This is a genomic window from Pseudomonas sp. B22(2017), assembly GCF_002113105.1.
Classification (GTDB): Bacteria; Pseudomonadota; Gammaproteobacteria; order Pseudomonadales; family Pseudomonadaceae; genus Aquipseudomonas; species Aquipseudomonas asiatica.
Window position 1 is genome coordinate 1 of the sequence record NZ_NEJN01000007.1, and the last position, 56,849, is coordinate 56,849.

The following is a 56,849-nucleotide window of genomic DNA, read 5'->3' on the forward strand; positions in this document are numbered from 1 at the left end:
CCTGGCCCAGGACGGCTCGGGCGGCAAGCAGCTGGTGGGTTATGTAGTGCCTGCCGATGCGGCCGTGATGGCCAGCACCGAGGCCCAGGCTGCCGAGCGGGATGTGCTGCGCACTGCGCTGAAGGCGAGCTTGCCGGACTACATGGTGCCGGCCCACCTGCTGTTCCTGGCCAAACTGCCGTTGACCGCCAACGGCAAGCTGGACCGCCGTGCATTGCCGCAACCGGACGCCAGCCTGCTGCAAGCGGCATATGTGGCCCCGCAGAGCGAACTGGAACAACAGATCGCGGCGATCTGGGCCGATGTGCTGAAACTGGAGCGCGTAGGCCTGGACGACAACTTCTTTGAACTGGGTGGCGATTCCATCGTTTCCCTGCAGGTCGTGGGCAAGGCCCGCCAGGCCGGCGTGCAGTTCACCCCCAAGCAACTGTTCCAGCATCAGACCGTACAAGGCCTGGCCACGGTGGCGCGGCGTGTTGTCGAAGGTATTGGCGAGCAAGGGCCGATCACGGGCAGCACACCGCTGACACCGATTCAGCAATGGTTCTTCGAGGCCGACATTGGCGAGCGTGGGCATTGGAACCAGTCGATTCTGCTGACACCCAGCGAACCCCTGCAAGCGGACCGCCTGCACGATGCGTTGCTGGCACTGGTCGCCCATCATGATGCACTGCGCCTGGGCTTCGAGCAGCAGGAGGGGGTCTGGCAAGCCGAGTACAAGCCACAGCGGCAGGCGCGGATACTCTGGGAGCATGCGTGCGCGGACGAGGAGGCGTTGGCCGCACTTGCTGACAAGGCCCAACGCAGCCTGAACCTGCAGCAAGGCTTGCTGGTCCGTGCGCTGCTGGCCAGCCTGCCCGATGGCAGCCAGCGTCTGCTGCTGGTCATTCATCACCTGGCGGTAGATGGCGTGTCGTGGCGCCTGTTGCTGGAGGACCTGCAACAGGCCTATCAGGCCCTGGGCAACCGACAGCCGCTGCAATTGCCAGCCAAGACCAGCGCCTACAAGACCTGGGCGCAGCACCTGCAGGCCTATGCCCAGAGCGAGGCGCTGCAAGCGGAACTTGCCTACTGGCAAGCGCAGTTGCAAGGCACCAGCGACCACCTGCCGTGCGCCAATGCGCTGGGCGGCAACCAGCAGCAGCACGCTGCGTCGGTCAGTACGAGGCTGGGCCGCGAAGCCACCTGGCAGTTGTTGCACGATGCCCCTGCGGCCTATCGCACGCAGATCAATGACCTGTTGCTGACAGCCCTGGCTCGGGTGATCGCCCGCTGGACCGAGCGGCCGGAGGTGCTGGTCAGGCTGGAAGGCCATGGGCGGGAAGACCTGTTCGATGACATTGACCTGAGCCGCACGGTGGGCTGGTTCACCAGCATGTACCCAGTGAAGCTGAGCCCGCTGGGCGGGATCGCCGAATCGATCAAGGCGGTCAAGGAGCAGCTGCGGGCTGTGCCGAACAAAGGCCTTGGCTATGGCGCGCTGAAGTACATGGGGCCGGCTGGTGCGCGTGAGGCCCTGGCTGCGTTGCCTCAGGGCGAGATCGTGTTCAACTACCTCGGGCAGTTCGACGGTAGCTTCGACGAGCAGTCGGGCTTATTCGCACCAGCGCGGGAATACGGCGGTGCGGCCAAACCAGCCGATGCGCCGCTCGATAGCCAGATTGCCCTCAACGGCCAGGTATACGGCGGCGAGCTGAAACTTGGCTGGACCTTCAGTGCGCAGCGCTACGACACCGCGGTCATGCAAAAGTTGGCAGATGACTATGCCGCAGAGCTTGGCGCGCTGATCGCTCATTGCTGCGAGCCTGGCAACCGTGGTGTAACGCCTTCGGACTTCCCACTGGCCGCGCTGCGCCAACAACAGCTGGATGAGCTGCCGGCAGTTGCACGGCAGGTGGCCGATATCTACCCGCTGTCGCCGATGCAGCAGGGCATGCTGTTCCATTCGCTGCAGGGGCCTGAAGGCGCGCTTTACATCAACCAGACTTCGGTGGAAGTCAAAGGCCTGGAAATCGAACGGTTCGTGGCAGCCTGGCAGCAGGTGATCGACTGCCACGATATCCTGCGCAGTGCCTTCTGGTCGGCGCCCCACTTGGCCGAACCTTTGCAGCTTGTCTACCGCAAGGTCGAATTGCCGGTGGTCGTGCATGACTGGCGCGATCGTCCGGTAAGTGCGCAGATGCTGCAGGCGCTGGCCGAGGCCGATGCCACACAAGGCCTGGACCTGAGTGTCGCACCGTTGATGCGCCTGACCCTGGTGCGGCTGGACGACGAACGTTTGCACCTGCTGTGGACCCGTCATCACATACTGATGGACGGCTGGAGTACCTCGCGGCTGCTTGGCGAGGTGTTGCAGACTTACCATGGCCACCCTGCGCGAGCGCCGGCAGGGCGGTTTGGCGATTACATCCGCTGGCTTGCCGGGCAGCGCAAGGCGGCGCTGGAGCAGTTCTGGCGCGGCAAGCTGCAAGAGCTGGAAAGCCCCACCTGGCTGGCGGACAGCCTGGCGGCTCGCCCCGCGGCAGACCTGCAGGGGCACGCCGCGCTGTACCTGCGTTGGGATGCCTCGCGTACCCGGCAACTGCGCGAGCAGGCCCAGCGCTTGCGCATCACCCCAAACACCTTGATCCAAGCGACCTGGCTGCTGCTGCTTCAGCGCTATACCGGGCAAGCCACGGTGTGCTTCGGCGCCACCGTGGCGGGCCGGCCAGCCGGCTTGCCCGGTGCCGACGAAATGCTGGGTTTGTTCATCAACACCTTGCCGGTGGTGCAGACGCCCCAACCGCAGCAGCGGATTGTCGACTGGCTGCAGCAACTGCAGGCCTGCAACCTGGAACTGCGCGACCACGAACATGCAGCCTTGGCCGATGTGCAACGCTGGGCAGGGCAGGCCGGGCAAGCGTTGTTCGACAGCATCGTGGTGTTCGAGAACTACCCGGTGGACGAGCGCCTGCAGGAAGGTGGTGGTGGCTCGCTGCAGTTCGGTGAGGTGAGCAACCGCGACGTGACCAACTACGCCATGGACCTGGCGGTGCATCTGGGCGAGACGCTCTCTGTCGAGTTCCTCTACTTGCGCAACCGCTTCACGGAGCAAGCCACCGACAGCATTCGTGGCAGTTTCGAACGGCTGCTCGAGGGCATGCTCGACAACCCTCACGCCACCGTGGGCAGCCTGGACATGCTGACCCCGGCGCAAGCGCAGCAGGCCCAGGCTCGCAACGGCTTGCAGCCATGCGAGCAGGCCATGCCAAGGCTGGCCGAGCTGATTGCCAGGCATGCCCAGGCGCGGCCAGAGGCAATTGCGGTGGCCTGTGGCGAGCGACAGTTGAGCTATGCCCAACTGGATGAGCGTGCCAACCGCCTGGCACACCACCTGATTGCCTTGGGGGCGCGCCCGGAGGTTACGGTCGGCATCGCCCTGGAACGCTCGGTGGAGGTGATCGTGGCATTCCTGGCGGTGATGAAAACCGGCGCCGCCTATGTGCCGCTGGATATCGACTACCCGCAGGATCGCTTGCAGTGGATTGTCGAGGATTCGGCCATGCACCTGCTGGTGACCAGCAGCGGCTTGCGCCAGCGGTTTGCCGGGGTGGAGCACTGCGTGGAGCTGGACCTTCTGGCTATCGCCAGCTTGCCGTCCGATGCCCCTCAGGTGATGGTGCACGACACCAACCTGGCGTACCTGATCTATACCTCTGGTTCCACCGGCAAGCCCAAGGGCGTGGCGGTCAGTCACGGGCAGATCGGCATGCACTGCCAGGCAATCGCCAGCCTTTACGAGATGGATGAAAGCACTCGCGAGCTGTTGTTCATGTCGTTCGCTTTCGACGGTGCCCAGGAGCGTTGGCTGTCGACCTTGTCGTCAGGCGGCTGCCTGGTGGTGCGCGGTAGCCAGCTGTGGGCTGCCGAGCAAACCTGGCAGGTACTGCATGCCGAGCGCATCGACATTGCCTGCTTCCCACCGGCGTATCTGCAGCAACTGGCCGAGTTCGCGCAAACCCGGCAGGAAGCCGCACCGCCGGTGCGCATCTATTGCTTTGGCGGTGACGCGGTGCCCGATGCACTATTCGAACTGGTCAAGCGGACCTTGCGCCCGCAGTTCCTGACCAATGGCTACGGGCCTACCGAAACGGTCGTGACCCCCCTGTTGTGGAAAGTATCGGCACAGCAGTCATGCCAGGCGGTGTATGCGCCGATCGGTGAGCGGGTTGGCCAGCGCACGCTGCATGTGCTGGACCAGGGCCTGAACCCGGTGCCCGATGGCGTGGCCGGGGAGCTCTACATTGGTGGCGAGGGTGTGGCGCGCGGGTATCACCAGCGTCCGTCCCTGACCGCCGAGCGCTTTGTCGCCGACCCGTTTGCCCAGGGCGGGCGGCTGTACCGCACCGGTGACCGGGTGCGTCGTCGGGCGGATGGCGTGATCGATTTCATCGGCCGCCTGGACAACCAGTTGAAGGTTCGCGGTTTCCGTATCGAACCTGGGGAAGTCGAAGCACGGCTGCGTAATCTGGCGGATGTGCGGGATGCTGTGGTGGTGGCCAGGGAGGGCGCTACCGGCAAGCAATTGGTGGCGTATCTGGTCACCGGCAATGGGGTGACTTCCGCTACGCCATTGCGTGACGCCTTGCGTGCCGACCTGCCGGACTACATGGTGCCGACCCAGTGGGTATTGCTGCCGGCGTTTCCACTCACGCCCAATGGCAAGATCGATCGCAATGCGCTGCCGGCCCCGGAGTTGGCCGGGCGCCCGGTGCGGGTGGCTCCGCGCGATGACACGGAGAAGGCGCTGGCGGCCATCTGGCGGGAAGTGCTGGAGGTGGATGAAGTTGGTGTCGATGACAACTTCTTCGAGTTGGGGGGCGATTCGCTGCGCGTGCTGAAGATGCTGTCGAAGGTACGAGCACGGCCCGACCTGTCGATCGAGCTGAAACTGCGCGATGTCATTGCCAGGCCAACCATTGGCGAGCTTTCCGGCTATACCGATGGCGACGTCGCCCTTGATCCGCTGCTGCTGCTCAACAGCCGGGTAACCGCGGCCAAGCCTCTGTTCTGCCTGCATGCAGGCTTTGGTACGGTGTTCGACTACGAGCCGCTGGCGCGCCGGCTGGAAGGGCATTGCAGCGTCTACGGCGTGCAATGCCGCATGCTGCTCGATCGCAACTGGCAGGATGATTCGTTGCAGGCCATGGCGATCGACTATGCCCAGTACATTCGCCAGAAGCAGCCCGAAGGGCCATACCAGCTTGCCGGCTGGTCGCTGGGTGGCACGCTGGCGGTGCTGGTGGCCCAGGAGCTGGAAGCCCAGGGCCAGCAAGTATCGTTGCTTGGCCTGGTCGACAGTTTCATCCCCACCGGTGCGCCGGCGACGCCGGCAGCGGACTGGAGTGCCGACCTTGGCAGCTTCCTGAGTGTGCTGCTGGGGCTGGCAAAGGAGCAGTTGGTACTGCCTGCGGTTGCGGCGGGCAGTGGTGTGCCGCTGCTTGAGCGGCTGATCGAAGAGGCACGCTCGGGGCTGCAGGTAGCGTCGGCCTTCGCCAGTGTCGAAAGCGCTGAACTGGCCCACACCTTTGCCGTGGCGATGCGGCTCAAGGCGTTGTCGGAACGGTTGCCGGCATTGCCGGCAACCCGCGCCGCTGCCTTGTGCTGGTGGGCAGGTGACCATGGCCAACGCTTCGCGGTTCACGGGAGCGGTGAGAACCACGCGGTTGCAGCGGGTCACTATGACATCCTCAAGCATCGGGAAGTGATCGAGGGGCTCGCGGCCAGGCTGGTGGCGGAGCCGGTCATGGGTTGACCCGGCAGGGCCGGCTGAATGACCTGTGGGGCCCACGTTCAACGTGGGCCCCACAGGTTTTTTCATGTCGGCAGTGTCGCCACCGAGACGAAAAAAAGCGGCGTCATCCTGTGTGGATGACGCCGCTTCGATTACAACGGTACAGGTGGCTGTCGGCCTAGAAGTCGTAGCGCAGGCTCATGGTGGCATTACGCGGGTCACCGTAATGGCCAACACTGCCGCCGATACCCGAGTAGTACTTCTCGTCGAAGATATTGTTCAGGTTCAAGGTGGCGGCCAGATGGTCGGTGACCTGATAGCGCGCCATCAGGCTGGCAACCGTGTAGTCATCCTGGGTGGCTCGGGCTTTGAGGCTGTTGTAGTAGAGCGACATGCTGGAGTTCCAGGACACCCCGCCACCCACGGTCAGCCTGTTCCAGTCACCCTGGAAGCGATAGGTGTTCCAGAAGCGGAAGGTGTCCATGGAATATTGCGTCAGCTGGCGCACGCCATCGGCGTCTTCCGTGCGGGCATGGCTGTAACTGGTCATGACTTGCCAACCAGGCAAGACCTCACCCGACAACTCCAGGTCGATACCCTTGGTCTCGGTACCCTTTGCGCCCTTGTAGGCTTGTTGGTCGAGCGTGCCTTGCACGATCTCACCGCTGTCCTCCACCGCCAGGTTGTCACGCTTGACCAGGAACAGTGCCGTACTGGCGTTCAGACGCCCGTCGTAGAACGCCCCTTTCCAGCCCACTTCGTAGTTGCTGCCTATGACAGGGCCAATGACCGAACCGTTACGATCGAGGTTGGATTGTGGCTTGAAGATATCGGTATAGCTGGCATACACCGATTGCTCTGGGGTCAGGTCATAGATGATGCCCGCGTACGGTGTTACTTCACCCCGCTCGTGCATCTTCACGTCCGGCGATCCGAACGAGGTAGGCCAGTAGTAATAGTCGTAGTCATAGTCGGAGGTGCGCGCGCCTACGATTACGTTCAGGTCATCCATCAGGTTGAACTTGAATGCCGCGTAGGTGCCGCGCTGGCTGCTCTTGATGTTGAGAATTTCCCCAAGTGCGCCAGTCTCGGTTGGCCGAGGCAGGTAGTTGTCCCAGTCATAGAAGTTGACGGTTGTGGTGCCGACGTCATAACCGGTGTGATCGTTCTTGTAATCCTGGTAGTTGAAGCCGGTGATGAACTCGTGAGTGCGCCCGAACAGGGAAAAAGGCCCTTGCAGTGTCAGGTCCAGGCCACGCTGGGTCTGGTCGGCTTCAGCGTTGTAACGCAGCATTCGCGCAGCGCCGGTTTCTTCATTGATCCACGCTCGGCCCGAAGAGGTCTGATAAGAGCCGTTGTAGTTATCGCGATTGGAATCCATGTAGTTCGCGGCCAGCTTGATTTGCCAGTCATTGGCGAAGGTATGCTCGGCGGCCATGAAATAGTTGGTGGTTTCCAGCTCGTCGTACATCCAGCGGGCGCCGGAACTGGTAGAGCGGGAAAAGTTGGTCTGCTTGCCATTGGTGAACAACAGCGGTACACCCGGTGAACCGGTGGCTTTGAACTTCTGGTAGTCGACGCCGAAACGTACCAAGGTGTCGTCGTTCAGGTCCGCTTCGAGAACGCCGTAGAGGATGTCTTTGTCTTCCTTGTACCAGTCGCGAAAGCTGCCGCTTTTCTGCTTGGCCGCCACCATGCGCCCGCGCAGGTTGCCACCCTCGGTCAAGGGGCCGGAAACATCGACTTCGCTGCGGTAGGAGTCCCAGGAGCCGACAGTACCCTGGATATGCGACTGGAATTCGCGGGTCGGGCGTTTGCGAATGAGGTTGACCACGCCGCCGGGTTCACCCGCGCCGGTCATCAGGCCGGTGGCGCCGCGGACGATTTCGACGCGGTCGTAAAGGGTCATGTCCAGCAACGTGCTGGGCATGTTGCGGGTCTGGTTTTCCTGGGTGGTGGTCACGCCGTCAAGCTGGTAGGTGTTGATGGCACTGCCGCGGGAATAGATGTTGTAGCGCAGGCCACCGTCCTGGGACATGGTGATGCCGGGGGTCTGGTTGAGCACCTGGGTCACGCTGTTGAGCTGCTGGTCGTCCATGCGCTGGCGGGTGATCACGCTGATCGACTGGGGCGTTTCACGGATCGACAGGTTCATCTTGGTGGCGGTGTTGGTCACACCGGTGGTGTAGGAACCCGTGCCTTCGGTAGTGGCCCCCAGGCCCACGCTATTGACGTTGGTCGCCGAAAGCTCGACCTGGCCGGCCTGTGCGCCCGAACTGGCCGTCACTGTCACGGTGTTGCCATCGATCTGGTAACGCAGCCCAGTGCCTTGCAGCAATGTCCGCAACGAAGACTGCAGGTCATGCCGGCCCTTGAGGGCCGTGGAGCGCAGCCCACTGATGTCCTCCGGGCTGTACAGCAACTGGGTATCGGTCTGCCTGGCCAGTGCCTGCAACGCCGAGTTCATCGACTGCGCGGGAATATCCAGTGTCCACTCCTGCGCCTGCACCTGGGCAACCATCGCAGCGGATATCGCCAGGCCCAGGCTGATGCGTGTGAGCGCGCGCTGGGGACGAAGGGAATGACGGATCAGTAATGCTTTGGCAAGCGGGTTGAGCGGGCCGGGGAGGGACTTGGACATCTATTGCGGTCTCGTTGGCAGAGGGTTTTTTTCTATGTCAGCTATATGACGCAGCACCTGTGAAAAACCGGAACGATTCTTATTGGCGATTTTTTTGGGCGATGCTGCGTTAACCGCGTCACAACTTCACAGTTCGCGTGCTACGCGAAAGCCGAGGAAGTCACCGCGGGTGGTCTTGAGGCGGTCGTTGCGGTTGGCCGAGCGGGAGAAGATCGGGGGCTCGCCCCAGTCGTTGCCGCGCATGTGCGCGCGGATGCACTTGGGGTCCTGGATCCAGGCGCTGCCGTCGGTGGGGGCGCCTTCGTAGCTGTCGTGGTAGCAGTCGGCGACCCATTCGTAGACGTTGCCGTGCATGTCGTACATGCCGAAGGCATTGGGCGGGTAGCTGCCCACCGGGGCGGTGAAGGCATAGCCATCCTTGGGGCCATAGGTGTTGGCGTGCTTGCTGATCTCGTATTTGCCAGGTTCGTCGAAGGGGAAGGGGAACGGGCCGCTGGAGCCGGCGCGGGCGGCATATTCGCGTTCTGCTTCGCTGACCATGCGGTACGGCTTGCCGGTGTTTTTCGCCAGCCATCGGGTGTAGGCCTGCACTTCGTCGTAGTCGATACATACCGCCGGCTGACGGGGGCCTTGCTTGTAGCTGGGCTTGCTGGCTTCGCACCAGCGGCCGGGGCGGTCGTCGCCGCTCTTGATGACGGTGCCGGTGGCCTTGATATAGGCGTCCAGTTCGCCGGCGGTGACCTGGTAGCGGCTCATGGCGAAGGGCTTGGCGAAGGTCACGGTGTGCAGCGGGCCCTCGTCGGGCTGACGGCCGACTTCATCGTCGGGGGCCCCCATCACGTAGCTGCCGGCGGGCAGCACGACCATCTCGGGGCAGTCCTTGCAGTCTTTGAACACGTCGCCGGGCTTGACTGCGTGGGCGTAGGCGCTGACCAGCAGCAGGCAGGTGATCTGGGCTGGCCGGTAGAGCCAGGCGGATACGTTCATCGGTGGTCCTCGAAACGGGTGAATGCGGGCTGCGTTACGCATTCAGACGAGCCGGGGCGGTGAAAAATTAACCAACAGCCATGTTGTCCCTCAGACGCAATTTCCTTCCCTTCTTAGGACAGATCCTGACTACGTTAACCAGGATATAAAACTTTCATGTCATCTTCGAAGTAGCTGGCAGGCATTCCGGCTCGTAAGCCAGCGGATCGCCTTTGAAGGATATTTAGGGTTTCTGCAGGGGGTTGAAGGCGTAGTTCGACAGCCATGACTGTGTTCTCGTCAGCGGGATTCAAACCCAACAAAGGCTTTGCATTCGCCTGTCCGGTCTTCATGAACATTTTAACTAATGAGGCTGCTGTGTCAGCAGATTTGGCCACTTGGTTTGCACGGGTTTCGAAGGCTGGCGTATAGGCCATTTCGTGGTCTGGCAAGTGGTCGAGTATTTTTTTTATAGGAGGGTAAGCGCCCTTTAATTGCTTGAAAATTGTTTTCCTGGTTTCGCGCTGAGTATATAGCCTCTTCAGTAGCTCGCGTTTCGGAAGTTGCCTGAGATTGGTGTTGTTATATCGGTTTTTGAAAATTTTTCCGTGGGTACGGCCTGTAGGGTCTGCCGAATTGATTGGGTCGTTGCCACAATAGGCATAACTATTGATGCCGCCTTTCAAGAAGGGGCTCATCGAGTCAGGTGACAGGAATCGCATTAATAGCGGGGCGTACGCCCGATGGCCATTACCCAAAGGGTATGTATTAGTGTCTGTATCCAAAAATTCGCCTGTGAATGCTAATGTTGCTCGGCAAATAGCGGAATGGAAACAATGGCCGTAGGGTGAGTAGATTTGCTTGGAATTAGTATGCTTTCCTGTTAGGAAAAGAACTGAGGCTTGCACGTCTTGTGTCAAAAGCAACGCCTGTTGAAAGGCGTTTATTTCCGCAAGAGCAAAATTGCTGATTCGCTTGATGCGGCGTGGGGGTTGATCAAGAATCAGGCTTAACCTGTCGTTCTCGTAGAAATGAATGGTGTGCACGTGGGAGTCCGTCGGTGGTATGCACGGGACTTTATTCGATGATGTGAGTTTGTAAACTGGTAGAATTGTCAGTTGCAATTTTTTGTTTTCGAGGACGTGCATTGCCCTGGCAGGTTACTTTAATTGTCTGCTTCGCAAGCAAGCACGGTCTCATACAACTGCACATAACTGATTGGCTCAGCAGGGCCTCTGTGGGAGCGGGCACGCCCGCTCACAGGATTCTGCACAGCCCTTAAGTCATGGCAGACCTGACGGAATGACTGTTGCGCCGCTCTTGCGCAAAAAGTCGCGCTCACTAAGGCAGCTGACATTGGTTGCCAGCTGCCTGGCACCGGGCTATAGTCCAGCCCACTGCATTCTTCCCGAAGACCTGTTCATGCCAGCCAACCCATCCACCACAAGCTTTGCCATCGCGCCAGTCGCGGGCATGGTCGTGCGTGGCTGCCAGCAGCCGGCGATGATCAGTCACTATCCACCACCACCTGTCAGTGGCGTCGTAGGCGGCGTAGCTCCGCCTCCTTGCGTGGTCGTGCTGGGCTGATCGGCTTCTGGCCGCATCCCTTCGCACACGCAACCTACTGAACACGGTCGGCGACTTCCCACGCTGAAGCGCACGCCGTCCGTCTGGCTTATTCGCCTTGAATCAGGTGGCAATACATGTCTGTCTTTAGCAAAGCATCCGTGGCCTCGGCGGCCACTACCAGCCTGTTCGTCCTGCTGTGGAGCAGCGGGGCGATCGTCTCCAAGCTCGGCCTGGCGCATGCCAGCCCGTTTGCCTTCCTGCTGTTGCGCTCGGCGCTGGCCCTGGCCGGGCTGCTGCTGATCGGCCCGTTGCTGGGGCTGCGCTGGCCGCGTAGTCGCGGGGCCATCCTGCGGGCCCTGGGCACCGGCTGTGTGCTGCTCGGCGCCTACCAGATCTTCTACCTGCTGGCGCTCGATACCCATGTCACCCCCGGCATCATGGCCACGGTGATGGGGGTACAACCGATCCTGACCGTGGTGCTGATGGAGCGCCAGCGCTCCTGGAGCCGCTTGTTCGGCCTCGGGTTGGGGCTTGGCGGGTTGATCATGGTGGTCTACCAGGGCATCAACCTGGGCGGGGTATCGCTGGCGGGGATGTTGTTCGCCTTGCTGGCGCTGGCCAGCATGACCTTCGGCTCGATCCTGCAGAAGCGCATCACCGACAACCCCATGGGCACGCTGCCGCTGCAGTACCTGGCCGGCTTTGCCATGTGCGCGCTGTTCGCGCCGCTGCAGCCGCTGCATGTGGAGTGGACTGGCGGTTTCGTCGGCGCGCTGCTGTGGATGGGGCTGGTGGTCTCGCTGCTGGCGACCCTGCTGCTTTACCGGCTGATCGCCAAGGGTAACCTGGTCAATGTCACCAGCCTGTTCTACCTGGTGCCAGCGGTGACCGCGGTGATGGACCTGCTGATCTTCGGTAACCGCCTGGCGCCGCTCAGCCTGCTGGGCATGGGGCTGATCGTGGTGGGCCTGCTGTTCGTGTTCCGCTAGCCCGCCGCGCGCCTGGCCGAGGCGTAGGCCCTAGCGGAACTCTTCGGGGATGGCGTGGCGCAGTACGCCTTCCTCGAAGTCCAGCAGGCCGGCTTCGCGCTGGGTGAGCAGGTAGTAGAGCAAGGTGTCGAGCGAGCGCTGCGGCGGGACCTCGACCGCCAGCATCTTCACCGCCTGCTCGGTTTCGCAGTTGCAGCCGAAGTCGTGCAAGGCCGCGCGTACCTGGTCCAGGGTTTCCGGGGGCTTGACGATCACCCGGAACACCGAGCTGCCGCTGCTGCGGCGCAGTTCGGCGAACCAGGTTTCGCCGGCTTCCTCACGGGTGCCGATCACGTCGCCCGGGGCGATGCCGTAGACATGGAAGGGAATGTTGTCGACGGCATAGCCGCCTTCCACGGCCTTGGCCCACAGGCCCTCGACCGAGGCTGGTGGGTAGCCGTTTTCGTCCTGCTCCAGGCGGAACAGGACCTTCTTGTACGCGTCGTTCATTGTGTACCCCGCTTCAGCTGCGGGCCGGACGCAGCACCAGCCACAATGCCACGCCAATCAGCAGACCGCCGTACAGGTGCGCCATCGACAGCGGCTCGTCCAGCAGCCATGCCCCCCACAATACGCCGAATACCGGGATCAGGAAGGTCACGGTACTGGCCTTGACCGGGCCGATCTCCTCCAGCAGGCGGAAGTACAGGATGTAGGCGAACGCTGTGCACAGCAGGCCCAGGCCGAGCAGCGACAGCCACACCTGCCAGCCGCCCCAGCTGGCGGGTGGCTGGCTCAGCGCGCTCCAGGCGAACAGCGGGCTCAGCATCAGGGTGGCGCCGAGCATGCTGCCCAGTGCCGACAGGCGGCTGTCCAGGCCGCTGACCCAGCGGCGGGCGAGGAAGCCGGCAAAGCCGTAGCAGGTGGTGGCCGCCAGGCAGGCGAGGGCGCCTTGCAGCAAGGCCAGGTCCAGGGCCACCGGGCCGGCACCGCTGAGGATGCCGACGCCGAACAGGCCGAGGAAGATGCCGCAGAGCTTGGCCAGGGTCATCGGTTCGCGGAAGAACAGCACGCCGACCAGCACACCCATCAGCGGCGTGGTGGCGTTGAAGATTGCCGAGTAGCCGGCGGGCAGCACCTGGGCGGCCACGGAGTAGAACGTGGCGGGAATACCGGAATTGATCATGCCCAGCACCAGGCAGGCCCCGAGCTTGCCCTGGAAGTCCCAGCGCACGCGGGCGGCAGCGAGCAGTGCAACCAGGCCCAGGCAGGCGATGGACACGCGGAAGAACGCCGTCGGCACCGTGCCCAGTTCGGGGGCGATGATGCGCATGAACAGGAAGCTCGCCCCCCAGACGGCGGCAAGGGTCAGCAGGCGGGCTAGGGCGATGGGGCTCACAACGGTCTCCGGAGGCAGGGCAGGGGCGCGAGTGTACGCCAGGGGGGCTGGGGATTCTTGTGCTTTCTTGCGGTGTAAACCTGTGCCGGCCTCTTCGCGGGCATGCCCGCTCCCACAGGTTCTCTGCAATGCTCGGCCCTGTGGTAATCCTGTGGGAGCGGGCGAGCCCGCGAAGAGGCCGGCACAGGCTCCACAAAAACCAAGAGGCGACTAAGCTCTGTAACTCAACACCGCACCGAGGTCCTCGCATGCCCCAGCCCTGGCCCGCTGTCGAAATCGCCCGGACGATCCTTGCCGGCTTCGACGACTACCGCGACCACTTCCAGCGCATCACACTCGGTGCCCGCCAGCGCTTCGAGCAGGCGCGCTGGCAGGATATCCAGCGTGCCGCCGCCGCCCGTATCAATCTCTATGAAGAGAAGGTCGCCGAGGTCAACGGCTGGCTGCGCCAGAGCTTTGCCGAGGACGTGCTGCTGGATGTGGAGCAATGGCCGTTGGTGAAGAACGCCTATATCCACCTGATCGACCCAAGGCTGGACGACGAGCTGTCCGAGACCTGGTACAACTCGCTGTTCTGCAGCCTGTTCAGCCACGACCTGATCAGCGACGGTTGCATGTTCATCCACACCACCCGACCGTCCATGCGCAGCCGTGAGCGCGCCGCGCAAACCCGTACCTATCGGCCTGACGGTGGGCTCAAGGGCCTGCTGCGGGCGGTGTTCAGCGATTACCCGTTCGATGTGCCGTACGGCGACCTGGAGGGCGACCTGGTGCGCCTGGAGGATCAGTTGCGCGACTGCCTGCCGGACTGGGTATGCAAGGATCCGACCTTGGCGTTGGAGCTGTTTGTGCCGGTGCTTTACCGCAACAAGGGTGCATACCTGGTCGGCCGTCTGTTCAACAGCGATGAGCAATGGCCGCTGGTAATCCCGCTGCTGCACCGCGAAGGGCACGGTATCGAGGCCGATGCGCTGATCACCGACGAGGCCGAGGTGTCGATCATCTTTTCCTTCACCCGCTCGTACTTCATGGTCGATGTGCCGGTGCCGGTGGAGTTCGTCAACTTCCTCAAACGCATCTTGCCGGGCAAGCACATTGCCGAGCTGTATACCTCCATCGGTTTCTACAAGCATGGCAAGTCGGAGTTCTACCGGGCGCTGATCAACCACCTGGCCAGCAGCGACGACCGCTTCGTCATGGCGCCCGGGGTGCGCGGCATGGTCATGAGCGTGTTCACCCTGCCGGGCTTCAACACCGTGTTCAAGATCATCAAGGACCGTTTTTCACCGTCGAAGACGGTCGACCGTGCCACGGTGATAGACAAGTACCGGCTGGTGAAAAGCGTCGACCGCGTCGGGCGCATGGCCGATACCCAGGAGTTCGCCGATTTTCGATTCCCGCGTAGCAAGTTCGAGCCGGAGTGCCTGGCCGAACTGCTGGAGGTGGCGCCATCGACCGTGGCGCTGGAGGGTGACACGGTGCTGATCCGCCACTGCTGGACCGAGCGGCGCATGACGCCGCTGAACCTGTACCTGGAACACGCCAGCGAGGGCCAGGTGCTGGAGGCCCTGGAGGATTACGGCCTGGCCATCAAGCAGTTGGCGGCGGCGAATATCTTCCCTGGCGACATGCTGCTGAAGAACTTTGGCGTAACCCGCCATGGCCGGGTGGTGTTCTATGACTATGACGAGATCAGCTTCCTGACCGAGGTGAACTTCCGCCATATCCCGCCGCCGCGTTACCCGGAGGACGAGATGTCGGGCGAGCCGTGGTACTCGATCGGGCCGCATGACGTGTTCCCCGAGGAGTTTCCGCCGTTCCTGTTTGCCGATATCGGCCAGCGGCGCTTGTTCAGCCGCCTGCATGGGGAGTTGTACGACGCGGATTACTGGAAGGGGCTGCAGGCGGCGATTCGTGACGGGAAGGTGATCGATGTGTTTCCGTATCGGCGCAAGGGGCGGTGACTGTGCTTTAGCAGGCCCGGCCTCTTCGCGGGCTTGCCCGCTCCCACAGGTACGGCACAGTATTCGAAACCAGTGGGGTCCCTGTGGGAGCGGGTTTACCCGCGAAGAGGCCGGGCCTGCTTTTCATCGTCACCCCTTCAAACACTTCAATTCACTGAAATCGGTACGCACCTTGCCCAACCGTTCCAGCAGGTACCGCCGCTGCTGCGGGGTACTCTGGTGCACCAGGTCCACCAGCAAGCTGCGCGCCTGCTGCTCGGTATTCTGATACGCCGCCCGGTACTCCGGCGTCCACAAACTCTCCTTGCGCTGCAACAACGTTGCCAGGCGCGGCTCGAAGCTGGCGTCGTTGCGCTGGTTCATCGCCAGCAGCAATTGCTGCTGCCAGTGCGCGCGGTTGGCGATCCATTCGCGGTTCTGGTCGCCCAGCGCCTGGGACCAGGCCTGCACGCGCTGCTTCTGTACCGCGGTCAGCTCGCCAAACCACGGCGTCAGGCGTTTCTCCATGCGTTCGGTACGGCGGGCGATCTGCTTGTCCAACGGCGTATCCACATACTTCTTCTGCCGTTCGCTGATGTCTTCGCGGAACGCCTCGCGCATCTCCGCCACCTGGGCATCGCTCATGCCGCGCAGCAGCTCGGTGGCCGAAGGGGTGATTTCCTCGGCTACCCGGCCAATCGCCTCGCGGGCTTCGCGGGTACGCTGCTGCAGGGATTGGTCGGTCACCTGGTCGTCGGCGACCATGCCGCGTACCCGGTCCAGCCAGTCGAGGTAACCAGGCAGCTGGGTCTTGCAATGCCAGGCCAGGTGCTCCCGCAGGCGGTCGTCAAGCATGGCCTTCTGCTCGCTGTTCATGGCCAGGTAGTCGCCCAGCGACCACGGCACCAGGCGGTCGAGGTTGCGGTAGGCCAGGTCGATACGGCTGCAGGCGGCCAGGGCCAGGGCGCAGCCGATGGCGACGAGCAGGGCTTTGGACAGGCGTAGCGGCATGGGCTGCTCCTTGCGGGTGCTTGCCCGTCGGTAGACGCAAGAGGAACGCTGACGGTTCCACTGCATCAGCGGTCGGGCGGCGCTCTGGCTTCAGGTGTAGAATAGCCGCCTTGTCTTGAGGAACATCGGAAATGGCTCTGCTTGGGCGTTACAACAGTTTGCAAATCGTGAAACACGTGGACTTCGGCCTGTACCTGGACGGCGGCGCCGACGGCGAGATCCTGCTGCCCGGGCGCTACATCCCGAAAAACGCCGAAACCGAAGTGGATGACTGGCTGAACGTGTTCATCTACCTGGACAGCGAAGACCAGTTGATCGCCACCACCGAGAAGCCCAAGGTGCAGGTTGGCGAGTTCGCCAGCCTCAAGGTCAAGGATATCAACGGTGCCGGCATCTTCCTCGACTGGGGCCTGTCCAAGGACCTGCTGATGCCGTACTCGGAAGAGGCGCGGCCGCTGAAAATCGGCGACTACTGCGTGGTACACGTGTATCTCGACAAGCGCACCCGCCGCATCACCGCCACCTCACGCCTGGACCGCTACCTGGACCGTACCCCGGCGGACTACCAGGTGGGCCAGCCGGTCGAGCTGCTGGTGGCCGGCGAGACACCGATGGGCTTCAAGGCGATCATCAACAACCGCCACTGGGGCCTGATCCACAAGAACGAGGTGTTCAAGTTCCTGCGCTCGGGCATGCACGAGAAGGGCTTTATCAAGGAAGTGCGCGCGGATGGCAAGATCGCCTTGAGCCTGCAACCGGTGGGTGCTGCCCTGGCCGACAGCCTGCAGGAGCAGATCATGGCGCGCCTGGACGCCGAAGGTGGGGTGCTGGGGGTGTGCGACAAGAGCGACCCGGCGCTGATCAGCAAGCTGTTCAACGTCAGCAAGGGCAACTTCAAGAAGGCCATTGGCGGGTTGTTCAAGCAGGGCCGCATCGTCATCCATGACGATCGCATCGAAAAGGCCTGATCAGGCCTGCACGAAGGTACGGAAGTCCAGCTGCTCGCCACCCGGGCGGGTGTCGCGCAGCAGCGAGTCGCGGTCGGCGCTGAGGGCCAGGCTGATGGTCGAGCGGCGCTTGCCGGGGTTGCGCACTTCCATCTGTTCCTGGTGAGCGCGCAGGAAGTTGGTCGGCACCTTCAGGTGCTGCAGCTCGTCGCTTTCCGGGGTGTGCAGCAGCAGGTTGACCCAGTCGGGCTGGCCCTTGCGCAGCAGCGCCACCGGCACCTCGAACCACCACAGGTTGCGCTTGCGGTCGAGGATGGCGAACAGGGTGTTGCTGCTGGTCAGCACCGGGCGGGCCAGTGCTTCGTTACGCCGGGCGATGGCGGCGGGTTTGTCGAGTTTCATGCAGGTTCCTGCGGGTTGACGCTATGAAGGCCTGCATTGTGAGGGGTGGCGGGTAGCGGGGCAAGGTTTGCCAACCGCCTTGCCGCTCGGTTCGAAGGCGAAAAAACTGTTGGAACGCTTGGCGAAGGCGTCGGGTCCACCGACTGTCGGCACGGTCCACGTGCCCCCAATTGCAGGAGTTTTGCCATGAGCGGTACCAAAGACAAAGCGAAAGGCTTGGCCAACGAAGCGATCGGCAACGTCAAGCAGGGTGTCGGCAAAGTGACCGACAACGAGCGGCTGCGGGCCGAGGGTGAAGCGCAGGAGCTCAAGGGCGAGGGGCAACAGATCAAGGGCAATGTGAAGGACGCGGTGAAAAAGCCTTGATGTGACTGGCCTGTCCCGGCCTTTTCGCGGGTAAACCCGCTCCCACAGGTACTGAACAGATTTCAAGCACTGTGCGGTACCTGTGGGAGCGGGCGTGCCCGCGAATAGGCCGCTACTGGCGTAAGCAAATTCTTGCAGCATGGCCGGGATCAGCACAGCAGCGGCATGGTCTATTAGACTTACCCGTGGTACCCACGAATCAAGCGGCGAAAGGAGACGCTATGATTTTCCCCGACCTGCGCGGCCTGCCCCTGCACCGCGTGCTGGTACGCACCGTCAAGGAATTCCTCGACGACGAGATGTCGACCTACGCTTCCGCATTGGCCTACCAGATGCTGTTCTCGTTGTTCCCGTTCCTGCTGTTCCTGATCGCCCTGATCGGTTTCCTGCACCTGCCGGACTTCTTCTCCTGGCTGCGCCTGCAATCGGAACTGGTGCTGCCACCCCAGGCGCTGGAGCAGGTCAACCCGGTGATCGACCAGTTGCAGCAGTCCAAGGGCGGGCTGCTGTCAGTAGGTATCGTAATTGCCTTGTGGACCGCATCGGCTGGTGTGCGCCTGATGATGAGCGCGATGAACGCCGCCTACGATGTGCCCGAGGGCCGCCCGGTGTGGAAGCGCATTCCGTTGTCGATCATCTATACCGTGGGCATTGCCGGCATGTTGCTGGTGGCAGCGGCGCTGATGGTGCTGGGCCCGCAGGTGATGGAGTGGATTGCCGCCCAGGTAGGCATGCAGGAGGTGATCGTCACGGTGTGGACCATCCTGCGCTGGCCGGCGATCATCATCCTGATGATGGTGGCGGTGGCGCTGATCTACTACGTGATGCCCGATGTGAAGCAGCAGTTCCGCTTCATCACCCCGGGTTCGGTGCTGGCGGTGGTGGTGTGGATCTTGGCGTCGCTGGGCTTTGCCTACTACGTGAAGACCTTTGCCGACTACAACGCGATGTACGGCAGTATCGGTGCAATCATCGTGCTATTGCTGTATTTCTATATCTCCGCTGCCGTTTTGCTGCTGGGCGCGGAGATGAACGCAGTGATCGAGCACATGTCGAGCGAGGGCAAGAACCCTGGCGAAAAGGACGTCGATGAGCACAAACCCCGCGAAACCATTACCGTGCTGGGCCATGAGCACCCCGTTCCGAGCGAGCACCAATCTTCAGAGCCGAACCCCAGATGATCCGTGACATTCTCAAGATGGGCGACGAACGCCTGCTGCGCATCGCCCCGCCAGTGCCCGAGCACATGCTCGGCAGCGCCGAACTGCAGCAACTGATCGACGACATGTTCGAAACCATGCGCCATGTGGGCGGTGTGGGCCTGGCCGCGCCACAGATCGGTATCGACCTGCAGCTGGTGATCTTCGGCTTCGAGCGCAGCGAGCGTTACCCGGATGCCGAACCGGTGCCGCAGACTATCCTGCTCAACCCTGTCATCACGCCCACATCCAGCGAGATCGAGGACGGTTGGGAAGGCTGCCTGTCGGTGCCCGGCCTGCGCGGTGTGGTACCGCGTTTCAAGCACATCTGCTATGAAGGTATCGACCCCCAAGGCAACCCGATCAACCGTTTTGCCGACGGCTTCCATGCGCGGGTGGTGCAGCATGAATGCGACCACCTGATCGGCCGGCTTTACCCGTCACGCATCCAGGACTTTTCCCGGTTCGGCTACACCGAGGTGCTGTTCCCCGGGCTCGACGCCAGCGACGACTGACCTCGTTGCAGTGCCACCAGGCGTTTGCTGCGCTGGTAGCGCTGCAGGCGGCCAGCCAGGGTTTCCGGCAGTTGCAGAGCCATGTCGAAGCCCAGGCGCTGGTAGAAGGGCGCAAGGTCCGGGTGGCAGAACAGCCAGGTGGGCCCGCCAGCCTGCGCCAGCGCCGCCTCGACCAACCGCCCGGCCACGCCCTGGCTGCGCCGCTGCGGGTCGACGAACAACCCGGTCAGCCACAAGCCATCGCCCACCGGGCTCAGGCTCAAGCCTGCGATGATGCCGGGGCCCCGCGCCACCCACAGCTCAGCATCGCCCGCAGCACGCATGCGTGAGCCGTGCTGGCGGTAAAAGTGGTCCAGCAGCCGGCGTTCCGGGGCCGAAAGTTTCGAACAGTACAAATTTTCAGAAATTGCGCGCCCTGCCCTGAAAGGTGGCCAGAGGCTCTGGCCCGATGTTTTGCGGTGAATTTGTCGCAGATTGTTGCATATCTGGCAAGGGTGAATGTCCGAGTTCGGGGTTCAACTATTCCAGGCCGGGAGTAGACTTTTAGCCATCCCCACTGGCAGTACGAAGCGGGATCGGTACTTCGTGCCATCTTCACCGCAGATGGCAACTTCTCCGCGCCGGGCACGGCAATAGAAGTCAATCGATCAGCTTGAATGCTCAAAAGGCAAACTCACATGAAACCATTACTGATTCTTGCATTGGTCGGTATGTCCTCGTTCGCCCTCGCCGATGAGGCCAGACCGGTCTCCAGCGAGCCCGTCGCCCAGCAGTACGACTACTCCATGAACCTGGACATCAAGCGGGTGATCAACCTGTCGACCATCCCCAACGTCTGCGAAGTGGTACCTGCGACCATGACCTACGAAGACCACCAGGGCCAGGTACACACCATCCAGTACCGGGCCATGGGTGAGGGGTGCCAGCAGGGTTGATCGGGCTCTTGCCTGGTGTTGATGGCCCTTTCGCCGGCTTGCTGGTGACGGGGCCATCAACCGTCTTGCAGTTCGAGCAACAGAAAAATCCTGAATGAATATCGAGGAAAAAGTGCTATCTTAATTTGATAGCATTTTTCGATGAACACTCGATACCGCAAAGTCCTCGACGCAATTTTCCGAACGCCGACCACGGCGTCGTTGGCTTTCTCCGAGATCGAGGCATTGGTACTCCATCTGGGCGGTGAGGTGCTGGAGCGGCAAGGCTCCAGGGTCAAGCTGGTGCTGGGTGGCCAATGCTGGAGATGCCATCGGCCTCATCCAGGCAAGGAAGCCAAGCGGTATCAGATTGAAGAAGCCCGTGAATTCCTCTCGCGGGCAGGAGTCAGGATATGAGTTGCATGCGCTACAAAGGCTACGCCGCCCGTATCGAGTACGACGCGCGTGACGATATCTTCGTCGGCCGTGTGCTTGGTATGCGTGACATCATCAGTTTTCACGCAAGCTCGGTGCCCGAGCTGCATGAGGCGTTTCGCGATGCGCTGGAAGATTACCTGGCCGATTGTGCAGAGCAGGGCATTGCGCCGGAAAAGCCTGCCTCGGGCAAAGTAATGCTGCGTATCCGGCCCGAAGTTCATGCTGCCGCGAGTGTTGCTGCCCGTGCCGCCGGCAAAAGCCTCAACCAGTGGGCCGACGAGGTCTTCGAACAAGCCGCAATGGCCTGAACAAGCCTGCTTTCGTTGTTTCTCGCGGGTATTCTCCAATTACCCATGCAGAATAGTTTCCGTTGCCTGTCGATTCCTCCGGTTCCCGTTCGACCAATAGGTGAGAGCACGTTGCACCCCCGTGCCCAATCACCCATGACCTGTCGGAGGAACCCCCGATGAGCACCGCAGCCGAAACCGAGATCCGCCAATTGATCGAGCGCTGGATGCAGGCCGTGCGCGATCGCGACATCCCCAACATCATCGCTCCCTATGCCGACGACATCGTCGCCTTCGATGCCATCCAGGCCCTGCAGTTCAAGGGCAAGGCAACCTACCAGGCGCACTGGGAAATGTGCATGGGCATGTGCCCCGGCCCCATGGTTTTCGAATACGCCGAACTCACCGTGCATGCCGCTGGCGACCTGGCCCTGGCCCACTGGCTTAACCGCTGTGGCCCCGCGGACAACGAAAGCCAGTGCGGCTTCATGCGTGCCACCGTGGGCTATCGTCGTCAAGGTGGCCAGTGGCAGGTAATCCACGAGCACTGGTCGGCGCCGTTCGACATGCAAACCCAGAAGGCCCTGTTCGATCTCAAACCCTGAACCGTTATCGCCAATCGCACTTTGCCAATGCCCTGGAGGCGACCATGAAATACCTGTGCCTGGTCTATTGTGACGAGGGGCTGCTGCACAGCCTGCCCGACAGCCCGGAAGACGCCGAATGCATGGCGTATGCCGAATCCATCCAAGGCTCCGGGCGAATGCTGGCGGCCGAGGCGCTGAAGCCGGTGCAGACCGCCACCACAGTGCGCATGCGCAACGGGCACATGAGCCTGACCGACGGCCCGTTCGCCGAGACCAAGGAGCAGTTGGCGGGCTTCTACCTGGTGGAAGCCCGCGACCTGAACGAGGCGCTGAACATCGCCAAGGGCATCCCCGCCGCGCGGGTCGGCAGTGTCGAGGTGCGGCCGGTGCGCGAACTGCAACCCTGACAGCAATGGAGACCTACCAGCATGAGCCTTGCACACCCCGCGCAAGTGCAGCACGAGCTGTCCATCAGTCGCCTGATCGACGCACCGCCGTCCAAGGTGTTCCGCGCCTGGACCGACCCTCACTGGCTGATGCAATGGTGGGGGCCGCACGGCATGACCACCCCGGAATGTGAGATGCAGTTGTGGATCGGTGGCCTGTTCCGCACCGTGATGCGGGCGCCGGATGGCAGCGATTACCCGAACCAGGGCGTATTCCTGGAGATTGCTGCGCCGCGACGGCTGGTGTTCACCGATGCCTTCGGCCCAGGCTGGGTGCCTTCGGACAAGGCGTTCATGACTGCCGTGATCAGTTTTGACGAGGAGCAAGGCAAAACCCGCTACACCGCCCGCGCCTGGCACTGGAATGCCGCCGACTGCCGCGCCCATGAGGAAATGGGCTTCCACCAGGGCTGGGGAGAAAGCCTGGACCGCCTGGTGGAGGTAGTGACCCAGCGGATGCCCGACTGATGACGGCACTGGCGCAGGTGCGCGCCGAGGTCGAGGCGGTCTACCGAAACGAGTCACGGCGCATCCTGGCGACGCTGATCCGCCTGTTGGGTGATTTCGACCTGGCCGAGGAGGCCATGCACGATGCCTTCTTCATCGCCGTCGAACGCTGGCAGCGCGACGGTATTCCCGATAACCCGCGGGCGTGGCTGGTGTCCACCGGCCGCTTCAAGGCCATCGATGCGCTGCGCCGGCGCGCCCGGTTCGACCGTTCCCAGGCGGACCTGAGCATGCTGCTCGACGGCCAGGCGCAGGACCCCAGCGAGGAAGAACTGCTGGCCGACGACCGCTTGCGGCTGATCTTCACCTGCTGCCACCCGGCCTTGTCCGCCGATGCCCAGGTGCCGCTGACCCTGCGTGAAGTCTGCGACCTGACCACCGAGCAGATCGCCCGTGCTTTCCTGCAGAGCCCGGCCACCATCGCACAGCGTATCGTGCGCGCCAAGGCCAAGATCCGCGATGCCGGCATCCCTTACCAGGTGCCGGAGCTGAACGAACTGCCCGAGCGCCTGGAGAGTGTGCTGCGGGTGATCTACCTGGTGTTCAACGAGGGCTATTCGGCGTCGTCGGGCGAGGCGCTGTTGCAGCAGGAGCTGAGCGATGAAGCCATTCGCCTGGCGCGCCTGTTGGTGCAGTTGCTGCCCGACCCGGAGGCGGTCGGCCTGCTGGCCTTGATGTTGCTGCAGGCATCCCGGCAGCGGGCGCGTACCGATGGCCGGGGTAACCTGGTATTGCTCGAGCAGCAGGACCGTAGCCTGTGGGACCGGCAACGCATCGCCGAAGGTTGCGAACTGGTGCGCCAGGCCCTGCAAAGCCGGGCGTTCGGTGCCTATACCGTGCAGGCGGCGATTGCCGCGGTGCATGCCGAAGCGGCGACAGCCGAAGCGACCGACTGGGCGGAGATCGTCGGGCTGTATGACGTGCTGCAGCGGCATTGGCCGTCAGCTGTGGTTGAACTGAACAGGGCCGTGGCGCTGGCGAAGCGGGATGGGCCTGAGGTTGGCCTGCGGGAGGTCGAAGGGATTCTGGCGCGGGGAGAGTTGCTGGACTATCACCTGGCGCATGCGACGCGGGGTGAGCTGCATTACCAGCTGGGGCATATGGAAGAGGCCCGGGCGGCCTGGCGGCAGGCGCTGGCGCTGACCCGGCAGGAGCCGGAGCGCAGGCATATCGAGCGGCGGTTGCAGGCTATCGAATGATGTTGGCTGGACTGGCCTCTTCGCGGGCACGCCCGCTCCCACAGGTTTTCCACTGGGTTGAAGGCTATGCAATCCCTGTGGGAGCGGGCGTGCCCGCGAAGAGGCCGGTACTGCCTACATCAATTTTCAGCTAGCCACAAAATTCGGCGGCGACACCAGCTCGACGGTCTGCTGCTTGCGCGGTGCCAGGATCTCGGCCTCGCCCTGAACCACCAGCTCATCGTTCTGGTTGTAGACATTGGTGGCGATACGTACCTTGAACTTGGGCAGCTTCTCCAGGATTTCCAGGCGCACGGTCAGGGTATCGCCAATTTTCACCGGCTTCTGGAAGCTCATCTGCTGGCCCAGGTAGATGGTGCCAGGGCCAGGCAGGGTGCAGGCCACGGCAGCACTGATCAGCGCGCCGCTGAACATGCCGTGGGCAATGCGCTCGCGGAACATGCTCTTGGCAGCGAACTCGGCGTCCAGGTGTACCGGGTTGTGGTCACCGGACATCGCGGCGAACAACTGGATGTCGCGTTCTTCGACGGACTTCTTGTACTCGGCCTTCTGGCCGACTTCGAGGGCTTCGTAAGGCGTGTTGGTGACCTGGGACATCGGGGCTTCCTTAAGCGGTAGGCGAGGGCGGCTATCATTCACTGCGCACAGGGCGGCCAAGAGCCAGCGCCTGTTCAAGCCAGACGAGAATATCGGCGGTGACCTCGTTACGGTTGGTTTCGTTGAGTACTTCGTGCCGCGCCTCAGGATAGACGCGCAGCTGTACATGTCGATTGCCGGTCGCGCGCAGGGCGTCGGCCAGATGGGTGAGACGCTTGCCGGCACTGACCGGATCACATTCACCACCGATCACCAGCAGCGGCAGGTTCGGATCGATCTGCGCGAGGTTACTCGGCTGGCTGATCTGCGCCAAGCCTTGCAGCAGGTCAAGCCACAATTGGTTGCTGCAGCGAAAGCCGCAGAGCGGGTCGTTGACATACAGGTCGACCTGCGCCGGGTCGCGGCTGAGCCAGTCGAACGCCGTGCGGTTGGGCTTGAAGGCCTTGTTGAACGAGCCGAACGACAACCATTCTATGAGCGCGCTCTTTCCCAGCGGCCCTTGGCGCCAGGCCTCCAGCCGGGCAATCAGGCGCGCCACACGGTAGAGCGCTGCCGGCTGGTAGTTGGAGCCACTGAGGATCGCCCCGTGCAGGCTGCCACTGTGGTGCAGCAGGTAGGCCTGGGCGATGTAGCTGCCCATGCTGTGGCCGAACAGGAACAGCGGCGTGCACGGGAATTGCTGACCAATGTGCTGGGCCAGCAGCCCGATGTCGTTGACCACGGCATTCCAGCCATGATGGCGGGCGAACAGGCCGAGGCTGCCCAGTTCGGCCGTGCGTCCATGGCCGCGCTGGTCGGGGGCGAACAGGGCGAAACCGGCCTCGCTCAAGGCATGGCCCAGGTGCTGGTAGCGCCCGGCGTGCTCGGCCATGCCGTGGGCCAGCAGCACCACGGCTTTTACCGGTGTGGCCGGCAACCATTGGTGCACATACAGGCTGCAGTGCTCGCTGGCGGGTAGCCAGAAGGCGTCGTGAGGCATGGCGGGTCCTTGTGCGCACAGGTACCCGAACAGTGTATGCACAACCGACCGGATTGCAGGAAGGGCACAAATAAGATTCACAATGTTAATGGCGGCACTTGGCGTATATGCCACCTTGGGCTTACCTGCTAACGTCGGATCAACGCCTTTTCGCTTTCGGGCGGGCAGGTGAAAGGATTACAGGACTCACAGCAGGTCCAGGCAGAGGAACAATAATAAATGCAAGCCGACTTCTGGAATGACAAGCGCCCGGCGGGCGTGCCTTCCACCATCGACATCAATGCCTACACCTCGGTCGTCGAGGTGTTCGAGCGCTCCTGCAAACGCTTCGCCGACCGCCCGGCCTTCAGCAATTTGGGCGTGACCCTGACCTACGCGGACCTGGAACGCCATTCGGCGGCCTTCGCCGCCTGGCTGCAGCAGCACACCGACCTCAAGCCGGGCGACCGCATCGCGGTGCAGATGCCCAATGTGCTGCAATACCCCATCGCTGTGTTCGGTGCTCTGCGCGCTGGCCTGATCGTGGTCAACACCAACCCGCTGTACACCGAGCGCGAGATGCGCCATCAGTTCAAGGACAGCGGCGCGCGTGCGCTGGTGTACCTGAACATGTTCGGCAAGCGCGTACAGGAGGTGTTGCCCGATACCGGCATCGAGTACCTGATCGAGGCGAGGATGGGCGACCTGCTGCCCACCGCCAAGGGCTGGCTGGTCAACACCGTGGTCGACAAGGTCAAGAAGATGGTGCCGGCCTACCAGCTGCCCCAGGCGGTGTCGTTCAAGCAGGTGCTGCGCCAGGGCCGCGAGCTGCCTCACAAGCCGGTGCCGCTCAGCCTGGACGACACTGCCGTGCTGCAATACACCGGTGGCACCACCGGCCTGGCCAAGGGCGCCATGCTCACCCACGGCAACCTGGTGGCCAACATGCTGCAGGTGCTGGCCTGCTTCTCGCAGCACGGGCCGGACGGGCAGAAGCTGATCAAGGACGGCCAGGAAGTGATGATCGCGCCGCTGCCGCTGTACCACATCTATGCCTTTACCGCGAACTGCATGTGCATGATGGTCACCGGCAACCACAACGTGCTGATCACCAACCCGCGGGATATTTCCGGCTTCATCAAGGAGCTGGGCAAATGGCGTTTCTCCGCCTTGCTGGGCCTGAACACGCTGTTCGTCGCACTGATGGACCACCCGGGCTTCCGCCAGCTCGACTTTTCGGCGCTGAAGGTCACCAACTCCGGCGGCACCGCACTGGTCAAGGCCACCGCCGAGCGCTGGGAGGCGCTTACCGGTTGCCGCATCGTCGAAGGCTACGGCCTGACCGAAACCTCGCCGGTGGCCAGCACCAACCCCTATGGCCAGCTGGCGCGTCTGGGAACGGTGGGCATCCCGGTGGCGGGCACCGCCTTCAAGGTGATCGACGATGACGGCAACGAGCTGCCGCTGGGCGAGCGGGGCGAGCTGTGCATCAAGGGCCCGCAGGTGATGAAAGGCTACTGGCAGCAGCCCGATGCCACGGCCCAGGCCCTGGATGCGGAGGGCTGGTTCAAGACCGGCGACATCGCGGTGATCGACCCGGACGGCTTCACCCGCATCGTCGACCGCAAGAAGGACATGATCATCGTCTCGGGTTTCAACGTGTACCCCAACGAGATCGAGGATGTGGTGATGGGCCATCCCAAGGTCGCCAACTGCGCGGCCATCGGCGTACCGGACGAGCGCTCCGGCGAGGCGGTGAAGCTGTTCGTTGTGCCGCGCGAGGGCGGGCTGAGCGTGGATGAGCTGAAGGCCTACTGCAAGGCCAACTTCACCGGCTACAAGGTGCCCAAGCACATCGTGCTGCGCGAGTCGTTGCCGATGACGCCGGTGGGCAAGATCCTGCGGCGGGAGCTGCGCGACATAGCTTGATACCGGGGTTGGCTTCTTCGCGGGCTTGCCCGCTCCCACAGGTACTGCACAGCATTCGAGAACTGTGAGGTCCCTGTGGGAGCGGGCAAGCCCGCGAATGCCGTGAAACCGCTCTAACAGGCTATTTATAGCCCGATGTGCGACATTTTGGATAATTACTCTAAAAATGACCTGTATTGTTCATTGAGTCATTTTTGTGACCGTGAGGCCTGTTTTGGCCTCTAGGCGACCCCAGGCAAAGCTGTTACTCTCGGCCCGCTTTCAGATGATCCGGTTTGCAACGAGCCGTCATCCCATATCAATAATAAGCGCATCGACGCGTGAATCGAACTTCGCTGTTGCTGAAGGAGTGGGCTTCCATGATCGAAAATTTTTGGAAGGATAAGTACCCAGCCGGGATTACGGCGGAAATCAATCCTGACGAATTCCCCAATATCCAGGCGGTACTCAAGCAATCCTGCCAACGCTTTGCCGACAAACCGGCCTTTAGCAACCTGGGCAAGACTATCACTTATGGCGAGCTGTATGCGCTGTCGGGAGCGTTTGCCGCCTGGTTGCAGCAGCATACCGACCTCAAGCCGGGTGACCGCATTGCCGTGCAGCTGCCCAACGTACTGCAATACCCGGTGGCGGTATTCGGTGCCATGCGTGCCGGGCTGATCGTGGTCAACACCAACCCGCTGTACACCGCACGGGAAATGGAACACCAGTTCAACGACTCCGGCGCCAAGGCTTTGGTGTGCCTGGCCAACATGGCCCACCTGGCCGAGAAGGTGGTGCCCAAGACCCAGGTCAGGCACGTCATCGTCACCGAAGTGGCCGACCTGCTGCCGCCGCTCAAGCGCCTGCTGATCAACAGCGTGATCAAGTACGTGAAGAAGATGGTGCCGGCCTACAACCTGCCGCGTGCCGTACGCTTCAACGACGCTCTGGCCCAGGGCAAGGGCCAGCCGGTGACCGAGGCCAACCCGCAGGCTAACGACGTGGCGGTGCTGCAGTACACCGGTGGCACCACCGGCGTGGCCAAGGGCGCGATGCTTACGCACCGCAACCTTGTGGCCAACATGCTGCAGTGCCGGGCGCTGATGGGCTCCAACCTGCACGAAGGCTGCGAAATCCTCATCACCCCGCTGCCGCTGTACCACATCTACGCCTTTACCTTCCATTGCATGGCAATGATGCTGATCGGCAACCACAACGTGCTGATCAGCAACCCGCGTGACCTGCCAGCCATGGTCAAGGAACTGGGCAAGTGGAAGTTCAGCGGCTTCGTCGGCCTCAACACGCTGTTCGTTGCCTTGTGCAACAACGAGGCGTTCCGTGCCCTGGACTTCTCGGCGCTGAAGATCACCCTCTCCGGTGGCATGGCCCTGCAACTGAGCGTGGCCGAGCGCTGGAAGGCCGTGACCGGCTGCGCCATCTGCGAAGGCTATGGCATGACCGAGACCAGCCCGGTGGCTGCGGTGAACCCGGCGGAGGCCAACCAGGTCGGCACCATCGGTATTCCGGTGCCGTCCACCCTGTGCAAGGTCATCGACGACAACGGCAACGAGCTGCCGCTGGGCGAGGTGGGCGAGTTGTGCGTCAAGGGCCCGCAGGTGATGAAGGGCTACTGGCAGCGTGAGGAGGCCACTGCCGAGATTCTCGACAGCGATGGCTGGCTGAAGACCGGCGACATCGCCGTGATCCAGCCAGATGGTTACATGCGCATCGTCGACCGCAAGAAGGACATGATCCTGGTCTCGGGCTTCAACGTTTACCCCAACGAGCTGGAAGATGTGCTGGCGGCCCTGCCGGGCGTGCTGCAGTGCGCGGCCATCGGCGTGCCGGACGAGAAGTCCGGTGAAGTGATCAAGGTGTTCATCGTGGTCAAGCCGGGCATGACCCTGACCAAGGAACAGGTGATGGAGCACATGCGCGCCAACGTCACCGGCTACAAGGTCCCGCGCCAGATCGAGTTCCGCGACGCGCTGCCGACCACCAACGTTGGCAAGATCCTGCGCCGCGAACTGCGCGATGAAGAGCTGAAGAAACAGGGCTTGAAGAAGATCGCCTGATCAGAGCCCTGCACGCTCAGTGTGGGAGCGGCCTTGTGTCGCGAAAGGGCCGCGAAGCGGCCCCAGGGTCTCAGCTGTGATGCTGAAATTGCTGGGGCCGCTTTGCGGCCCTTTCGCGACACAAGGCCGCTCCCACAGAGACCGCGTAATCAGCGCAGTTTCTCCAGCATCTGGTAGTACCACATCCCCGCCGCCAGCAGCGGATTGCCCAGCAAATCCCCCATCGGCACCCGCACATGCTTGCACTGGGCGAAGGTGTCGAACTTCTCCAGCGTCCCGGTCAACGCCTCGGCCATGATCTCGCCCATGATGTGGCTGGTGGCAATGCCGTGCCCCGAATAACCCTGGCAATACCAAACGTTGTCCGACAGCTTGCCCAGCTGCGGGATGCGGTTGACCACGATGCCCATGGCGCAGCTCCACTGGAACTCGATCGGCACGCCTTTCAACGCCGGGAAGGTGCGCTCGATGCACGGGCGCAGTTCGCCTTCGATATCCCGTGAATCACGGCCGGAATAGTTGGCGCCACCGCCGAACAGCAGGCGCTTGTCGGCGGTCAGGCGGTAGTAATCGAGCACGAAGCGGCAGTCGTATACCGCCAGGTCCTGCGGGTTGATCTGTTCGGCCAGCTCCCCCAGCGGTGCGGTGGTGACGATGCCGCCCATGGCCGGGAAGATCTTGCCCTTGAGCTGGCGCTTTTCCAGTTTGTGGTACACATCGCCGGCCAGCATCACCTGGCGCGCCTCGACCCGCCCGTGGGCGGTGACTACCGCCGGGCGCGGGCCGTGGACGATGTCCAGCACTTCGGAGTTTTCGAAAATCAGCGCCCCCAGGCCATGGGCAGCACGGGCCTCGCCCAGGCACAGGTTGAGCGGGTGCAGGTGCAGGTTGCGCAGGTTTTTCAGCGCGCCCAGGTACAGCGGGCTTTGCAGGTGCTCGGCCACGCCATCGCGGTCCAGCAGTTGTACCTGCTCGCCCATGCCGCGCCGCCGGGCCTCGGCTTCGAATGCGCGCAGCTCGTCCATGTGCGAGGGCTTCATGGCCGCGTGCAGGTGGCCGCGCTTGAGGTCGCAGTCGATGTTGTAGCGTGCCACGCGCTGCTCGATCACCTGGTGCCCGCGCCAGCGCAAGTGCCAGATGAAGTCATCGACCTCGGTACCGAGGCGGTTGCGCATCTGCGAGCGCATGGCTTCGTCGCCCGACAGGCTGCCGGTGACCTGGCCGCCGTTGCGCCCGCTGGCACCCCAGCCGATGCGGTTGGTTTCGACGATGGCCACCTTCAGGCCACGCTCGGCCAGCTCCACCGCCGTGGCCACGCCGGTGAAGCCGCCGCCGATGATCGCCACATCCACCTGTACCGTGCCCTTGAGCTGCGGGTACTCGGTGTGGTCGTTGAGGGTGGCGCTGTAGTAGGACGGCGCGCGTTGCGCCGGCCCTTTGTTCAATGCTGCATTCATGGGTGTTCCTTGTTATCCGGGGATCAGGCCTGGTGCAGATACCAGCGCCAGTCCTGCTCACTGACTTCGGCCATGAACTGGCGGTACTCGGCGCGCTTGACCTTCAGGTATACGCCAAGGAAGTCCTCGCCCAGTGCTTCGCGAGCCCAGCTCGAATGCTGCAGCGCGTCGAGGGCAGTCAGCCAGTCGGTGGGCAGGTGTTCGGTGGCCTGGGCATAGCCATTGCCTTCCACCGGTGCCCCCGGGTCCAGCTGTTGGCGAATGCCCCAGTGGCTGGCGGCAAGGATCGCCGCAGCGGCCAGGTAGGGGTTGGCATCGGCGCCGCAGATGCGGTGCTCCACGTGCCGGCTGTTGGCCGGACCGCCCGGTATGCGCAGGCTCACGGTGCGGTTGTCGACGCCCCAGGTTGGCGCCAGCGGGGCATAGCTGTTGGCCTGGAAGCGGCGGAACGAGTTGGCGTTGGGGCAGAACAGCAGCAGCGAGTCGCGCAGGTGTCGCAACATGCCTGCCACGGCCTGGCGCAGCAGCGGGGTACCGGCCTTGTCCTCACTGGCGAACAGGTTGTTGCCGGCGCTGTCGGCCAGGCTCAGGTGCATGTGCATGCCGGTGCCGGCCAGTTGCGCGAACGGCTTGGCCATGAAGCAGGCCTGCATGCCATGGGCGTGGGCAATGCCTTTGACCAGGCGCTTGTAGCGCACGGCCTGATCCATCGCCTGCAGTGCGTCGCCGTGCTCGAGGGTGATCTCCACCTGGCCGGGGGCGTATTCCGAAATCGCCGTGCGTGCCGGGATGCCCTGGGCCTTGCAGGCGGCGTAAAGGTCGGCAAGGAACGGCTCGATCTGCTCCAGTTCGCGCAGGCCATACACCTGGGTGGTGCGTGGGCGGCCGCCGTCATTGTCCAGTGCCGGTTGCGGGCGGCCCTGGGCATCAGGTTGCTGGTCCAGCAGGTAGAACTCCAGCTCGCAGGCCATCACCGGGTGGTAGCCGTCGGCCTTCAACGCCTCGATGGTACGCAGCAGCACATGGCGCGGGTCGGCGATGCTGGCCGGCAGGCCCTCGTTCGGGTGCATGCTCACCTGCACCGCGGCGGTCGGCACCCGGCGCCAGGGCAGGCGCACCAGGCTGCCTTCAAGCGGGTAGGCGCGGCAGTCGATATCGCCCACGTCCCACACCAGGCCGGAGTTTTCCACGTCGTCGCCGTTCAGGGTCAGGCCGAGAATGGTGCTGGGCAGCGGCCGGCCGGTCTGGTACACGGCCAGCAGTTCGTCGCGGTGCAGCAGCTTGCCGCGCGGCACGCCATTGGCGTCGAGGATGAACAGTTCGAACAGTTCGATATCGGGGTTGTCGGCCAGAAAACGGCTGGCCTGCTCTACAGGTGCAAAGTGCATGATGGATTCGCTCACGGGCGCACGGGCCACCGCGCATGCTGGCGGCCCGGCTGAGTCAAACGGCCGGAAGACGGCCGGGTCTGGTCACAACGGCGTGAGCGAGAAATCCGGTGGGCGTGCGTGACGGCAGTGCCACAGGGCCCAGAAGGCGAGGATGATGTGGACCAGCGGATTCTCACCGGCACGGCGCCGGGCCTTCGCTTGCGAAGGGCGGGACGACGGTGGGGCGATGGGCTGGACGGGAGTCATGCCTTTGATACTCACATGCGGCGTAAGGTTGATTAAAGCAGTGAATGGCAACCTTTACATCGCACCTGGCTAAACATTTGTGCCGTTGCACCTGGCCTCTTCGCGGGTAAACCCGCTCCTACAGGAGTGCATCAAGGCTGGGTGTTGTGCGGTCCCTGTAGGAGCGGGTTTACCCGCGAAGAGGCCGTCACAGGCAGCAGAGAACCGGCAAATCTGCGACAATCGCGCATCCTTCGAATGCCGATCATGAAAAAGCAGGCCCACCTGCATCACTAAAAAGCCCCATGACTGACCACGCCATCGACAAACTGCTGCAAAACCTCGACCACGCCATGATCGCCGACCGCCATCGCCTGCGCCGGCAATTGCACGAACTGCGCAAGCGCCCCGACGAGGCGAAGCTGGCGCAGTGGGTGGAAAAGGTCCAGGCGTCCTGCGCCCAGGTCACCGCGCGCCAGCAGAGCGTGCCGACCGTGCGCTACGACGACAGCCTGCCAATCGCTGCCAAGCGTGACGAAATCAAGAAGGCCCTGGCCGAGCACCAGGTGCTGGTGATCGCCGGCGAAACCGGCTCGGGCAAGACCACCCAGTTGCCGAAGATCTGTCTCGAACTGGGCCGTGGCAGCCATGGCCTGATCGCCCACACCCAGCCTCGCCGGATCGCCGCCCGCAGCGTTGCCGCGCGGGTCGCCGAAGAGCTGGGCACGCCGCTGGGCGGGCTGGTCGGCTACCAGGTGCGCTTCGAGGACCAGAGCGACGCCAACACCCTGGTCAAGCTGATGACCGACGGCATTCTGCTGGCCGAAACCCAGCACGACCGTTTCCTCGAGCGCTACGACACGATCATCGTCGACGAGGCCCACGAGCGCAGCCTGAACATCGACTTCCTGCTCGGCTACCTGAAGACCCTGCTGCACCGCCGCCCGGACCTGAAGCTGATCATCACCTCGGCGACCATCGACCTGGAGCGCTTCTCCAAACACTTCGACGGCGCGCCGATCATCGAGGTGTCCGGGCGTACCTTCCCGGTGGAAACCTGGTACCGCCCGCTGACCAGCGAGCAGGACGAGGAGGGCAACCAGATCGAGGACGACCTCACCGTCGACCAGGCCATCCTCGCCACGCTGGATGAGTTGGCGCACCACGAGCGGAGTGAGGGCAAGGGCCCCGGCGATGTGCTGATCTTCCTGCCGGGCGAGCGCGAGATCCGTGATGCCGCCGAGATCTTGCGCAAGGCGCAACTGCGCCACACCGAGATCCTGCCGTTGTACGCGCGCCTGTCGCCGGCCGAGCAGCAGCGCATCTTCCAGCCACACACCGGGCGCCGTGTGGTGCTGGCCACCAACGTTGCGGAAACCTCGCTGACCGTGCCGGGCATCCGCTACGTGATCGACACCGGTACCGCGCGCATCAGCCGCTACAGCTACCGCGCCAAGGTGCAGCGCCTGCCCATCGAGGCTGTGTCGCAGGCCAGTGCCAACCAGCGCAAGGGTCGCTGTGGCCGGGTCGAGCCGGGTATCTGCGTGCGCCTGTACAGCGAAGAGGATTTCAACAGCCGGCCGGCGTTCACCGACCCGGAGATCCTGCGCACCAACCTGGCGGCAGTGATCCTGCAGATGCTGCACCTGCGCCTGGGCGCAATCGACGCCTTCCCGTTCATCGAGCCGCCGGATGGCAAGGCCATCAGCGATGGTTTCAACCTGCTGCAGGAGCTGTCGGCGGTCAACCGCGAAAACCAGCTGACGCCGATCGGTCGCCAACTGGCGCGCCTGCCGATCGACCCGCGGCTGGGCCGCATGCTGCTCGAAGGCGCCCGCCTGGGCAGCCTGCAGGAAGTGCTGATCGTCACCAGTGCGCTGTCGGTGCAAGACCCGCGCGAACGCCCGCCAGAGCGCCAGCAGGCCGCCGATCAGGCGCACGCACAATGGAAGGACGTGGATTCCGACTTCGCCGCGTTGGTCAACCTGTGGCGTGGCTTCGAGGAACAGCGCCAGGCGCTGACCGCCAACCCGCTGCGCAACTGGTGCCGCAAAAACTTCCTGAACTACCTGCGCCTGCGCGAATGGCGCGATGCCCATCGCCAGCTGGCGCTGATCTGCCGTGACCTGCAGTTGACGGTAAACAAGGACCCGTCCGACTACCCGAAAATGCACAAGGCCATTCTCAGTGGCCTGCTCAGCCAGATCGGCCAGAAGACCGAAGAGGGCGACTACCAGGGCGCCCGTCAGCGGCGCTTCTGGGTGCACCCGTCGTCGGGCCTGGGGCGCAAGCGCCCGCAGTGGGTGATGGCGGCCGAACTGGTCGAAACCACCAAGCTGTACGCACGCATGGTGGCCAGGATCGAGCCGGACTGGATCGAGCCGTTGGCCGGCCACCTGGTCAAGAAGAACCACTTCGAACCGCATTGGGAGAAGAAGCGCGGGCAGGTGGTGGCCTACGAGCAGATCACTCTGTACGGCCTGATCCTGGTCGGCCGTCGGCCGGTGCATTTCGGCCCGATCGACCCGGTCACATCGCGCGAGCTGTTCATCCGCGAAGGCCTGGTGGGTGGCGAAATCCAGTCGCGGGCCAAGTGCCTGGCGGCCAACAAGCGCCTGCTGGAGGAGCTCGACGAGCTGGAGGCCAAGGCCCGCCGCCGTGACATCCTGGCCGACGAAGAGACGCTGTATGCCTTCTACGAAGCGCGTCTGCCGGCGGAAATCCACCAGACGGCGACCTTCGACAGCTGGTACCGCATGGGCAGCCAGAAGGACGCCAACCTGCTGATCATGCGCGAGGAAGACGTGCTGGCCCGCGAGGCCAGCGAAGTCACCGCCGCGCAGTACCCCGACAGCTTGCAGGTGGGCGAGCTGCGCCTGCCGCTGAGTTACCACTTCGAGCCCGGGCACCCCCGCGATGGCGTGACCGTGCGGGTACCAGCGCCGCTGCTGCCGAGCTTGCCGGGCGAGCGCCTGGAATGGCTTGTGCCCGGCCTGCTGGAAGCCAAGTGCGTGGCGCTGGTGCGCAACCTGCCCAAGGCGCTGCGCAAGAACTTTGTGCCGGTGCCGGACTTCGTCAAGGCCTCTCTGGCGCGCATGACCTTCGGCCAGGGCGCATTGCCGCAGGCCCTGGGCCAGGAACTGCTGCGCATGACCGGCGCCCGTGTGCCCGACGAGGCATGGGACGAGTCGGTCAACCTGGTCGAAGGCCACCTGCGCATGAACATCGAGGTTGTCGATGGCCAGGGCAAGTTTCTGGGTGAAGGCCGCGACCTGGCCGAGCTGACCGCACGCTTTGCTGCAGCCAGCCAGGCAGCGTTGGCCGTGCCGCGTGACGCCAAGAGCGAGCAGCCGGTGCAGGCCAAGGCTTTCAGCGAGGTTAAGCAGACCGCGCAGCAGAAAATTGCCGGCCTGTCGATGACCGTGTACCCGGCACTGGTGGAAGAGGGCGGCACCGTGCGCGAAGGGCGTTTCTCGACCCAGGCCGAGGCCGAGTTCCAGCACCGCCGCGCTTTGCAGCGCCTGTTGCTGCAGCAGTTGGCCGAGCCGGCCAAGTACCTGCGCGGCAAGCTGCCGGGGCTGACCGAGCTGGGCCTGCTGTACCGTGAAATGGGCCGGGTCGAGGCGCTGGTCGAGGACATTCTGCTGGCCAGCCTGGACAGCTGCATCCTTGAAGGCGAACAGCCGCTGCCACGCGATGGTGCGGCCCTGGCTGGCCTGGCCGAGCGCAAGCGCGGCAGCTGGGCCGAGCATGCCGAGCGCCTGGCACGGCAGACCCTGGAAGTGCTGAAGCTGTGGCATGGGCTGCAGAAGCGCTTCAAGGGCAAGATCGACCTGAGCCAGGCAGTGGCGCTTAACGACATCAAGCAACAGCTCGGCAACCTGGTGTACCCAGGCTTCGTGCGTGAAACCCCCGGGGCCTGGTTCAAGGAGCTGCCGCGTTACCTCAAGGCGGTGGAGCTGCGCCTGGAGAAGCTGGGTTCGCAGGTGCAGAAGGACCGGGTGTGGAGCGGTGAGCTGGCCAACCTGTGGGCGCAGTACAAGGCACGCGCCGACAAGCATGCCCAGGAAGGCAAGCGTGATGAGCAACTGACGGTGTACCGCTGGTGGCTGGAGGAATATCGGGTTTCGCTGTTTGCCCAGCAGTTGGGGACCAAGGTGCCGATTTCCGACAAGCGATTGAGCAAGCAATGGAGCCAGGTGGAAGGCTAAACTTCCACAGTTGTGGCAATATTGATGCAATTTGGGGCCGCTTTGCGGCCCTTCGCGGGCGCAGCCCTCGCCTTTAAATTGGCACTAAAGTGCCATTAACCTGTCATGTTTCCCAGCCAGCGCCCCGTGGCGATGGCCTTTGACCAGAGGAACGACCGTGCATAACGTCGTGATCAGCGGCACCGGCCTGTACACCCCGGCCCAGAGCATTTCCAACGAAGAACTGGTGGCGTCCTTCAACACCTGGTCGCAGCAGTTCAACCAGGACAACGCCGCCGCCATCGAGCGCGGTGAAGTCGAGGCGGCGCCGCTGTCCGATGCCGCGTTCATCGAAAAGGCCTCGGGCATCAAGAGCCGCTTCGTCATGGACAAGGCCGGCATTCTCGACCCGCAGCGCATGAAGCCGCGCCTGCCCGAGCGCTCCAACGACGAACCGTCGGTGCTCTGCGAAATGGCGGTGGCCGCTGCCCGCCAGGCCCTGGAGCGCGCCGGTCGCACGGCGGCCGATGTCGACGGGGTGATCGTCGCCTGCTCCAACCTGCAGCGCCCGTACCCGGCCATCGCCATCGAAGTGCAGCAGGCGCTGGGCATCCAGGGCTTTGCCTTCGACATGAACGTGGCCTGCTCGTCGGCCACTTTCGGCATCCAGACCGCCGCCAACAGCGTGGCCCTGGGCCAGGCGCGCGCGGTGCTGATGGTCAACCCGGAGGTGTGCACCGGCCACCTGAACTTCCGTGACCGCGACAGCCACTTCATCTTTGGTGATGCTGCCACTGCGGTGTTGCTCGAGCGTGCTGACAAGGCCACCTCGGCGCACCAGTTCGACATCGTCAGCAGCAAGCTGTGGACCGAGTTCTCCAACAACATCCGTAACAACTTCGGCTTCCTCAACCGCGCGGCGGAAGAGGGCGAGGGCGCGGCGGACAAGCTGTTCATCCAGGAAGGCCGCAAGGTGTTCCGCGAGGTGTGCCCGAAGGTGGCCGAGCTGATCGGTGAGCACCTGCAGGAAAACGGGCTGCAACCAAGCGATGTGAAACGCTTCTGGCTGCACCAGGCCAATCTCAGCATGAACCACCTGATCGTCAAGAAGCTGCTGGGGCGTGAAGTGGCCGAAGAGGATGCACCGGTGATTCTCGATCGCTATGCCAACACCAGTTCGGCGGGGTCGGTGATTGCCTTCCACCTGTACCAGGACGACTTGGCCAAGGGCTCGCTGGGCGTGTTGAGCTCGTTTGGTGCGGGGTATTCGATTGGTAGCGTGATCCTGCGCAAGCGCTGATTGCTTCGAAATATCGGGGCCGCTTTGCGGCCCATTCGCAGCACAAGGCTGCTCCTACAGGAGAACGCGCCGGTTGCAGGGTTCGCATTCCCCTGTAGGAGCAGCCTTGTGCTGCGAATGGGCTGCATGGCAGCCCCCTGCAATTTCACAGGTAAAAAAAGCGGGAAATGCCGGATGGGGTCGGCATTTCCCGCTTCAGGTGAAGCAGTGCAGGGTTTCGCTTAGAACTTGGCTTCCAGGTCTACCTGCAGGGTATCTACATCGGCATCGCTGTTGGGCAACTGCGACAGGTCGGTCTTGGCCATCAGGTAGGCAGCGCCCAGGGAGAAGTTCTTGTCGATTTCATATCCGACCTTGAACTTGTGCCCGCGGGAACCGGTAAAGCCGTTGCCAAAGTCAGAGTCGGTGAACAGGCTGACCACGGCGTTACGCTGCACGTCACGGTAGTTGTAGTCCAGGCTCCAGGCGCCGACCTTGGTTTTCAGGCCCGCCAACCAGGCCTGGTCTTCGCCATCGGTGCTTTCGGTGTTTTTCACATACTGGCCGTAAGCAGAGAGCGGGATGGCAAAGCCGGTGAAGTCCAGCTGGCCGAAGCCTTCCACGAGGTTGAACTCGTTGGTGGTGTTGCCGAACGACTGCAGGATGGTGGCTTCCTTGTCGTTGTCGTAGCCATAGATACTGGCACCTACGGTCAGCTTGAGCACATCGGCCGGGGCGAATTTGGCGCCCAACTGGCCGTGATAGACCTGTGCGTCATGCTTGTATTGCACACCGTCGCCATCGACGTTGTCCTTGAGGGTGTACTGACCGGCGCTGGCGAACACTTCGGCCCCGCCCAGGTCGGTCTTGTAGGTGGCTGCCACGCCTTCCGGGTTGATGTCGCTATCCCAGATGATGTCGCCCATGCTCACCCATGGCTGCGCCATCTTGCCGCCAATCAGGTGCAGGTTGGGAACTGCAGTCGGGTGCCAGTCGAGGTAGGCCTGGTCGACCCACAGCGACTTCTTGTCGAAGTAGTTGTCGAAGCTCTGGTTGGTCGAACGGCGGTCGGCACTGCTGCCGGTGGCGATACGGATGCCCGCGTCGACCTGCGGGTTGATTTCGCTGTAGAAGCCGACACGGGCACGCACGCGCTGGCGGTCCTGGTTGCCGCTGCTGCTGTTCGGGTCGTCGACGTTGACGTCTTCGTAACGCAGGCGCACATCACCCTTGACCTGGGTCTTGGCGGCCCATGCCACTTTCTGTTCAAAGGAGCTCATCCGTTCGGACTGAGCTTTCTGAGCGGCCTTTTCCTTGGTTTCTTGAGCCAGGTCCGCCTGCAGTTCGTTGTACTGCGCCTGGTTGATCGAGCCATTGGCGCGGAGCATTTCGAGCAGCTTGGCGTCGACAGCTGCACTGGCCGGAGTACTCAGAGCCAGCATCATGCCGGTGAGGCTCACTCCGGTAAGTGTAGAAACAAGACGCATAAGGTTCTCCCTGTTGAATAAGATGGGGAGGCTCAAGCGCCCGCCCCTGTGTTGGCATGTCTTCGGAAAGGGCCTGAATAGACAGGTTCTGGGGTTCCGGAAAACAGGCGCAAGTATTGCGGGGGCGAATGACAGATTAATGTCGAATTGGTGGCACTGCGGTTAAGTAATTGAGAATAAAAGGATCTGTCCCGGCTATCGTGATTTGAGTGGCGGGCCTTCCTTGGGGATACTGGGTACCTTGAAACAGCGAGCCGAAACCGTGACCAGCCTGTACAGCCTTGCTCATTTGCGTGATCTTCCGGCGGCCACCTGGGATGCCCTGGTGCCCGCTGGCCAACCGTTCCTGCGCCATGCGTTTCTCAGCGCCATGGAGGACAGCGGCAGCGTCGCGCGCAACACCGGCTGGGCCGCCGAGCACCTGGTGCTGGAACGTGACGGGCGGGTACGGGCGCTGCTGCCGGCGTACCGCAAATGGCACTCGTTTGGCGAGTACGTGTTCGACCATGGCTGGGCCGATGCCTGTGAGCGGGCCGGCATTGCCTACTACCCCAAGCTGCTCGGTGCCGTGCCGTTCAGCCCGGTCAGCGGCCCGCGCCTGCTCGCCGCCGACCCAGCCGATGGCCTGCTGGTGCTGCAGGCGTTGCCGGAGTACCTGGCCAAGGGCGGGCTGTCTGGCGCGCACATCAATTTCACCGAGCCGGCGCTGGACGAGCAGCTGGCCGGCCAGCCTGGCTGGATGGAGCGCCTGGGCTGCCAGTTTCATTGGCGCAACCACGGCTACCGTGACTTCCAGGATTTTCTCGACAGCCTGAGTTCGCGCAAGCGCAAGCAGATGCGCAAAGAGCGTGAGCAGGTCGCCGGGCACGGTATCGAGTTCCGCTGGTACCGTGGAGATGAACTGGATGAGGCGCAGTGGGATTTCGTCTATCGCTGCTACGCCAATACCTACGCGGTGCGCCGCCGTGCGCCCTACCTGACACGCGAGTTCTTCAGCCTGCTTGCCGAGCGCATGCCCGAAGCGTTGCGCGTGGTGATGGCGCGGCAGGGGGGCCGTGATGTGGCCATGGCCCTGAGCCTGGTGGGGGGCGACAGCCTGTTTGGCCGTTATTGGGGGTGCCTGGACGAGTTCGACCGGCTGCATTTCGAAACCTGTTTCTACCAGGGTATGGACTTTGCCATTGCCGAAGGGCTGCAGCGTTTCGATGCCGGGGCACAGGGGGAGCACAAGCTGATTCGAGGGTTCGAGCCGGTGCTGACGCGGTCGTGGCACTACCTGCTGCACCCGGGGCTGCGGCGGGCGGTGGAGGATTTTCTGGCGCAGGAGCGAGAAGGGGTACGGGCGTATGCCGAGGAGGCCAGGGGGATGTTGCCCTATCGCCGGGACTGATCCATTTGTAATGGTTATCCAGGACCTGTAGGAGCAGCCTTGTGCTGCGAAGAGGCCGGTAGGGCAAAAAATCTCCTTTGGCACTGATGGACTCTTCGCAGCACAAGGCTGCTCCTACATGGACCGCACAGGCTTCAAGGGGGCTGTGAGGCCTGATCAGGGGTCAATCCACTCCGACAAACCCCCCGGTCTGGTGATGCCACAACCGGGCATACAAGCCTTGCTGCTCCAGCAGTTCACTGTGGCTGCCACTCTCGACAATCCGCCCCTTGTCCAGCACTACCAGCCGGTCCATCCGGGCGATGGTGGAAAGCCGGTGGGCAATCGCGATCACCGTCTTGCCCTGCATCAGCGTCTCCAGGCTTTCCTGGATTGCTGCCTCTACCTCCGAGTCCAGCGCCGAAGTGGCCTCGTCCATGATCAGGATCGGTGCATTCTTCAGCAGCACCCGGGCAATGGCGATGCGCTGGCGCTGGCCACCCGACAGCTTGACCCCGCGCTCGCCCACATGGGCATCGAAACCGGTGCGCCCCTGAGCGTCCGACAGCTGCGGGATGAACTCGTCGGCGCGGGCCCGGCGCACCGCTTCATGAAGCGCGGCCTCGCTGGCATCGGGGCGGCCATACAGCAGGTTGTCACGGATCGAGCGGTGCAGCAGCGAGGTGTCTTGGGTGATCATGCCGATCTGCGCGCGCAGGCTGGCCTGGCTTACCTCGGCAATGTCCTGGCCGTCGATGAGAATGCGCCCGCCCTGCACGTCATACAGCCTCAGCAGCAGGTTCACCAGGGTCGACTTGCCTGCCCCCGACGGGCCGATCAGGCCGATCTTCTCGCCCGGGCGTATGTCCAGGCTGAGCCCTTCGATCACGTTGGCGGCCTTGCCGTAATGGAAGTCCACATCATCGAAACGCACCGCACCGCGGCTGACCTTGAGCGCCGGTGCGTTGGGCCGGTCGGTGACGGTGACCGGCTGGGCGATGGTCTGCAGGCCGTCCTGGACCATGCCGATGTTCTCGAAGATGCCGTTGACCACCCACATGATCCAGCCCGACATGTTGACGATGCGGATCACCAGGCCGGTGGCCAGGGCGATGGCGCCGACGGTGATCAGTGACTGGCTCCACAGCCACAGCGCCAGGCCGGTGGTGGCGACCACCAGCAGGCCATTGAGGGTGGTGATGACCACGTCCATGCTGGTGACCACGCGTGCGGCCAGCTGGGTTTTCTCTGTCTGTTCGCGGATCGCTTCGCGCGCGTACTGCTGTTCGAAGTCGGTGTGGGCGAACAGCTTGAGGGTGGCGATGTTGGTGTAGCCGTCGACAATGCGACCCATCAGCTTGGAGCGGGCGTCGGAGGAAATCACCGAACGCTCCTTCACCCGGGGGACGAAGTAGAACAGCGCGGCGATGTAGCCGGCGATCCATAGCAGCAGCGGCAGCATCAGGCGCCAGTCGGCCTCGGCGAACAGCACCAGCGAGGTGATGGCGTAGATCAGCACGTGCCATAGCGCATCCACCGCCTGCACCGCAGAGTCTCGCAGTGAGTTGCCGGTCTGCATGATGCGCTGGGCGATGCGCCCGGCGAAGTCGCTCTGGAAGAAGTTCAGGCTCTGCTTGAGTACATAGGTGTGGTTCTGCCAGCGGATCAGGCTGGTCATGCCGGGGTTGATGGTCTGGTGCACCAGCAGGTCGTGCAGGCCGAAGAATACCGGGCGCAGCAGCAGGATCACCACCAGCATCCAGATCAGCTCGCCGCTGTGTTCGCTGAAGAAACTGGCATTGGGCGTGCCCTGTGCCAGGTCGATGATGCGGCTGAGGTAGCTGAACATCGCCACCTCGATCAGCGAGGCGACCAGGCCCACCACCAGCAGGGCGACAAAACTCGGCCACACCTGGCGCAGGTAGTACAGGTAGAACGGCCAGACCTGGCCGGGTGGCGACTCGCTGGGCGCGTCGCGGAAAATATCGATCAACTGCTCGAAACGGCGGTACAGCATGGATGACGACACTCCTGTTTCATCCGACCCTCAGGCGGTTTCACGTCCCTGTGAAGCCTGCGGTCAGTCGATGCGTTTGGCCGACTTGATGTAGACCGGATCGGCCGGTACATCGCGCATGCCTTTCTTGATGGTGGTCGGCGAATTGACGATCTGGTCGACCACTTCCATGCCCTTGGTCACCTTGCCGAATACGGCATAGCCACGGTCACGCCCAGGGTTGAGGAAGTCGTTGTCGGCCACGTTGATGAAGAACTGGCTGGTGGCCGAGTTCGGGTCCTGGGTACGGGCCATGGACAGCGTGCCACGGGTGTTCTGCAGGCCGTTGCCGGCTTCGTTGGTGATCGGGGCTCGGGTGTTCTTCTGCACCATCTGGTCGGTGAAGCCGCCGCCCTGGACCATGAAGCCCGGGATTACACGGTGGAAGATGGTGTTGTTGTAGAAGCCGCTGTCGACGTATTCGAGGAAGTTCTTGGTACTGATCGGTGCCTTCTCGGCATTCAGCTCGATTTCGACCTGGCCGAAGCTGGTGTCCAGCAGTACGTGCGGGGTCTTGTCGGAGGCCATGACGCTGGTGGCGAAGGCGACCGAGCAGGCGGTGAGCAGGAGTTTTTTCAGCATGGGCTCAAAGATCCTTGAGAGGTGGAAGCGGCTGCAAGGAACTGCAGCAGGGTCTGGTTGAAGACCTCGGGTTGGTCGAGGGGTGTAGCGTGCCGGGAATCGTCGATGACCACCAGCCTGGCGTGAGGCATCAGGGCGACGTAGCGTTCTTTCAGTTGTATCGGGGTGTAATCCTGGTCGGCTGCGATCACCAGGGTAGGACAGTGAACCTGGCCGATGCGTTCCTGCACGCCCCAGTCGACGATGGCGTCGAAACTCTTGAGGTACGCACGCTTGTCGTTGCGTGCCCAGCGCTGGGCCATCTTGTGCCGCAGTTCGGCCTGTTGCGGTTTGGGAAACAGCCGCTCGGCCAGGCCCTTGCCGACCGTTTCGACACTGAGCAGGCGCGCCAGGCCCCAGCGCTTGAGCCACCATACCCAGTCACTTCGAGTGCGGCGCTTGACCTCGGGGGCGCTGTTGACGATGCACAGGCTGCGCAGCCACTGCGGGTGGTCGACAGCGAACTGGAAGGCGACCATGCCACCCATGGACAGGCCGACGATGTGCACGGGGCCGGTTTGCAGGTGTTCGAGCAGGGCCAGCAGGTCGGCACTGAAGGTGGCGATCTGGTAGCCGTCGCGTGGCTTGTCGGAGCGGCCGTGGCCGCGGATGTCCATGAGGATTACCCGGTAGTGGCGGCTGAGCACCGGCACCTGCAGCTCCCAGTCCTGGCAGCTGGAGCCCAGGCCATGCAGCAATACCAGGGGTTCGCCCTGGCCGTATTCCTCGTAATGCAGTGTGCATCCTTCGTGTTCGAAATAGGCCATGGGCGCGGTCCTCTCAGGCTTGCGGGGGGGCAGCGAAGGGCACGTCCAATGGCGCGGTGTCGAAATTGCGCAGCAGGTCGATGAGAATCTGCGTAGCCGGGCCCAAGGTCTTCTCTTTGCTCGAATAAAGGTAGAACAGTGGGTGGCGGCTGCCACCCTGATCCAGCGGCAACGGCTTGAGCACGCCTTCGCGCAGCTCGCGCTCGATCATGTGGCGGGGCAGCCAGGCAAAGCCCAGGCCACTGCTGACGAAGGTAGCGGCGGTGCCCAGGCTGCCGACGGTCCAGCGTTGCTCGGCACCCAGCCAGCCGACATCGCGCGGCTGGGCGCGGCCGGAGTCGCGGATTACCACCTGCAACTGGCTTTCCAGGTCCTGGAAGGTCAGTTCGCGGCCCAGGCGGTGCAGGCTGTGTTCGGGGTGGGCGACGGCGACGAACTCCACCGCGCTCAGTTCGGCGCCCAGGTAGCCGCCGATGCTGTAGCTGCTGATGGCCAGGTCGGCGATGCCTTCGTGCATCACTTCCTCGACGCCAGACAGCACTTCTTCACGCAGGCGCACCCGGCAGCCACGGCTCTGCGGCATGAAAGCAGCCAGGGCGCGGACCAGGCGGGCACTGGGGTAGGCGGCATCGACCACCAAGCGTACCTCGGCCTCCCAGCCCTGCTCCATGTGGTGGGCAAGGTCTTCGAGCTGGCTGGCCTGTTTGACCAGGTGGCGCGAACGGCGCAGCAGCACATTGCCGGCCTCGGTGAGCACCGCCTTGCGGCCGTCGATGCGCAGCAGCGGCACGCCCAGTTGCTCTTGCATGCGGGCCACGGTGTAGCTGACCGATGACTGCGAGCGGTGCAGTGCCTCGGCGGCCTGGGCAAACCCGCCGTGATCGACCACTGCCTGCAGGGTTCGCCACTGGTCAAGGGTTACGCGCGGCGCTTTCATCTTTCGCTCCTGTTGTCCTAAGCTGCGCTCTTTCAAGGAGAGCGGCCCATGAAGAAATGTTGTGCGGCAATACTGATGTGCCTGCCCCTCGGGGCCATGGCTTATCCCATCGACGTTGAGAAGGAACTGACCGGGGTAAAGCTCGACTACACCGCCTATGACACGGCTTATGACATTGGCGCCATCACCCTCAACAACTATGGGCAGGTACCGGCCGCGTGCAAGGTGACCTTCCGCAATGGCCCCGAGGCACCAAGGGTGCGCCGGGTGAACGTACCGGCCGGTAAAAGCGTCGATGTCACTGCCAAGTTCAACCGACAGATCATCAAACTTCGGATCGCCTTGAACTGCAGTGCAGAATAAACTGATAAATCGATAGATTGAACCCATTTTTTACGCTTTTTTATCGATAGGTCAACCCGTAATCTCACCTCCATCGAATCGCAACCCTTTTTGCCGATGGAGGCACCCCAATGTCCCGCGTACTGATCATCGAAAGCAGCGCCCGCCAGCAGGATTCCGTTTCCCGTCAGCTGACCCGTGATTTCATCCAGCAGTGGCAGGCCGCCCACCCGGCCGATCAGATCAGTGTGCGCGACCTGGCCGTGAACCCGGTGCCGCACCTGGACGCCAACCTTCTGGGTGGCTGGATGAAGCCCGAAGAACAGCGCAGTGCGGCGGAACTGGACGCCTTGGCCCGCTCCAACGAACTGACCGATGAACTGCTCGCCGCCGACGTGCTGGTGATGGCCGCGCCGATGTACAACTTCACCATCCCCAGCACCCTGAAGGCCTGGCTGGACCATGTGCTGCGTGCCGGCATCACCTTCAAGTACACCCCCACCGGCCCGCAGGGCTTGCTGACCGGCAAGCGCGCCATCGTCCTGACTGCCCGTGGCGGCATCCACGCCGGTGCCACCAGCGACCACCAGGAACCGTACCTGCGCCAGGTAATGGCCTTCATCGGCATCCACGATGTCGACTTCATCCATGCCGAAGGCCTGAACATGAGCGCTGACTTCCACGAGAAGGGCGTCAACCAGGCCAAGGCCAAGCTGGCGGCGGTGGCCTGAGGCTTAGCGAATTCCCAACCCTGACACCTGTTGTTGCTCCTTTGGGTGTACCTGCCCGGCCTGCATGGCCGGGCTTTTTTATGCCTGGAATTTCATGGGTGCCTGTGCCGGCCTCTTCGCGGGTAAACCCGCTCCCACAGGGATATCACGGCACCTGAGGCCTGTGGTGTCCCTGTGGGAGCGGGTTTACCCGCGAAGAGGCCGGTACAGCCCTTACATTCCTCATGGTTGAACTCATTTGCCGCAACCCGCTAAGGTCGCGGCCTTGATCCACGAGAGGCAACCATGGGCTACCTGATAATCGTCGCGCTGATCCAGGCGTTTTCCTTCAGCCTGATCGGCGAGTACCTGGCCGGGCACGTCGACAGCTACTTTGCCGTGCTCGCGCGCGTGGTGCTGGCTGGCCTGGTGTTCCTGCCGCTGACCCGCTGGCGCCAGGTCGAGCCGCGCTTCATGCGCTCTATGCTGCTGATCGGCGCGCTGCAGTACGGCATCACCTACGTCTGCCTGTACCTGAGCTTTCGCGTGCTCACCGTGCCGGAGGTGCTGCTGTTCACCATTCTCACGCCGTTGCACGTGACCCTGATCGAAGACGCCATGAACCGGCGCTTCAACCCGTGGGCCCTGGTGGCAGCGCTGGTGGCGGTGGTCGGCGCGGCGGTGATCCGCTTCGATACCATCAGCGGCGAGTTCTTCATTGGCTTCCTGCTGCTGCAACTGGCCAACTTCACCTACGCCGCCGGCCAGGTGCTGTACCGCCATCTGGTTGCACGCCACCCCAGCGACCTGCCGCACTACAAGCGCTTTGGCTACTTCTACCTGGGCGCGTTGATCGTGGTATTGCCGGCCTTCCTGCTGTTTGGCAACGCCCAGCACCTGCCGACCACCGATGTGCAGTGGCTGGTGCTGCTGTTCCTGGGCCTTTGCCCGACGGCGCTGGGGCTGTACTGGTGGAACAAGGGCGCATGCATGGTTTCGGGCGGGACGCTGGCGGTGATGAACAACCTGCATGTGCCGGTAGGGTTGCTGCTCAATCTGCTGATCTGGAACCAGGACGAGCCATTGGGCAGGCTGTTCATCGGCGCGGCGGTGATCCTGGCGTCGGTGTGGATGAGCCGCCTGGGTACCCTGACGTTATCAAGCAAGCCATGGCGCAGTCAGCTATGACGCGTTCGTTACTGAACCCAAATTCCGCCGGTCCCTACCTGATAATCAGGAAAACAAAATCGGGAGACCGGCGTGAAGCTAGAAACGCGAAGTATCGAATTTGTCCCACACGCAGAGCGTTATGGCACGCCTAAACGATTGTTCACTATCTGGTTCAGCTCCAACTTCCAGATAACCGCGCTGATGGTCGGCACCCTGGGCATTGCATCGGGGCTTAGCCTCGGCTGGACCTTGTTGGGCCTGTTGGTCGGCAACCTCATCGGTACCGTGTTCATGGCCGCGCACTCTGCCCAGGGGCCTCACCTGGGCGTGCCACAGATGATCCAGAGCCGGGCCCAGTTCGGTGTCCATGGTGCCGCGCTCCCTCTGCTGGTGATGGTCACGGCCGCAGTCCTGTTCCTCGCCGCCAGCGGCGTGCTGATGCGCAATGCCCTGCAGGCGCTGGTGCCCATGAGCGATGACCAGGCGATCGTGGTGGTCGGCTTGCTGACCTTTGTCATCGGCTTTGTCGGCTACGAGCTGATCCACCGCCTGGGCGCGTGGATGAGCCTGTTGTCCACACTGGTTTTTGCCGGCGCCCTGGTGCTGATCCTGCTGCACCCCGGCGACATGGCAACCACGACGGCAGTGAGTACCGGCTTCTCGTTCACCGCCTTCAACCTGATCGTGGCCCAGTCGGCCTCCTGGACGCTGGGGTATGGCCCCTATGTAGCCGATTACTCGCGCTACCTGCCGGCCAACGTCAACCCACGCGCCACGTTCTGGGCCACCTATTGCGGTTGTGCGCTGGGCTCCTTCGCCATGATGGCACTGGGCGCGCTGGTGGCGGTGGAGTTGCCCTCGGCACTGGGGCATGACCCGGCCACAGCCATTGCCGCGTTGTTTGGCCCGTGGGCGCCGCTGGCGCTGGCAGTGATCGCGCTGGGGGTGATCCAGTACAACGTCTTGTGCCTGTACAGCGCCTACATGTCGTCGGTCACGATCTTTGGTGCCTTCAAGACCATCCGGCGCGTGACCGCGACGGCCAAGGCCTTGGTAATGGCTGGCCTGACCGCAGCGGCAACGCTGATCGCCATCGCCACCCAGTACAATTTCGATACATTCTTTGCCGACATCCTGATCGGCCAGCTGTACCTGTTGATCCCATGGAGCGCCATCAACCTGGTGGATTACTACTGGGTATGCCGAGGCCACTATGATGTGGGGGCGCTGTATGACGCCAAGGGGCGTTATGGCTGCTTCAATCGTCGGAGCCTGGCGGTGTATGCGGTGTCGATCATCGGTACCATCCCGTTCATGAAGCTGTCGTTCTACACGGGCTTCGTGGCCGAGTGGCTGGGGGCGGATATCAGTTGGGCGATGGGGTTGATCCTGGCCGGTGCGCTGTATTGCATGGTCCATGGGCGCGAGAGCAACCGGCTTTCTACGACCATGAATGCGCACCCCTGACTCGGCCCTTACACGAAAAGGGCTGCTTAAACACCACCCTCGTAATGCCTGTCAGTCAAACAATTTGGGGCCGCTTTGCGGCCCATCGCCGGCAAGCCAGCTCTCATCGAACTGCACATAACTCATTGAATTAGCAGGGGCCCTGTGGGAGCGGCTTTAGCCGCGAACACCGGCGCAGCCGGTGCCATGCACCGCGTTGGATTCTTCGCGGCTAAAGCCGCTCCCACAGATACAACGAAGATCTCACGATCTGCGTGACCTCTGTGGGAGCTTGCTTGCCGGCGATGGGCTGCGAAGCATCCCCGGCAATATCAAGCCTCGCTCATGTCTTCCAGCCGACGCGGCACAGGCTCTTGCGATACACGCCCGCTCAACCCCGCCCGCATGTCGTTGCCACTCGGCTGCTGATACAGGCTCAAGCCAAATTCCGGCAACACCGCCAGCAGATAATCGAAGATATCCCCCTGAATCCGCTCGTACTCAGCCCACGCCGTGGTGGTGGTAAAGCAGTAGATCTCCAGCGGTACACCCTCGGCGGTGGTCTGCATCTGTCGCACCATGCAGGTCATGTTCGGGTGCACGTTGGGGTGGTTCTTCAGGTAGGCCAGGGCAAACGCCCGGAAGGTGCCGATGTTGGTCAGCTTGCGGCGGTTGGCAGACAGCTCGGCCACCGGCCCCAGGGCTTCGTTCCAGCGCTGCAGCTCCTGGCGCTTGCCGGCCAGATAGTCGGCCAGCAAGTGCACCTGGCTCAGCCGCTGTTCTTCCTCGCGAGTCAGGAACCGCACGCCAGCCGCATCGATGAACAGGCTGCGCTTGATGCGTCGGCCACCGGACTGCTGCATGCCGCGGTAGTTGCGGAACGACTCGCTCATCAGGCGCCAGGTGGGGATGGAGACGATGGTCTTGTCGAAATTCTGCACCTTCACCGTGTGCAGGGTGATGTCCACCACGTCGCCATCGGCGCCCACCTGGGGCATTTCGATCCAGTCGCCCACGTGCAGCATGTCGTTGCTGGTCAGCTGCACACTGGCGACGAACGACAGCAGAGTGTCCTTGTACACCAACAGCAGCACCGCCGACATGGCGCCCAGGCCCGACAGCAGCAACAGTGGCGAGCGGTCGATCAGGGTGGCGACGATGACGATGGAGGCGAAGATCCACAGCATCATCTTGGCCAGTTGCACGTAACCCTTGATAGAGCGGGTGCGGGCGTGTTCGGTGCGGGCATAGATGTCGAGCAGGGCATCCAGCAGGCACGACAGCGCCATGGTCATGAACAGCAGGGTAAAGGCCAGGGCGACATTGCCGAGGAAGTGCTGGGCGGTGTCCGACAGCTCGGGCACCAGTTTCAGGCCGAACTGCAGCACCAGTGACGGCGTGGTCTGTGCCAGGCGGTGGAAAACCTTGTTGTTGCGCAGGTCGTCCAGCCACTTCAGCGCTGGCTGGCGGGCCAGCAGGCGGGCGCCGTGCAACACCAGGAAGCGTGCCAGGCGGCCGATGACCAGGGAAATGAGCAGCAGCACCGCCAGGCCAATGGCCGCGTGCAGCATCGGATGTTGGTCAAGGGTGCCCCACAGGTCGAGGGAGTCACGCCAGATTCGTTGGATATCCATGGGCTTGCGTACAGTCTTGTTGCCAAACGAAGCGCCATTAGAGCGCGGATGGCGACAAAGTTGCCAAAAGAAATTCGGCTAAGGCGGCTGAAAACGTTACCCTATGCAACTGAATTTTCCGCACTTGCCTGAGGTTACCTCCGTGTTCTCCCAATTCGCCCTGCACGAACGCCTGCTTAAAGCCGTGGCCGAGCTTAACTTTGTCGAGCCAACCCCGGTGCAGGCCGCGGCCATCCCCCTGGCCCTGCAAGGGCGTGACCTGCGCGTGACCGCGCAGACCGGCAGCGGCAAGACCGCGGCCTTCGTGCTGCCGTTGCTCAACCGCCTGGTCGACCTGCGCGAACGCCGCGTCGAGATCCGCGCGCTGATCCTGCTGCCGACCCGTGAGCTGGCCCAGCAGACCCTCAAGCAGGTACAGCTGTTCTCGCAGTTCACCTACATCAAGTCGGGCCTGGTTACCGGCGGTGAAGACTTCAAGGAACAGGCCGCCATGCTGCGCAAGGTGCCGGATGTGCTGATCGGCACCCCGGGCCGCCTGCTCGAGCAGCTCAATGCCGGCAACCTGGACCTGTCCCACGTACAGGTGCTGATCCTCGACGAAGCCGACCGCATGCTCGACATGGGCTTCGCCGAAGACATGGAGCGCCTGTGCAAGGAGTGCGAGAACCGCCAGCAGACCCTGCTGTTCTCCGCCACCACCGGTGGTGCGGCCCTGCGCGACATCATCGGCAAGGTGCTGAAAGACCCTGAGCACCTGATGCTCAACAGCGTCTCGCAGTTGGCCGAAGGCACCCGCCAGCAGATCATCACCGCTGACCACGACCAGCACAAAGAGCAGATCGTGCAGTGGCTGCTGGCCAACGAAACCTTCGACAAGGCGATCATCTTCACCAACACCCGCGCCCTGGCCGACCGCATCTACGGCCACCTGGTGGCCAAGGACGTGAAGGCCTTCGTGCTGCACGGCGAGAAGGACCAGAAGGACCGCAAGCTGGCCCTGGACCGCTTCAAGCAGGGCAGCTCCAAGGTGCTGGTGGCTACCGACGTTGCGGCCCGCGGCCTGGACATCGACGGCCTGGACCTGGTGATCAACTTCGACATGCCGCGCAGCGGTGACGAGTATGTGCACCGCGTGGGCCGTACCGGCCGTGCCGGTGGCGAAGGCCTGGCGATCTCGCTGATCACCCACAACGACTGGAACCTGATGTCGAGCATCGAGCGCTACCTCAAGCAGCAGTTCGAGCGCCGGGTGATCAAGGAAGTGAAGGGCACCTACAACGGGCCGAAGAAGGTCAAGGCCTCGGGCAAGGCGGCTGGCAGCAAGAAGAAAAAGGTCGAGAAGAAGACCGGTGACAAGAAGGCGGCCGCCAAGCGCAAGCCAACCGCCAAGCCGAAGGCCAATGCACCGCTGGCCAGCGCCGACGGCCTGGCGCCGCTGAAAAAGCGCAAGCCTGCGGCTGAGTAACCTTCAGTAGCGCTGTTGGTTTCTTCGCGGACACGCCCGCTCCCACAGGATAATCACAGATATCGAAGGCTGTGTTATCCCTGTGGGAGCGGGCGTGCCCGCGAAGGGGCCAGCACAGGCGACCTCTATTCAGCCTTTTTCTCCGCCTCTTTCAACTCCTTGATCCGCTTGTCGATCAGCTGACACTTGTCGGGCAAATCCTTGCTCGCCGTCCCCAGCTCCATTCCTTGAAGCTCGTCATTGATCTCCTTGGCCTTCTGCGGGTTCTGCTCGGTCAACTGGGTGACCAACCCGGCCAGCTCTTCGCGTTTCTGCGTTGCTTCTTCCGGTGTGCAGGCCCAGGCGGGCAGGGCGCAGGACAGGGCAGTAGCACAGGCAATGGGCAGCAGCAGTTTCATCCTTCCTACCTCCGGCGGTGGTGATGCCCGGTGGAGGCATGTGCCTGGCCGTTAGTTCAGCGCCTTCGACCGGTGGCACTTCATGGTCAGCCTGTCCCCAGCTGGGCATCTGACCTAGCCTCGATTCCGATGTCCTCGCCTGGTTCAAAGAGCAGGGTAGCGGCTACCAGACCCGGATCAACCAGTTGCTGCGTCAGTACATGCAAGCGCAAAAACGCCAGCGCTGAGATATTTCGGAACGCCGGGCAACCTCGGCAGGTCCCAACCTGTGTACCCCTTCCGTCCACAGCAGGAGCCCGTAGCCATGAGCATCGCCTACGACTGGGACCTGATCGAGCGTTTGCTGCACGAGGTGCAGAACGGCGCCGGTCACAGCTTCACGCCACGCCCCTATGCCGAGCAGCACGCTGCGGCACTGGCTGCCAAGGGGGAGCCGGTGGGCGACCTGGACCACCTGAAAACCCGTGCCTGCGAATACGAGAAGCTGTTGTTCGAGCGTGGTTTCATCGAAACCCGACCCGAAGAAGATGGCGGTAATGGCGAGAATTTCGTGCTGACCGAACGAGGCTCGCGGTTGATGAGCCTGATCGACAGCAGCATCCCCGGCTTCGAGCACCCGCGCCAGGTGCTGGACGAGCAGGAGGATGCGCTGGATGAAACCACCTTCGAGCAGGTGTCGGCGAAGGCACAGATCGCCTGAGGTCGTTTTGAGGCTGGCAAGGGCGGCCATGGAAACCCGATAATCGGTAGTTCCTGAATAACTGCCGAGCCCTCGCCCATGCCAATGACCATCGCAGAGGCCCGCTCATGAGCGCGGCCCGCAAGAACCCTGATGCCTTTGCCTTCCAGGTGATGCTGGGGCTGTGCCTGATCTGGGGCTGCCAGCAGGTCCTGATCAAGACTGCCGCCATTGATATCGCGCCGGTGATGCAGGCGGCCTTGCGCAACGGTATCGCCGCCGTGCTGGTGGGCCTGATGCTGTGCTGGCGCGGGGGTTGGGAGCAGGTCGGCAGCACCTGGCGTGCCGGGGTGGTGGCGGGCGGGTTGTTCGGCCTGGAGTTCCTGTTCATTGCCGAGGGGCTGAAGCTGACCTCGGCGGCGCACATGTCGGTGTTCCTTTATACAGCGCCGGTGTTTACCGCGTTGGGCCTGCATTTCAGGCTGCCCAGCGAACGCCTGCGGCTGCTGCAATGGCTTGGGATCCTGTTGGCCTTCGGCGGTATTGCCATGGCGTTTGCCGGCGGCATGTCGTTCGAGCACATGGATGGCCGCACCCTGCTGGGGGATGCCTTTGGTGTGATCGCCGGGCTGGCCTGGGGGGCGACAACGGTGGTGGTGCGTTGCTCGCGGCTGTCGGAAGCACCGGCGACCCTGACCCTGTTCTATCAGCTGGCGGTGGGCTTTGCCGGGTTGCTGCTGATTGCCTTGCTCAGCGGCCAGATCGGCGCGGTGACGCTGACGCCGCTGGCGATGGGCAGCGTGCTGTTCCAGGGGATTGTGGTGTCGTTCATCAGCTACCTGACCTGGTTCTGGTTGCTGCGCAAATACCTGGCGTCGAACCTGGCAGTGTTCTCGTTCATCACCCCGCTGTTCGGGGTGACCTTTGGCGTGTTGTTGCTGGATGAGCCGCTTAGCCTGAACTTTGTGGTTGGTGCGTTGATGGTGCTGCTGGGGGTGGTCCTGGTGAGTGCCGAGCCTTGGGTTAAGCAGCAGTTGCGTAAGATTGTGGGGTGAGGTTCAGCCTGTGCTGGCCTCTTCGCAGCACAAGGCTGCTCCTACAAGGAACGCGTCGGACGAGCGATATTTGTTCTCTGCCCGACAGCGCAGCCCGAAAGGGCTGGGCAATCTCACACAGGTACTGCACAGGTCTTGAAGATTTTGCGGCCCCTGTGGGAGCGGGCGAGCCCGCGAAGAGGCCGGCACAGGCAACCACGATTCAGGATGTCGCCTTGGCCTGACAGGCGTTGCCCTGCTGTGCAGAGCTGCCAAACAGCACCAGCCCCCCAGCCACCACCAACCCACCCGCAGCCACCATCAGCGCAGGCTGCAACCCGCCGCTGTAATGGCTGCTGACCGCCGCCAGCAGCGGCCCGCTCAACTGCCCCAAGGCAAAGCAGGCTGTCAGTAGCCCGGCATTGCGCTGCGTGGCATGCGGCGCCAGCTCCCGCGAACGTTGCATCACCAGTTGCATGCAGGCCAGGAATGGCCCGCCACACAGCACCACGCCCAACGCCAGCCCGACACCTCCGCCCATCAGGCAGGCCAGCACACCCAGCCCCTGCAACCACAGGGTGGCGGTGAGCCAGGTCGCGGTTCGGCCGCCACGCCGCAGGCTCACGAGCAGAACCCCCAGCGCCGCCGCCATGCCGAATGCCGGCCAGAACAGGTCTGCGAGCCACTGCCCGTGGAACTGCTGGTTGGCCATCTGCGACAGGAAGGTGGCCGGCAGGATGTAACCTACGCCATACAGCGCATATACCAGCCCCAGGCGACCGATGCCGACACGGCGGGTCGGGCCCTGGTGTGCAGCGGGCGATACCGGCGCGGCTTGCAGCGCCCTGGGCAGCCAAGGCCGCACCGCCAGCAGCATCACCAGCGCGGCCACGGCATAGATCAGCCACAGTGCTGCCGAGCCGAGCCCCCACAAATGCGCCACCAGCGCCAGCAAACCAGTCAGCGCAATGCCCAGGCCGGGCCCCGCGAACACCAGGGCACCCAGGCGCTGACGGTTTTCGGCATTGGCCACCTGTTGGCTGAGGCTGGTGATCATCACCAGCACCCAGGCGCTGGCCACGCCGGTGCCGAAGCGCAGCAGCAGGTGGCTCCAGAACCCGTCTGCGGCCCATGAGGCCAGAGTCAGCAGTACGCAAAGCCACAGCCCGCCGTGCAGGCGCAGGCGCACCTGGCCCGGCGAGCGGGCGAACATGGCATCTACCGCGCCGATGAGGTAACCCAGGTAGTTGGCCGCTGCCACCAGCCCGGCGACCGTCAGGTCGAACTGGCCTTCGGCGATCAGTTGCGGCAGCTGCGGGGTCAGGGCGAAACGGCCGATGCCCATGGCCATCATCAGCGCCACGGCGCTGGCCAGCAGTTGAATGAGTGGCGACATGACAAGTCTCCTGCACGGATGTAAGCGATGGCTGGCAGGTTAGGGCGGTTTCTTTTTCAATAAAATTGAATAATGATGATCAAGTTGTTCTGTTTTGGAGAATGCCGTGGAATTCAGCCAACTGCGTATCTTCCAGGCCGTGGCCGAGGAAGGTTCGGTCACCCGCGCCGCAGAGCGCCTGCATCGGGTGCCGTCGAACCTGTCGACGCGCTTGCGCCAGCTCGAAGAGCAACTGGGTGTCGAGCTGTTCCTGCGCGAGCGCCAGCGCCTGCAGCTGTCGCCCGCGGGCAAGGTGCTGCTGGATTACGCCAACCGCATGTCAGCCTTGCGCGACGAGGCGCTGGCCGCCGTGCGGGGCGGCCAACCGGCCGGGGACTTCGTGCTGGGGACCATGTACAGCACGGCGGCGACCCATTTGCCGGGGTTGCTGGCGCGTTATCACCAGGCCTACCCGGCGGTTAACTTGCAGGTGCGTGCGGCGCCCAGTGGCGAGTTGCTGGAAGGCCTGCTCAACCACACCTTGGACGCGGCCCTGGTGGACGGGCCACCGAGCCTGGCCGGGCTGGATGGCGTGCCGCTTTGCGATGAGCAGTTGGTGCTGATCACCAGCCCCGAGCACCCTGCGGTACACACTGCCAAGGATGTGGCCGGCAAGGCGGTGTTCACCTTCCGCCAGGGCTGCTCGTACCGCATGCGCCTGGAGGCCTGGTATGCCCATGCCCATACGCCCATGGGCCGGGTGATGGAAATCGAGTCGTACCAGAGCATGCTGGCCTGCGTGATCGCTGGCGCGGGTGTGGCGATGATGGCCAGGTCGATGCTCGACAGCCTGCCCGGGCGCGACCGGGTGCGGGTGCACCAGCTGCAGGCACCGTTCGATCAGGCGGTCACCTGGTTGATGTGGCGCCAGGGCATGCGCGGGGCAAATTTGCAGGCCTGGATCGACCTGCAACAAAGCGAAACGATTAACCAGTCGTCGGAATGCGCCGTTACGGCTTGATCCGTATCAAAATGGCCCGTATCTGTAGCTTTAGAGGCATGCGTAATACAGGACATAGGGCTATGATCTGTATGAAACATCGCAGGATTGAATTGCCGTGAGGCTGACCCGTCAAGGGGGCATTATGAATAAACCACTGTCCAACTGGCTCCATGACCTGGCTGTCGCCTTGGGGCTG

At 63.1% G+C, this 56,849-nt stretch carries 49 protein-coding genes and 1 pseudogene (1 of these 50 running past the window's edge); 30 read left to right on the forward strand and 20 right to left on the reverse strand.

All coding sequences use genetic code 11. From position 1 onward, the window contains the following. A partial coding sequence (locus tag CAG18_RS15695) for a non-ribosomal peptide synthetase (RefSeq protein ID WP_143492661.1) occupies window positions 1–5,794 on the forward strand: 5,794 nt, incomplete at its 5' end. 157 nt (window positions 5,795–5,951) lie between these two features. On the opposite strand, the gene CAG18_RS15700 is transcribed toward CAG18_RS15695, so the two are convergent. The 3 genes from CAG18_RS15700 to CAG18_RS15710 form a co-directional block, all read right to left on the reverse strand. Next, window positions 5,952–8,414: a TonB-dependent siderophore receptor gene (locus CAG18_RS15700; RefSeq protein WP_015271325.1), complete on the reverse strand. Its 2,463-nt coding sequence runs from the start codon at window positions 8,412–8,414 to the stop codon at window positions 5,952–5,954. Between the two features lie 126 nt (window positions 8,415–8,540). After that, window positions 8,541–9,401 (reverse strand): formylglycine-generating enzyme family protein, encoded by an 861-nt coding sequence (locus CAG18_RS15705; protein WP_178075725.1) that lies wholly within the window; start codon window positions 9,399–9,401, stop codon window positions 8,541–8,543. Between the two features lie 134 nt (window positions 9,402–9,535). Further along, window positions 9,536–10,426 (reverse strand): RHS repeat-associated core domain-containing protein, encoded by an 891-nt coding sequence (locus CAG18_RS15710; protein ID WP_223997990.1) that lies wholly within the window; start codon window positions 10,424–10,426, stop codon window positions 9,536–9,538. A gap of 376 nt (window positions 10,427–10,802) precedes the next feature. Here CAG18_RS15710 and CAG18_RS27110 point away from each other — a divergent pair, with 376 nt between their 5' ends. After that, on the forward strand, window positions 10,803–10,967 hold the full coding sequence (locus CAG18_RS27110) for a hypothetical protein (protein ID WP_177328635.1): 165 nt from the start codon (window positions 10,803–10,805) through the stop codon (window positions 10,965–10,967). Window positions 10,968–11,083: 116 nt separating this feature from the next. Next, entirely contained in the window at window positions 11,084–11,938 is an 855-nt protein-coding gene (locus CAG18_RS15720; RefSeq protein ID WP_085721167.1) for a DMT family transporter, read from the forward strand. 30 nt (window positions 11,939–11,968) lie between these two features. On the opposite strand, the gene CAG18_RS15725 is transcribed toward CAG18_RS15720, so the two are convergent. Continuing rightward, window positions 11,969–12,427, reverse strand: coding sequence for a DUF4265 domain-containing protein (locus CAG18_RS15725; RefSeq protein WP_015271322.1), 459 nt, complete (start codon window positions 12,425–12,427; stop codon window positions 11,969–11,971). 13 nt (window positions 12,428–12,440) lie between these two features. After that, window positions 12,441–13,316 carry a DMT family transporter gene (locus tag CAG18_RS15730; RefSeq protein ID WP_015271321.1) on the reverse strand — a complete coding sequence of 292 codons (876 nt, stop codon included), beginning with the start codon at window positions 13,314–13,316 and terminating at the stop codon, window positions 12,441–12,443. 248 nt (window positions 13,317–13,564) lie between these two features. Here CAG18_RS15730 and aceK point away from each other — a divergent pair, with 248 nt between their 5' ends. After that, window positions 13,565–15,280 carry a bifunctional isocitrate dehydrogenase kinase/phosphatase gene (gene aceK / locus CAG18_RS15735; RefSeq protein WP_085721168.1) on the forward strand — a complete coding sequence of 572 codons (1,716 nt, stop codon included), beginning with the start codon at window positions 13,565–13,567 and terminating at the stop codon, window positions 15,278–15,280. A 129-nt stretch (window positions 15,281–15,409) separates the two neighbouring features. Here aceK and CAG18_RS15740 read toward each other — a convergent pair whose 3' ends face one another. After that, a complete protein-coding gene (locus CAG18_RS15740; protein ID WP_085721169.1) occupies window positions 15,410–16,270 on the reverse strand; it encodes a DUF6279 family lipoprotein in 861 nt (286 codons plus the stop codon). A 131-nt stretch (window positions 16,271–16,401) separates the two neighbouring features. Between CAG18_RS15740 and CAG18_RS15745 the strand changes: the two genes are divergently transcribed. Beyond that, on the forward strand, window positions 16,402–17,238 hold the full coding sequence (locus tag CAG18_RS15745) for a S1 RNA-binding domain-containing protein (RefSeq protein ID WP_085721170.1): 837 nt from the start codon (window positions 16,402–16,404) through the stop codon (window positions 17,236–17,238). On the opposite strand, the gene CAG18_RS15750 is transcribed toward CAG18_RS15745, so the two are convergent. After that, window positions 17,239–17,619, reverse strand: coding sequence for a hypothetical protein (locus CAG18_RS15750; protein ID WP_013973727.1), 381 nt, complete (start codon window positions 17,617–17,619; stop codon window positions 17,239–17,241). A gap of 186 nt (window positions 17,620–17,805) precedes the next feature. Here CAG18_RS15750 and CAG18_RS15755 point away from each other — a divergent pair, with 186 nt between their 5' ends. From CAG18_RS15755 to def, 3 genes are all read left to right on the forward strand, one after another. Next, window positions 17,806–17,985 (forward strand): CsbD family protein, encoded by a 180-nt coding sequence (locus CAG18_RS15755; RefSeq protein WP_015271319.1) that lies wholly within the window; start codon window positions 17,806–17,808, stop codon window positions 17,983–17,985. Between the two features lie 221 nt (window positions 17,986–18,206). After that, a complete protein-coding gene (locus CAG18_RS15760) occupies window positions 18,207–19,166 on the forward strand; it encodes a YihY/virulence factor BrkB family protein (RefSeq protein ID WP_013973725.1) in 960 nt (319 codons plus the stop codon). Further along, the gene (def, locus tag CAG18_RS15765) at window positions 19,163–19,699 is read left to right on the forward strand and encodes a peptide deformylase (RefSeq protein WP_013973724.1); all 537 of its coding nucleotides are present in this window, start codon (window positions 19,163–19,165) and stop codon (window positions 19,697–19,699) included. Before CAG18_RS15760 ends, def begins: the two co-directional genes overlap by 4 nt. Here the strand turns inward: def and CAG18_RS15770 are convergent. Further along, window positions 19,654–20,022 (reverse strand): GNAT family N-acetyltransferase, encoded by a 369-nt coding sequence (locus CAG18_RS15770; RefSeq protein WP_015271317.1) that lies wholly within the window; start codon window positions 20,020–20,022, stop codon window positions 19,654–19,656. The two genes, def and CAG18_RS15770, sit on opposite strands and share 46 nt — an antisense overlap. A 354-nt stretch (window positions 20,023–20,376) precedes the next feature. On the opposite strand from CAG18_RS15770, the gene CAG18_RS15775 reads away from it, so the two are divergent. The 7 genes from CAG18_RS15775 (at window position 20,377) to CAG18_RS15805 (ending at window position 24,077) form a co-directional block, all read left to right on the forward strand. Further along, on the forward strand, window positions 20,377–20,634 hold the full coding sequence (locus CAG18_RS15775; protein ID WP_004375752.1) for a DUF2790 domain-containing protein: 258 nt from the start codon (window positions 20,377–20,379) through the stop codon (window positions 20,632–20,634). Between the two features lie 141 nt (window positions 20,635–20,775). Beyond that, complete coding sequence (locus CAG18_RS15780; RefSeq protein ID WP_085721171.1) at window positions 20,776–21,030, forward strand: type II toxin-antitoxin system HicA family toxin; 255 nt, start codon at window positions 20,776–20,778, stop codon at window positions 21,028–21,030. Then, a complete protein-coding gene (locus tag CAG18_RS15785; protein ID WP_015271315.1) occupies window positions 21,027–21,359 on the forward strand; it encodes a type II toxin-antitoxin system HicB family antitoxin in 333 nt (110 codons plus the stop codon). The genes CAG18_RS15780 and CAG18_RS15785 overlap by 4 nt, the downstream gene beginning before the upstream one ends. Window positions 21,360–21,517: 158 nt before the next feature. Beyond that, window positions 21,518–21,943, forward strand: a complete 426-nt coding sequence (locus tag CAG18_RS15790; protein WP_013973722.1) for a nuclear transport factor 2 family protein — start codon at window positions 21,518–21,520, stop codon at window positions 21,941–21,943. Between the two features lie 44 nt (window positions 21,944–21,987). After that, window positions 21,988–22,332, forward strand: coding sequence for a YciI family protein (locus CAG18_RS15795; RefSeq protein ID WP_013973721.1), 345 nt, complete (start codon window positions 21,988–21,990; stop codon window positions 22,330–22,332). Window positions 22,333–22,353: 21 nt separating this feature from the next. Next, window positions 22,354–22,839 carry an SRPBCC family protein gene (locus CAG18_RS15800; protein WP_085721172.1) on the forward strand — a complete coding sequence of 162 codons (486 nt, stop codon included), beginning with the start codon at window positions 22,354–22,356 and terminating at the stop codon, window positions 22,837–22,839. Beyond that, window positions 22,839–24,077, forward strand: a complete 1,239-nt coding sequence (locus tag CAG18_RS15805; protein WP_039612577.1) for an RNA polymerase sigma factor — start codon at window positions 22,839–22,841, stop codon at window positions 24,075–24,077. The genes CAG18_RS15800 and CAG18_RS15805 overlap by 1 nt, the downstream gene beginning before the upstream one ends. A gap of 126 nt (window positions 24,078–24,203) precedes the next feature. On the opposite strand, the gene CAG18_RS15810 is transcribed toward CAG18_RS15805, so the two are convergent. Together CAG18_RS15810 and CAG18_RS15815 are read right to left on the reverse strand one after the other, a co-directional pair. Then, window positions 24,204–24,674 (reverse strand): MaoC family dehydratase, encoded by a 471-nt coding sequence (locus CAG18_RS15810; protein ID WP_012273633.1) that lies wholly within the window; start codon window positions 24,672–24,674, stop codon window positions 24,204–24,206. Window positions 24,675–24,708: 34 nt separating this feature from the next. Next, window positions 24,709–25,653 carry an alpha/beta hydrolase gene (locus tag CAG18_RS15815; RefSeq protein ID WP_054573789.1) on the reverse strand — a complete coding sequence of 315 codons (945 nt, stop codon included), beginning with the start codon at window positions 25,651–25,653 and terminating at the stop codon, window positions 24,709–24,711. A 219-nt stretch (window positions 25,654–25,872) separates the two neighbouring features. Between CAG18_RS15815 and fadD2 the strand changes: the two genes are divergently transcribed. After that, on the forward strand, window positions 25,873–27,561 hold the full coding sequence (fadD2, locus tag CAG18_RS15820; protein ID WP_085721173.1) for a long-chain-fatty-acid--CoA ligase FadD2: 1,689 nt from the start codon (window positions 25,873–25,875) through the stop codon (window positions 27,559–27,561). 359 nt (window positions 27,562–27,920) lie between these two features. Beyond that, window positions 27,921–29,618: a long-chain-fatty-acid--CoA ligase FadD1 gene (gene fadD1, locus CAG18_RS15825; protein WP_023663600.1), complete on the forward strand. Its 1,698-nt coding sequence runs from the start codon at window positions 27,921–27,923 to the stop codon at window positions 29,616–29,618. A 149-nt stretch (window positions 29,619–29,767) separates the two neighbouring features. Here fadD1 and CAG18_RS15830 read toward each other — a convergent pair whose 3' ends face one another. Further along, the gene (locus CAG18_RS15830; protein ID WP_015271308.1) at window positions 29,768–31,075 is read right to left on the reverse strand and encodes an FAD-binding oxidoreductase; all 1,308 of its coding nucleotides are present in this window, start codon (window positions 31,073–31,075) and stop codon (window positions 29,768–29,770) included. A 23-nt stretch (window positions 31,076–31,098) separates the two neighbouring features. After that, window positions 31,099–32,463, reverse strand: a complete 1,365-nt coding sequence (locus CAG18_RS15835; protein WP_024087557.1) for a glutamine synthetase family protein — start codon at window positions 32,461–32,463, stop codon at window positions 31,099–31,101. A gap of 533 nt (window positions 32,464–32,996) precedes the next feature. Between CAG18_RS15835 and hrpA the strand changes: the two genes are divergently transcribed. Beyond that, window positions 32,997–36,902, forward strand: a complete 3,906-nt coding sequence (gene hrpA, locus CAG18_RS15840; protein ID WP_047933722.1) for an ATP-dependent RNA helicase HrpA — start codon at window positions 32,997–32,999, stop codon at window positions 36,900–36,902. 157 nt (window positions 36,903–37,059) lie between these two features. Beyond that, a complete protein-coding gene (locus CAG18_RS15845) occupies window positions 37,060–38,181 on the forward strand; it encodes a beta-ketoacyl-ACP synthase III (protein WP_015271305.1) in 1,122 nt (373 codons plus the stop codon). A 221-nt stretch (window positions 38,182–38,402) separates the two neighbouring features. Here the strand turns inward: CAG18_RS15845 and CAG18_RS15850 are convergent, their stop codons facing one another. After that, complete coding sequence (locus tag CAG18_RS15850; protein ID WP_015271304.1) at window positions 38,403–39,647, reverse strand: putative porin; 1,245 nt, start codon at window positions 39,645–39,647, stop codon at window positions 38,403–38,405. A gap of 262 nt (window positions 39,648–39,909) precedes the next feature. On the opposite strand from CAG18_RS15850, the gene CAG18_RS15855 reads away from it, so the two are divergent. Next, a complete protein-coding gene (locus tag CAG18_RS15855; protein ID WP_085721224.1) occupies window positions 39,910–41,037 on the forward strand; it encodes a GNAT family N-acetyltransferase in 1,128 nt (375 codons plus the stop codon). Window positions 41,038–41,200: 163 nt separating this feature from the next. Here the strand turns inward: CAG18_RS15855 and CAG18_RS15860 are convergent, their stop codons facing one another. From CAG18_RS15860 to CAG18_RS15875, 4 genes are all read right to left on the reverse strand, one after another. Continuing rightward, window positions 41,201–43,033 carry an ABC transporter ATP-binding protein gene (locus CAG18_RS15860; protein ID WP_015271302.1) on the reverse strand — a complete coding sequence of 611 codons (1,833 nt, stop codon included), beginning with the start codon at window positions 43,031–43,033 and terminating at the stop codon, window positions 41,201–41,203. A 63-nt stretch (window positions 43,034–43,096) separates the two neighbouring features. Further along, a complete protein-coding gene (locus CAG18_RS15865) occupies window positions 43,097–43,654 on the reverse strand; it encodes a peptidylprolyl isomerase (RefSeq protein ID WP_047595757.1) in 558 nt (185 codons plus the stop codon). Beyond that, a complete protein-coding gene (locus CAG18_RS15870) occupies window positions 43,648–44,460 on the reverse strand; it encodes an alpha/beta fold hydrolase (protein WP_085721174.1) in 813 nt (270 codons plus the stop codon). Before CAG18_RS15870 ends, CAG18_RS15865 begins: the two co-directional genes overlap by 7 nt. A gap of 13 nt (window positions 44,461–44,473) precedes the next feature. Beyond that, a complete protein-coding gene (locus tag CAG18_RS15875) occupies window positions 44,474–45,397 on the reverse strand; it encodes a LysR family transcriptional regulator (protein WP_012273620.1) in 924 nt (307 codons plus the stop codon). 48 nt (window positions 45,398–45,445) lie between these two features. Between CAG18_RS15875 and CAG18_RS15880 the strand changes: the two genes are divergently transcribed. The 4 genes from CAG18_RS15880 to CAG18_RS15895 all read left to right on the forward strand — a co-directional run bounded on the left by CAG18_RS15880 (window position 45,446) and on the right by CAG18_RS15895 (window position 49,086). Further along, the gene (locus tag CAG18_RS15880; RefSeq protein WP_012051530.1) at window positions 45,446–45,760 is read left to right on the forward strand and encodes a hypothetical protein; all 315 of its coding nucleotides are present in this window, start codon (window positions 45,446–45,448) and stop codon (window positions 45,758–45,760) included. 110 nt (window positions 45,761–45,870) lie between these two features. Continuing rightward, complete coding sequence (locus tag CAG18_RS15885) at window positions 45,871–46,470, forward strand: FMN-dependent NADH-azoreductase (protein WP_013973705.1); 600 nt, start codon at window positions 45,871–45,873, stop codon at window positions 46,468–46,470. A gap of 285 nt (window positions 46,471–46,755) precedes the next feature. Further along, entirely contained in the window at window positions 46,756–47,637 is an 882-nt protein-coding gene (locus CAG18_RS15890) for a carboxylate/amino acid/amine transporter (RefSeq protein ID WP_085721175.1), read from the forward strand. 72 nt (window positions 47,638–47,709) lie between these two features. Further along, entirely contained in the window at window positions 47,710–49,086 is a 1,377-nt protein-coding gene (locus tag CAG18_RS15895; RefSeq protein ID WP_085721176.1) for a cytosine permease, read from the forward strand. A gap of 311 nt (window positions 49,087–49,397) precedes the next feature. On the opposite strand, the gene CAG18_RS15900 is transcribed toward CAG18_RS15895, so the two are convergent. Next, complete coding sequence (locus CAG18_RS15900; protein WP_085721177.1) at window positions 49,398–50,699, reverse strand: mechanosensitive ion channel family protein; 1,302 nt, start codon at window positions 50,697–50,699, stop codon at window positions 49,398–49,400. Between the two features lie 103 nt (window positions 50,700–50,802). Here CAG18_RS15900 and CAG18_RS15905 point away from each other — a divergent pair, with 103 nt between their 5' ends. Beyond that, window positions 50,803–52,164 carry a DEAD/DEAH box helicase gene (locus tag CAG18_RS15905; protein ID WP_039612590.1) on the forward strand — a complete coding sequence of 454 codons (1,362 nt, stop codon included), beginning with the start codon at window positions 50,803–50,805 and terminating at the stop codon, window positions 52,162–52,164. A gap of 125 nt (window positions 52,165–52,289) precedes the next feature. On the opposite strand, the gene CAG18_RS15910 is transcribed toward CAG18_RS15905, so the two are convergent. Beyond that, window positions 52,290–52,562: a hypothetical protein gene (locus tag CAG18_RS15910; RefSeq protein ID WP_013973700.1), complete on the reverse strand. Its 273-nt coding sequence runs from the start codon at window positions 52,560–52,562 to the stop codon at window positions 52,290–52,292. Between the two features lie 119 nt (window positions 52,563–52,681). Between CAG18_RS15910 and CAG18_RS15915 the strand changes: the two are divergent. The 3 genes and pseudogenes from CAG18_RS15915 to CAG18_RS15925 all read left to right on the forward strand — a co-directional run. Continuing rightward, window positions 52,682–52,789, forward strand: a pseudogene (locus CAG18_RS15915) (BrnA antitoxin family protein); the annotation flags it as partial. 77 nt (window positions 52,790–52,866) lie between these two features. Next, window positions 52,867–53,262 (forward strand): hypothetical protein, encoded by a 396-nt coding sequence (locus tag CAG18_RS15920; protein ID WP_003259068.1) that lies wholly within the window; start codon window positions 52,867–52,869, stop codon window positions 53,260–53,262. A 107-nt stretch (window positions 53,263–53,369) separates the two neighbouring features. After that, the gene (locus CAG18_RS15925; protein ID WP_085721178.1) at window positions 53,370–54,296 is read left to right on the forward strand and encodes a DMT family transporter; all 927 of its coding nucleotides are present in this window, start codon (window positions 53,370–53,372) and stop codon (window positions 54,294–54,296) included. Window positions 54,297–54,498: 202 nt separating this feature from the next. Here the strand turns inward: CAG18_RS15925 and CAG18_RS15930 are convergent, their stop codons facing one another. Next, a complete protein-coding gene (locus CAG18_RS15930; RefSeq protein WP_085721179.1) occupies window positions 54,499–55,671 on the reverse strand; it encodes an MFS transporter in 1,173 nt (390 codons plus the stop codon). A gap of 106 nt (window positions 55,672–55,777) precedes the next feature. On the opposite strand from CAG18_RS15930, the gene CAG18_RS15935 reads away from it, so the two are divergent. Both CAG18_RS15935 and CAG18_RS27320 read left to right on the forward strand, forming a co-directional pair. Continuing rightward, on the forward strand, window positions 55,778–56,671 hold the full coding sequence (locus tag CAG18_RS15935; protein ID WP_015271294.1) for a LysR family transcriptional regulator: 894 nt from the start codon (window positions 55,778–55,780) through the stop codon (window positions 56,669–56,671). 124 nt (window positions 56,672–56,795) lie between these two features. Continuing rightward, window positions 56,796–56,849, forward strand: the 5' portion of a protein-coding gene (locus tag CAG18_RS27320; RefSeq protein WP_009683677.1) for a PA1414 family protein. Its footprint extends 75 nt past the window's final position; 54 of the gene's 129 nt are visible here — the first part of the coding sequence; the start codon lies at window positions 56,796–56,798; its stop codon lies off the right edge, out of view.

What these genes read in the sequence shown, in the direction of transcription:
- CAG18_RS15700 (WP_015271325.1), bottom strand. Translation starts at nt 8,414, where the DNA reads ATGTCCAAGTCCCTCCCCGGCCCGCTCAACCCGCTTGCCAAAGCATTA.
- CAG18_RS15705 (WP_178075725.1), bottom strand. Translation starts at nt 9,401, where the DNA reads ATGAACGTATCCGCCTGGCTCTACCGGCCAGCCCAGATCACCTGCCTG.
- CAG18_RS27110 (WP_177328635.1), top strand. Translation starts at nt 10,803, where the DNA reads ATGCCAGCCAACCCATCCACCACAAGCTTTGCCATCGCGCCAGTCGCG.
- CAG18_RS15720 (WP_085721167.1), top strand. Translation starts at nt 11,084, where the DNA reads ATGTCTGTCTTTAGCAAAGCATCCGTGGCCTCGGCGGCCACTACCAGC.
- CAG18_RS15725 (WP_015271322.1), bottom strand. Translation starts at nt 12,427, where the DNA reads ATGAACGACGCGTACAAGAAGGTCCTGTTCCGCCTGGAGCAGGACGAA.
- aceK (WP_085721168.1), top strand. Translation starts at nt 13,565, where the DNA reads ATGCCCCAGCCCTGGCCCGCTGTCGAAATCGCCCGGACGATCCTTGCC.
- CAG18_RS15740 (WP_085721169.1), bottom strand. Translation starts at nt 16,270, where the DNA reads ATGCCGCTACGCCTGTCCAAAGCCCTGCTCGTCGCCATCGGCTGCGCC.
- CAG18_RS15745 (WP_085721170.1), top strand. Translation starts at nt 16,402, where the DNA reads ATGGCTCTGCTTGGGCGTTACAACAGTTTGCAAATCGTGAAACACGTG.
- CAG18_RS15750 (WP_013973727.1), bottom strand. Translation starts at nt 17,619, where the DNA reads ATGAAACTCGACAAACCCGCCGCCATCGCCCGGCGTAACGAAGCACTG.
- CAG18_RS15755 (WP_015271319.1), top strand. Translation starts at nt 17,806, where the DNA reads ATGAGCGGTACCAAAGACAAAGCGAAAGGCTTGGCCAACGAAGCGATC.
- CAG18_RS15760 (WP_013973725.1), top strand. Translation starts at nt 18,207, where the DNA reads ATGATTTTCCCCGACCTGCGCGGCCTGCCCCTGCACCGCGTGCTGGTA.
- def (WP_013973724.1), top strand. Translation starts at nt 19,163, where the DNA reads ATGATCCGTGACATTCTCAAGATGGGCGACGAACGCCTGCTGCGCATC.
- CAG18_RS15770 (WP_015271317.1), bottom strand. Translation starts at nt 20,022, where the DNA reads ATGCGTGCTGCGGGCGATGCTGAGCTGTGGGTGGCGCGGGGCCCCGGC.
- CAG18_RS15775 (WP_004375752.1), top strand. Translation starts at nt 20,377, where the DNA reads ATGAAACCATTACTGATTCTTGCATTGGTCGGTATGTCCTCGTTCGCC.
- CAG18_RS15780 (WP_085721171.1), top strand. Translation starts at nt 20,776, where the DNA reads ATGAACACTCGATACCGCAAAGTCCTCGACGCAATTTTCCGAACGCCG.
- CAG18_RS15785 (WP_015271315.1), top strand. Translation starts at nt 21,027, where the DNA reads ATGAGTTGCATGCGCTACAAAGGCTACGCCGCCCGTATCGAGTACGAC.
- CAG18_RS15790 (WP_013973722.1), top strand. Translation starts at nt 21,518, where the DNA reads ATGAGCACCGCAGCCGAAACCGAGATCCGCCAATTGATCGAGCGCTGG.
- CAG18_RS15795 (WP_013973721.1), top strand. Translation starts at nt 21,988, where the DNA reads ATGAAATACCTGTGCCTGGTCTATTGTGACGAGGGGCTGCTGCACAGC.
- CAG18_RS15800 (WP_085721172.1), top strand. Translation starts at nt 22,354, where the DNA reads ATGAGCCTTGCACACCCCGCGCAAGTGCAGCACGAGCTGTCCATCAGT.
- CAG18_RS15805 (WP_039612577.1), top strand. Translation starts at nt 22,839, where the DNA reads ATGACGGCACTGGCGCAGGTGCGCGCCGAGGTCGAGGCGGTCTACCGA.
- CAG18_RS15810 (WP_012273633.1), bottom strand. Translation starts at nt 24,674, where the DNA reads ATGTCCCAGGTCACCAACACGCCTTACGAAGCCCTCGAAGTCGGCCAG.
- CAG18_RS15815 (WP_054573789.1), bottom strand. Translation starts at nt 25,653, where the DNA reads ATGCCTCACGACGCCTTCTGGCTACCCGCCAGCGAGCACTGCAGCCTG.
- fadD2 (WP_085721173.1), top strand. Translation starts at nt 25,873, where the DNA reads ATGCAAGCCGACTTCTGGAATGACAAGCGCCCGGCGGGCGTGCCTTCC.
- fadD1 (WP_023663600.1), top strand. Translation starts at nt 27,921, where the DNA reads ATGATCGAAAATTTTTGGAAGGATAAGTACCCAGCCGGGATTACGGCG.
- CAG18_RS15830 (WP_015271308.1), bottom strand. Translation starts at nt 31,075, where the DNA reads ATGAATGCAGCATTGAACAAAGGGCCGGCGCAACGCGCGCCGTCCTAC.
- CAG18_RS15835 (WP_024087557.1), bottom strand. Translation starts at nt 32,463, where the DNA reads ATGCACTTTGCACCTGTAGAGCAGGCCAGCCGTTTTCTGGCCGACAAC.
- hrpA (WP_047933722.1), top strand. Translation starts at nt 32,997, where the DNA reads ATGACTGACCACGCCATCGACAAACTGCTGCAAAACCTCGACCACGCC.
- CAG18_RS15850 (WP_015271304.1), bottom strand. Translation starts at nt 39,647, where the DNA reads ATGCGTCTTGTTTCTACACTTACCGGAGTGAGCCTCACCGGCATGATG.
- CAG18_RS15860 (WP_015271302.1), bottom strand. Translation starts at nt 43,033, where the DNA reads ATGCTGTACCGCCGTTTCGAGCAGTTGATCGATATTTTCCGCGACGCG.
- CAG18_RS15865 (WP_047595757.1), bottom strand. Translation starts at nt 43,654, where the DNA reads ATGCTGAAAAAACTCCTGCTCACCGCCTGCTCGGTCGCCTTCGCCACC.
- CAG18_RS15870 (WP_085721174.1), bottom strand. Translation starts at nt 44,460, where the DNA reads ATGGCCTATTTCGAACACGAAGGATGCACACTGCATTACGAGGAATAC.
- CAG18_RS15875 (WP_012273620.1), bottom strand. Translation starts at nt 45,397, where the DNA reads ATGAAAGCGCCGCGCGTAACCCTTGACCAGTGGCGAACCCTGCAGGCA.
- CAG18_RS15880 (WP_012051530.1), top strand. Translation starts at nt 45,446, where the DNA reads ATGAAGAAATGTTGTGCGGCAATACTGATGTGCCTGCCCCTCGGGGCC.
- CAG18_RS15885 (WP_013973705.1), top strand. Translation starts at nt 45,871, where the DNA reads ATGTCCCGCGTACTGATCATCGAAAGCAGCGCCCGCCAGCAGGATTCC.
- CAG18_RS15890 (WP_085721175.1), top strand. Translation starts at nt 46,756, where the DNA reads ATGGGCTACCTGATAATCGTCGCGCTGATCCAGGCGTTTTCCTTCAGC.
- CAG18_RS15900 (WP_085721177.1), bottom strand. Translation starts at nt 50,699, where the DNA reads ATGGATATCCAACGAATCTGGCGTGACTCCCTCGACCTGTGGGGCACC.
- CAG18_RS15905 (WP_039612590.1), top strand. Translation starts at nt 50,803, where the DNA reads ATGCAACTGAATTTTCCGCACTTGCCTGAGGTTACCTCCGTGTTCTCC.
- CAG18_RS15910 (WP_013973700.1), bottom strand. Translation starts at nt 52,562, where the DNA reads ATGAAACTGCTGCTGCCCATTGCCTGTGCTACTGCCCTGTCCTGCGCC.
- CAG18_RS15920 (WP_003259068.1), top strand. Translation starts at nt 52,867, where the DNA reads ATGAGCATCGCCTACGACTGGGACCTGATCGAGCGTTTGCTGCACGAG.
- CAG18_RS15925 (WP_085721178.1), top strand. Translation starts at nt 53,370, where the DNA reads ATGAGCGCGGCCCGCAAGAACCCTGATGCCTTTGCCTTCCAGGTGATG.
- CAG18_RS15930 (WP_085721179.1), bottom strand. Translation starts at nt 55,671, where the DNA reads ATGTCGCCACTCATTCAACTGCTGGCCAGCGCCGTGGCGCTGATGATG.